Annotated in this window: 57 protein-coding genes and 1 tRNA gene (1 of these 58 cut by a window edge); 31 read left to right on the top strand and 27 right to left on the bottom strand. The window is 68.4% G+C overall.

Features of this window, described 5'->3' with window-relative positions; genetic code table 11:
* The 4 genes from AB0B61_RS36985 to AB0B61_RS36970 form a co-directional block, all read right to left on the bottom strand.
* On the bottom strand, nt 1-506 hold the start of the coding sequence (locus AB0B61_RS36985; RefSeq protein WP_358442220.1) for a beta-L-arabinofuranosidase domain-containing protein. Its footprint begins 1450 nt before the window's first position; only the first 506 of its 1956 coding nucleotides appear in the window; its start codon is at nt 504-506; its stop codon lies beyond the left edge, outside the window.
* Nucleotides 499-1266 (bottom strand): carbohydrate ABC transporter permease, encoded by a 768-nt coding sequence (locus AB0B61_RS36980; protein ID WP_358442218.1) that lies wholly within the window; start codon nt 1264-1266, stop codon nt 499-501. The genes AB0B61_RS36985 and AB0B61_RS36980 overlap by 8 nt, the downstream gene beginning before the upstream one ends.
* An 81-nt stretch (nt 1267-1347) precedes the next feature.
* A complete protein-coding gene (locus AB0B61_RS36975; RefSeq protein WP_358442215.1) occupies nt 1348-2262 on the bottom strand; it encodes a sugar ABC transporter permease in 915 nt (304 codons plus the stop codon).
* Complete coding sequence (locus AB0B61_RS36970; RefSeq protein ID WP_358442212.1) at nt 2259-3407, bottom strand: sugar ABC transporter substrate-binding protein; 1149 nt, start codon at nt 3405-3407, stop codon at nt 2259-2261. The genes AB0B61_RS36975 and AB0B61_RS36970 overlap by 4 nt, the downstream gene beginning before the upstream one ends.
* Nucleotides 3408-3658: 251 nt before the next feature.
* On the opposite strand from AB0B61_RS36970, the gene AB0B61_RS36965 reads away from it, so the two are divergent.
* From AB0B61_RS36965 to araA, 9 genes are all read left to right on the top strand, one after another.
* Nucleotides 3659-4666, top strand: a complete 1008-nt coding sequence (locus AB0B61_RS36965; RefSeq protein ID WP_358442209.1) for a LacI family DNA-binding transcriptional regulator — start codon at nt 3659-3661, stop codon at nt 4664-4666.
* A gap of 237 nt (nt 4667-4903) precedes the next feature.
* Nucleotides 4904-5887: a LacI family DNA-binding transcriptional regulator gene (locus AB0B61_RS36960; protein WP_358442376.1), complete on the top strand. Its 984-nt coding sequence runs from the start codon at nt 4904-4906 to the stop codon at nt 5885-5887.
* Between the two features lie 71 nt (nt 5888-5958).
* Nucleotides 5959-6924: an ABC transporter substrate-binding protein gene (locus AB0B61_RS36955; protein ID WP_358442208.1), complete on the top strand. Its 966-nt coding sequence runs from the start codon at nt 5959-5961 to the stop codon at nt 6922-6924.
* Between the two features lie 66 nt (nt 6925-6990).
* The gene (locus tag AB0B61_RS36950) at nt 6991-8514 is read left to right on the top strand and encodes a sugar ABC transporter ATP-binding protein (protein WP_358442206.1); all 1524 of its coding nucleotides are present in this window, start codon (nt 6991-6993) and stop codon (nt 8512-8514) included.
* Nucleotides 8511-9524, top strand: coding sequence for an ABC transporter permease (locus tag AB0B61_RS36945; protein ID WP_358442204.1), 1014 nt, complete (start codon nt 8511-8513; stop codon nt 9522-9524). The genes AB0B61_RS36950 and AB0B61_RS36945 overlap by 4 nt, the downstream gene beginning before the upstream one ends.
* Nucleotides 9521-10504 carry a galactofuranose ABC transporter, permease protein YjfF gene (gene yjfF / locus AB0B61_RS36940; protein WP_358442201.1) on the top strand — a complete coding sequence of 328 codons (984 nt, stop codon included), beginning with the start codon at nt 9521-9523 and terminating at the stop codon, nt 10502-10504. The genes AB0B61_RS36945 and yjfF overlap by 4 nt, the downstream gene beginning before the upstream one ends.
* Before the next feature lie 42 nt (nt 10505-10546).
* A complete protein-coding gene (gene araB, locus AB0B61_RS36935) occupies nt 10547-12196 on the top strand; it encodes a ribulokinase (RefSeq protein WP_358442199.1) in 1650 nt (549 codons plus the stop codon).
* Nucleotides 12193-12855, top strand: a complete 663-nt coding sequence (locus AB0B61_RS36930) for an L-ribulose-5-phosphate 4-epimerase (protein ID WP_358442196.1) — start codon at nt 12193-12195, stop codon at nt 12853-12855. The genes araB and AB0B61_RS36930 overlap by 4 nt, the downstream gene beginning before the upstream one ends.
* Entirely contained in the window at nt 12852-14306 is a 1455-nt protein-coding gene (araA, locus tag AB0B61_RS36925; RefSeq protein ID WP_358442193.1) for an L-arabinose isomerase, read from the top strand. The genes AB0B61_RS36930 and araA overlap by 4 nt, the downstream gene beginning before the upstream one ends.
* On the opposite strand, the gene AB0B61_RS36920 is transcribed toward araA, so the two are convergent.
* Nucleotides 14303-14656: a PLDc N-terminal domain-containing protein gene (locus AB0B61_RS36920; protein ID WP_358442191.1), complete on the bottom strand. Its 354-nt coding sequence runs from the start codon at nt 14654-14656 to the stop codon at nt 14303-14305. The two genes, araA and AB0B61_RS36920, sit on opposite strands and share 4 nt — an antisense overlap.
* Before the next feature lie 151 nt (nt 14657-14807).
* Here AB0B61_RS36920 and AB0B61_RS36915 point away from each other — a divergent pair, with 151 nt between their 5' ends.
* Nucleotides 14808-15971 carry an FAD-binding protein gene (locus tag AB0B61_RS36915; protein WP_358442188.1) on the top strand — a complete coding sequence of 388 codons (1164 nt, stop codon included), beginning with the start codon at nt 14808-14810 and terminating at the stop codon, nt 15969-15971.
* Nucleotides 15972-16007: 36 nt separating this feature from the next.
* The gene (locus AB0B61_RS36910) at nt 16008-16400 is read left to right on the top strand and encodes a DUF3224 domain-containing protein (RefSeq protein ID WP_358442185.1); all 393 of its coding nucleotides are present in this window, start codon (nt 16008-16010) and stop codon (nt 16398-16400) included.
* Here the strand turns inward: AB0B61_RS36910 and AB0B61_RS36905 are convergent.
* Nucleotides 16388-17368, bottom strand: a complete 981-nt coding sequence (locus tag AB0B61_RS36905; RefSeq protein ID WP_358442182.1) for a hypothetical protein — start codon at nt 17366-17368, stop codon at nt 16388-16390. The two genes, AB0B61_RS36910 and AB0B61_RS36905, sit on opposite strands and share 13 nt — an antisense overlap.
* Before the next feature lie 122 nt (nt 17369-17490).
* On the opposite strand from AB0B61_RS36905, the gene AB0B61_RS36900 reads away from it, so the two are divergent.
* Nucleotides 17491-19029, top strand: coding sequence for a carboxyl transferase domain-containing protein (locus AB0B61_RS36900; RefSeq protein ID WP_358442179.1), 1539 nt, complete (start codon nt 17491-17493; stop codon nt 19027-19029).
* A 113-nt stretch (nt 19030-19142) separates the two neighbouring features.
* Here the strand turns inward: AB0B61_RS36900 and AB0B61_RS36895 are convergent, their stop codons facing one another.
* Nucleotides 19143-19421 carry a hypothetical protein gene (locus tag AB0B61_RS36895; RefSeq protein WP_358442177.1) on the bottom strand — a complete coding sequence of 93 codons (279 nt, stop codon included), beginning with the start codon at nt 19419-19421 and terminating at the stop codon, nt 19143-19145.
* On the opposite strand from AB0B61_RS36895, the gene AB0B61_RS36890 reads away from it, so the two are divergent.
* Nucleotides 19354-19977 carry a helix-turn-helix domain-containing protein gene (locus AB0B61_RS36890; RefSeq protein ID WP_358442174.1) on the top strand — a complete coding sequence of 208 codons (624 nt, stop codon included), beginning with the start codon at nt 19354-19356 and terminating at the stop codon, nt 19975-19977. The two genes, AB0B61_RS36895 and AB0B61_RS36890, sit on opposite strands and share 68 nt — an antisense overlap.
* Before the next feature lie 48 nt (nt 19978-20025).
* Here AB0B61_RS36890 and AB0B61_RS36885 read toward each other — a convergent pair whose 3' ends face one another.
* Complete coding sequence (locus AB0B61_RS36885) at nt 20026-20424, bottom strand: hemerythrin domain-containing protein (protein WP_358442171.1); 399 nt, start codon at nt 20422-20424, stop codon at nt 20026-20028.
* A 50-nt stretch (nt 20425-20474) separates the two neighbouring features.
* Between AB0B61_RS36885 and AB0B61_RS36880 the strand changes: the two genes are divergently transcribed.
* The 6 genes from AB0B61_RS36880 (at nt 20475) to AB0B61_RS36855 (ending at nt 25802) form a co-directional block, all read left to right on the top strand.
* The gene (locus AB0B61_RS36880; protein WP_358442169.1) at nt 20475-21173 is read left to right on the top strand and encodes a helix-turn-helix domain-containing protein; all 699 of its coding nucleotides are present in this window, start codon (nt 20475-20477) and stop codon (nt 21171-21173) included.
* A 22-nt stretch (nt 21174-21195) separates the two neighbouring features.
* A complete protein-coding gene (locus AB0B61_RS36875) occupies nt 21196-22242 on the top strand; it encodes a class I SAM-dependent methyltransferase (RefSeq protein ID WP_358442166.1) in 1047 nt (348 codons plus the stop codon).
* A 147-nt stretch (nt 22243-22389) separates the two neighbouring features.
* Entirely contained in the window at nt 22390-23409 is a 1020-nt protein-coding gene (locus tag AB0B61_RS36870; protein WP_358442163.1) for a 3-oxoacyl-[acyl-carrier-protein] synthase III C-terminal domain-containing protein, read from the top strand.
* Nucleotides 23406-24011 (top strand): isoprenylcysteine carboxyl methyltransferase family protein, encoded by a 606-nt coding sequence (locus AB0B61_RS36865; RefSeq protein WP_358442160.1) that lies wholly within the window; start codon nt 23406-23408, stop codon nt 24009-24011. Before AB0B61_RS36870 ends, AB0B61_RS36865 begins: the two co-directional genes overlap by 4 nt.
* A 94-nt stretch (nt 24012-24105) precedes the next feature.
* The gene (locus AB0B61_RS36860) at nt 24106-25623 is read left to right on the top strand and encodes a von Willebrand factor type A domain-containing protein (RefSeq protein ID WP_358442157.1); all 1518 of its coding nucleotides are present in this window, start codon (nt 24106-24108) and stop codon (nt 25621-25623) included.
* A gap of 106 nt (nt 25624-25729) precedes the next feature.
* A tRNA-Ala gene (locus AB0B61_RS36855) sits at nt 25730-25802 on the top strand.
* A 239-nt stretch (nt 25803-26041) separates the two neighbouring features.
* On the opposite strand, the gene AB0B61_RS36850 is transcribed toward AB0B61_RS36855, so the two are convergent.
* A complete protein-coding gene (locus tag AB0B61_RS36850; RefSeq protein WP_358442155.1) occupies nt 26042-26260 on the bottom strand; it encodes a type II toxin-antitoxin system VapB family antitoxin in 219 nt (72 codons plus the stop codon).
* A 408-nt stretch (nt 26261-26668) separates the two neighbouring features.
* Here AB0B61_RS36850 and AB0B61_RS36845 point away from each other — a divergent pair, with 408 nt between their 5' ends.
* Together AB0B61_RS36845 and AB0B61_RS36840 are read left to right on the top strand one after the other, a co-directional pair.
* Nucleotides 26669-26872, top strand: coding sequence for a hypothetical protein (locus AB0B61_RS36845; protein ID WP_358442152.1), 204 nt, complete (start codon nt 26669-26671; stop codon nt 26870-26872).
* Between the two features lie 15 nt (nt 26873-26887).
* Nucleotides 26888-27544: a 2'-5' RNA ligase family protein gene (locus AB0B61_RS36840; protein WP_358442149.1), complete on the top strand. Its 657-nt coding sequence runs from the start codon at nt 26888-26890 to the stop codon at nt 27542-27544.
* Nucleotides 27545-28177: 633 nt separating this feature from the next.
* Here AB0B61_RS36840 and AB0B61_RS36835 read toward each other — a convergent pair.
* From AB0B61_RS36835 to AB0B61_RS36780, 12 genes are all read right to left on the bottom strand, one after another.
* Entirely contained in the window at nt 28178-28651 is a 474-nt protein-coding gene (locus AB0B61_RS36835; RefSeq protein ID WP_358442146.1) for a hypothetical protein, read from the bottom strand.
* A 508-nt stretch (nt 28652-29159) separates the two neighbouring features.
* Nucleotides 29160-30251: a DUF6461 domain-containing protein gene (locus tag AB0B61_RS36830; protein WP_358442143.1), complete on the bottom strand. Its 1092-nt coding sequence runs from the start codon at nt 30249-30251 to the stop codon at nt 29160-29162.
* Between the two features lie 31 nt (nt 30252-30282).
* On the bottom strand, nt 30283-31230 hold the full coding sequence (locus AB0B61_RS36825) for an ankyrin repeat domain-containing protein (RefSeq protein ID WP_358442140.1): 948 nt from the start codon (nt 31228-31230) through the stop codon (nt 30283-30285).
* A 525-nt stretch (nt 31231-31755) separates the two neighbouring features.
* Nucleotides 31756-31974 carry a hypothetical protein gene (locus tag AB0B61_RS36820; RefSeq protein WP_358442137.1) on the bottom strand — a complete coding sequence of 73 codons (219 nt, stop codon included), beginning with the start codon at nt 31972-31974 and terminating at the stop codon, nt 31756-31758.
* Nucleotides 31975-32222: 248 nt separating this feature from the next.
* Nucleotides 32223-32813, bottom strand: coding sequence for a nucleotidyltransferase domain-containing protein (locus tag AB0B61_RS36815; protein WP_358442134.1), 591 nt, complete (start codon nt 32811-32813; stop codon nt 32223-32225).
* Nucleotides 32814-33078: 265 nt separating this feature from the next.
* Complete coding sequence (locus AB0B61_RS36810) at nt 33079-33345, bottom strand: alpha/beta fold hydrolase (protein WP_358442131.1); 267 nt, start codon at nt 33343-33345, stop codon at nt 33079-33081.
* Between the two features lie 178 nt (nt 33346-33523).
* Nucleotides 33524-33856: a helix-turn-helix domain-containing protein gene (locus AB0B61_RS36805; RefSeq protein ID WP_358442129.1), complete on the bottom strand. Its 333-nt coding sequence runs from the start codon at nt 33854-33856 to the stop codon at nt 33524-33526.
* Entirely contained in the window at nt 33853-34239 is a 387-nt protein-coding gene (locus tag AB0B61_RS36800) for a type II toxin-antitoxin system RelE/ParE family toxin (protein ID WP_358442126.1), read from the bottom strand. Before AB0B61_RS36800 ends, AB0B61_RS36805 begins: the two co-directional genes overlap by 4 nt.
* Before the next feature lie 666 nt (nt 34240-34905).
* Nucleotides 34906-36339, bottom strand: a complete 1434-nt coding sequence (locus AB0B61_RS36795; protein WP_358442123.1) for an MFS transporter — start codon at nt 36337-36339, stop codon at nt 34906-34908.
* A gap of 37 nt (nt 36340-36376) precedes the next feature.
* Nucleotides 36377-37573 carry a cytochrome P450 gene (locus AB0B61_RS36790; RefSeq protein WP_358442120.1) on the bottom strand — a complete coding sequence of 399 codons (1197 nt, stop codon included), beginning with the start codon at nt 37571-37573 and terminating at the stop codon, nt 36377-36379.
* A gap of 14 nt (nt 37574-37587) precedes the next feature.
* Entirely contained in the window at nt 37588-38772 is a 1185-nt protein-coding gene (locus AB0B61_RS36785; protein WP_358442118.1) for an FAD-dependent oxidoreductase, read from the bottom strand.
* On the bottom strand, nt 38769-38966 hold the full coding sequence (locus AB0B61_RS36780; RefSeq protein ID WP_358442115.1) for a ferredoxin: 198 nt from the start codon (nt 38964-38966) through the stop codon (nt 38769-38771). Before AB0B61_RS36780 ends, AB0B61_RS36785 begins: the two co-directional genes overlap by 4 nt.
* A gap of 101 nt (nt 38967-39067) precedes the next feature.
* On the opposite strand from AB0B61_RS36780, the gene AB0B61_RS36775 reads away from it, so the two are divergent.
* Entirely contained in the window at nt 39068-39697 is a 630-nt protein-coding gene (locus tag AB0B61_RS36775; RefSeq protein ID WP_358442112.1) for a helix-turn-helix domain-containing protein, read from the top strand.
* Nucleotides 39698-39857: 160 nt separating this feature from the next.
* On the top strand, nt 39858-40544 hold the full coding sequence (locus AB0B61_RS36770; protein ID WP_358442109.1) for a DedA family protein: 687 nt from the start codon (nt 39858-39860) through the stop codon (nt 40542-40544).
* A 100-nt stretch (nt 40545-40644) separates the two neighbouring features.
* Here AB0B61_RS36770 and AB0B61_RS36765 read toward each other — a convergent pair whose 3' ends face one another.
* Entirely contained in the window at nt 40645-40875 is a 231-nt protein-coding gene (locus AB0B61_RS36765; protein WP_358442106.1) for a hypothetical protein, read from the bottom strand.
* A 364-nt stretch (nt 40876-41239) separates the two neighbouring features.
* Between AB0B61_RS36765 and AB0B61_RS36760 the strand changes: the two genes are divergently transcribed.
* Nucleotides 41240-42640, top strand: a complete 1401-nt coding sequence (locus tag AB0B61_RS36760) for a helix-turn-helix transcriptional regulator (protein WP_358442103.1) — start codon at nt 41240-41242, stop codon at nt 42638-42640.
* Here the strand turns inward: AB0B61_RS36760 and AB0B61_RS36755 are convergent.
* Nucleotides 42637-43296 (bottom strand): alpha/beta fold hydrolase, encoded by a 660-nt coding sequence (locus AB0B61_RS36755; protein WP_358442101.1) that lies wholly within the window; start codon nt 43294-43296, stop codon nt 42637-42639. The two genes, AB0B61_RS36760 and AB0B61_RS36755, sit on opposite strands and share 4 nt — an antisense overlap.
* A 156-nt stretch (nt 43297-43452) precedes the next feature.
* The gene (locus AB0B61_RS36750) at nt 43453-45417 is read right to left on the bottom strand and encodes a hypothetical protein (protein ID WP_358442098.1); all 1965 of its coding nucleotides are present in this window, start codon (nt 45415-45417) and stop codon (nt 43453-43455) included.
* A gap of 593 nt (nt 45418-46010) precedes the next feature.
* On the opposite strand from AB0B61_RS36750, the gene AB0B61_RS36745 reads away from it, so the two are divergent.
* Both AB0B61_RS36745 and AB0B61_RS36740 read left to right on the top strand, forming a co-directional pair.
* The gene (locus AB0B61_RS36745) at nt 46011-46406 is read left to right on the top strand and encodes a transposase (protein ID WP_358442095.1); all 396 of its coding nucleotides are present in this window, start codon (nt 46011-46013) and stop codon (nt 46404-46406) included.
* A gap of 225 nt (nt 46407-46631) precedes the next feature.
* On the top strand, nt 46632-47078 hold the full coding sequence (locus tag AB0B61_RS36740; RefSeq protein WP_358442092.1) for a group II truncated hemoglobin: 447 nt from the start codon (nt 46632-46634) through the stop codon (nt 47076-47078).
* A 67-nt stretch (nt 47079-47145) separates the two neighbouring features.
* Here AB0B61_RS36740 and AB0B61_RS36735 read toward each other — a convergent pair whose 3' ends face one another.
* On the bottom strand, nt 47146-47778 hold the full coding sequence (locus AB0B61_RS36735) for a hypothetical protein (protein WP_358442089.1): 633 nt from the start codon (nt 47776-47778) through the stop codon (nt 47146-47148).
* 591 nt (nt 47779-48369) lie between these two features.
* Here AB0B61_RS36735 and AB0B61_RS36730 point away from each other — a divergent pair.
* Genes AB0B61_RS36730 through AB0B61_RS36720 form a run of 3 tightly spaced genes read left to right on the top strand, consistent with a single transcriptional unit; the run spans nt 48370 to nt 51290 of the window.
* Nucleotides 48370-49017 carry a TetR family transcriptional regulator gene (locus AB0B61_RS36730; protein WP_358442086.1) on the top strand — a complete coding sequence of 216 codons (648 nt, stop codon included), beginning with the start codon at nt 48370-48372 and terminating at the stop codon, nt 49015-49017.
* Nucleotides 49014-50498 carry an FAD-dependent monooxygenase gene (locus tag AB0B61_RS36725; RefSeq protein WP_358442083.1) on the top strand — a complete coding sequence of 495 codons (1485 nt, stop codon included), beginning with the start codon at nt 49014-49016 and terminating at the stop codon, nt 50496-50498. Before AB0B61_RS36730 ends, AB0B61_RS36725 begins: the two co-directional genes overlap by 4 nt.
* A 27-nt stretch (nt 50499-50525) precedes the next feature.
* Nucleotides 50526-51290, top strand: a complete 765-nt coding sequence (locus tag AB0B61_RS36720) for a class II aldolase/adducin family protein (protein ID WP_358442080.1) — start codon at nt 50526-50528, stop codon at nt 51288-51290.
* Between the two features lie 344 nt (nt 51291-51634).
* Here the strand turns inward: AB0B61_RS36720 and AB0B61_RS36715 are convergent, their stop codons facing one another.
* Nucleotides 51635-52582 (bottom strand): DJ-1/PfpI family protein, encoded by a 948-nt coding sequence (locus AB0B61_RS36715; RefSeq protein ID WP_358442078.1) that lies wholly within the window; start codon nt 52580-52582, stop codon nt 51635-51637.
* A 71-nt stretch (nt 52583-52653) separates the two neighbouring features.
* On the opposite strand from AB0B61_RS36715, the gene AB0B61_RS36710 reads away from it, so the two are divergent.
* Nucleotides 52654-53916, top strand: a complete 1263-nt coding sequence (locus AB0B61_RS36710; protein ID WP_358442075.1) for an MFS transporter — start codon at nt 52654-52656, stop codon at nt 53914-53916.
* Entirely contained in the window at nt 53913-54572 is a 660-nt protein-coding gene (locus AB0B61_RS36705; RefSeq protein WP_358442072.1) for a peptidyl-tRNA hydrolase, read from the top strand. Before AB0B61_RS36710 ends, AB0B61_RS36705 begins: the two co-directional genes overlap by 4 nt.
* A 56-nt stretch (nt 54573-54628) precedes the next feature.
* Here the strand turns inward: AB0B61_RS36705 and AB0B61_RS36700 are convergent, their stop codons facing one another.
* Entirely contained in the window at nt 54629-55606 is a 978-nt protein-coding gene (locus AB0B61_RS36700; RefSeq protein ID WP_358442069.1) for a DUF3616 domain-containing protein, read from the bottom strand.
* Nucleotides 55607-55725: the final 119 nt, after the last annotated feature.

Here is a 55725-nt window from a genome sequence, read left to right as displayed (position 1 = left end):
ACCGGGTGGCCGCAGGTCTCCGAGGTGTCCATGAAGCGGCGGCAGATGTGGTCCGCCGCCCGCTTGACCACCTCGGTCAGCCGGTCCTCGCCGTGCATGCGCAGCCGGGCGACCCCGGCCTGGATGAGGTGGCCGTAGCAGTAGAGCTCATGGCCCCACTCGAAGTCGGTGTAGCGGTGGCCGCTCCATCGGGTGTTGAGGTAGCCGTCGCCCTCCTGGGCCCTGGCCACGGTCTCGGCCAGTTCGGGCAGCGCGGGGTGGTCGGCCCACGCCATCCCCTCCAGCAGCTTGTAGATCTCCGAGTCGCTGAACTCCCTGCCCTTGCGGGGCAGACGGCCACGGAAGTTGCCGATCCAGCCTTCGCGCTCCATCCATTCCTGGCAGTGGGCGATGGTGACGTCCCGGTTGAGGGTGACGCGGTCGCCCCAGAAGCCGGGCGCCGGACGTACGGCGTCCAGGCCGAGGGGGGACAGCACGCCCGATGAGGGCAGGACAGGATTAGCCACGCAGAGCTCCCGACATGAATCCGCGCACGTAGTGGCGCTGCAGAATGACGAACAGAATGAGACAGGGGAGTGCCATGACCATGACGCCGGCCTGGAGCATGCCGTAGTCGATGGCGCCGAACGTGCCCTGCGTCATGCTGACCACGGCCACCGGCAGGGTGAACGACGCGCCGTCGTTGAGCAGGATGAGCGGTGCGAAGAAGTCGTTCCACGAGGCGAGGAAGGCGAACAGGCCGACCGTGACGAGCGCCGGCCGTACGGCGTGCAGCAGGATCCGGGAGAAGGCCCGGAAGGTGCCGCAGCCGTCGACCAGCGCCGCCTCCTCCAGCTCGCGCGGGATCGCCTCGAACGCGTTACGCATCATGAACAGCGCGAACGGCAGCTGGAACATCACGAACACCAGTGACAGCCCCAGCAGCGAGTTCTGCAGGCCGAGGTAGCCGAGCAGCACGTAGAGCGGGATGAGGATCGTCGCGTACGGCACCATGAGGATCGCCAGCGTGGCCAGGAACAGCAGGTTCTTGCCGGGGAAGTCGAACCGGGCGAAGGCGTAGCCGCCCAGCGCGGAGACGATCAGCGTGCCGGCGACGGTCATCGACGACACCAGCACGCTGTTGGTGGCGTAGGTGCCGACGCCCTCGCCGAACTGGGCCATCTTCAGGTAGTTGGACGGCTCCTCCAGCGAGGCCCAGCCGCTCCACAGCAGCGGGAACAGGAACAGGATGGCCAGCGCCGTGACAGTGGGGTAATACCGCATCATTGGTCGTTCACCGCTCCTCACTCCCTCCGCGGGCCGCTCGTTCCTCGCGGACCGCTCCGTTCGCTGCGTCGGGTTCACTCCTCACTTGAGCCTCCGCATCAGCAGAGTGTTGAACCCGACCAGGGCGACCAGCAGCACGACGGACAGCGCCGCCGCCCCGCCGAGGTCGAAGCGGAAGAACGCGTCGCGGTAGACGACCATGACCATCGAGACCGTGCTGTTGTCCGGGCCGCCGTTGGTGAAGATGAAGAACTGGTCGAAGGCCAGCAGCGAGCCCGTGATGCTGAGGATCAGCATCAGCGCCAGCGTCGGGCGCAGCAGCGGCATCGTGATCTTGGTGAAGATCTGCCAGCGGTTGGCGCCGTCGCTCCTGGCCGCCTCGTACACCTCGACGGGGATCGACTGCAGACCGGTCAGCAGGATGAGCATGTTGAACCCGGCGAAGCGCCACAGCACGAGCGCGATCGTGGAGAACAACGCCATGTTGGGGGTGCCGATCCACTTCACCGGCTCGTGCGTGATCCCCAGCGTCTGGAGGAGCGGGTCGATCGGGCCGAAGTCGTTGTTCAGCATGCCGTAGAACAGCAGCGCGGCGGCGGCGAAGCCGACGGCTCCCGGCAGGAAGAACGCGGTACGGAAGAAGGCGACGCCGGGCCGGCGCTCCTGCACCAGCAGGGCGAGGCCGAGCGCGACGGCCGACAGCAGGACGGTGGTGATGGCGGTGTACTTCAGCGTGAAGAGCACCGCGTCGAAGAACAGCGGGTTTTTCGGGATCTTGGTGTAGTTGTCGGGGGCGTTGAAGACCGCCTGGCCCAGCAGCGGCCAGCGATTCAGCGACATCCAGACGACCAGCACCAGCGGCGCGAGGAACAGGACGCCCACGATGACGGCGGTCGGCGCGGCGTACAGCCAGCCTTGGACCTGTCTCCTCCGCCATCGGGCGGACGGCACCGTGTGCGCCGCCCGCCGCTTGGGCTTGCTGAGAGTTGCGATCATTGCTGCAGGGACTTCGTTATCTCGGCATTCAGTTGGGGGACCTTCGCGGCGTCGCCGAACACCGCCTCGCGAGCCAGTCGCAGCCAGGGTCCCTGCGGGTCGTTGAACGTCTGGCCGAAGCGCAACGCGTACGGCGTCTGACCCTTGGCGACCAGCGAGTTGATCAGCACCACGCGCGGGTCCTCAGCCGAGTACTTGTTGTTGGCCAGGTCCGTACGCGCGAGCACGTCCTTGTTCTTGGCCATGACCTCGACCTGCGCGTCATCGGAGACGGTCCAGGACAGGAAGTCCCAGGCCGCGTCGGCGTTCTTGGACGTCGAGGAGATGCCGATCGAGTCGCCGCCCACGAACGTCGACTCGCCGCCGTCGGGACCGGCGATGGGGGTGACGCCGATCTTCATGCCGGCGGGCATCGTGCCGAGCGTGGTCGACGGCATGGGCATGACGCCGATCTCGCCCTTGGGGAAGAAGCCGGTCCAGGTCGGGCCCTGCTCCTCCTTGGCCGTCGGGCCGGTGACCTTCTTCTCGTACAGGTCGTGGTAGGTCTTGAACACCTCGGTCATCGCGGCCTGGTCGTTGAGCGAGGTGGTGCCTTCGGCGTTCATGACCTGGGCGCCGGCCGCCCAGACCGAGGGCCAGAAGGTGAAGACGTAACAGCCACCGCAGTTGCCGCCGAAGAACGTACCGTGCACCTTGCCGTCCTTGCCCAGCTTCTGCTGGATCGTGGTGGCCTGCTCGGCGAACTCCTTCAGCGTCTTGGGCCCCTTCTCCGGGTCGAGCCCGGCCTTGGCGTAGAGGTCCTTGTTCCAGAACCAGACCGACAGGTCCAGCGTGTGGGGCAGGGTGTAGAGCTTGCCGTCCAGCGTGCCCAGCTTCATGTGGGAGGGCGCGAGGCCGGCCTTGTACGGCAGGGCGTTGACCCGGTCGGTGATGTCCATGAACAGGCCCTGCGAGGTGTAGTTCGGGACGAAGATCACGTCGGCCGCGAACACGTCCGGCAGCTGCTTCGCCCCGGCCGCCGCCGCGATGCGCGGCTGGTAGTTGTCCGTCGGGATGACGGTCAGTTTCACCTGGTTCTTGTGACCGCTGTTGTAGGCCTTCACCAGCCGTTCGCTCTGGGCCTGCGTCGCCGCGCGGGTCCACATGGTGATCGTGACCGGGCCTGCCGCTTGGGGCTGCTTATCGCTCCCAGCGCTCCCACCGCTGCCGCAAGCGGCGGATGTGAGCGCTAACAAACCGAGGAAGGCGATCCCAGCCAGCCGTCGTCTCATGGTTGTCTCCTTCGGGACCCCCGTGAACTGAAAGGTTTTCGGAAACGTAGAAGAAACATTGGGGCCTGTCAATGGGTATTATGGTTTGTCCTAGATACCGGGTTACTGAAAAGGGTTTCGAAAATATGGCGGGTAGGCGCGCGACCATCAACGACGTGGCCTCCCTGGCAGGGGTGTCGATCGCCACGGCCTCCAAGGCGCTCAACGGGCGGCAGGACGTGCGGGCCTCGACCCGTCAGCGCGTGCTCGCCGCCGCGGAGGAGCTCTCCTTCCAGCCGAACGCCCTGGCCAGGGGGCTTTTGTCCGGGCAGACGCGGACGGTCGGGCTGCTCACCTCCGACAGCGCGGGCCGGTTCGGCATCCCGGTGCTGCTCGGGGCGGAGGACGCGTTCGGCGCGGGGGAGATGGCGGTACTGCTCTGCGACGCCCGCGGCGACGCCATCAGGGAGCAGCACCACCTGCGCGCGCTGCTGTCGCGCCGCGTCGACGGGCTGATCGTGGTGGGTGAGAGCACCAACCTGCGGCCGTCCGTCAGCCGCGACCTCGGAGTGCCGGTGGTCTACGCCTACGGGCCGTCGGACGATCCGGAGGACGTGTCGTTCGTCCCGGACGACGTGGGCGGCGCGGTGATGGCCGTGAATCATCTGATCGCGCTGGGCCGGCGCCGGATCGCGCACGTCACCGGGCCCGAGCACTACAAGGCGGCCCGTGATCGCGTGGCGGGCGTGGAGCTGGCGCTGTCCGAGGCGGGGCTGGAGCAGGCGGGCGAGACGCTCTGGGGCGCGTGGTCGCAGCGGTGGGGGCGGCACGCGGCGGAGATGCTGCTGATGGCCCAGCCGGAGATCGACGCGGTCTTCTGCGGCAGCGACCAGGTCGCGGCCGGGTTCGTGGAGGCGGTCCGCGAGCGGGGGCGGCGGGTGCCCGACGACATCGCGGTGATCGGCTACGACAACTGGGAGGTGCTGTCGACCGAGACGCGCCCGGCCCTGACGACCGTGGACATGAACCTCGAACTCCTCGGCCGGACGGCCGCCCAGCACCTGTTCGCGGCCATCGACGGACGGGCCACGCCGGGCGTCCATCGCATGCCCTGCCAGCTGGTGATCCGCGACTCCACGGCGTCGTCGGCGTAACCGCGCACGGAGAGCCGGTTCAGGCCGGTGACTCAGCGGATATGTTAGCGTTAACATTCGGAGTGGGCCCTTGAGCGCCAAAGATGAGGGTCGCTCACTGCGAAGTCAAGAGAGCTCGTGTGACGCGACCGTAATCGGACGACCTCTTGACGAGACCTGTTGTTAACGTTCACAGTCATGCCAAGCCAGGAAGGGAGCACGGCAGTGGGAGCGACCCAGGGGCGTCGACCGCCGGTCATGGCCGATGTGGCCAAAGAGGCCGGGGTGTCGCACCAGACGGTCTCACGCGTGCTCAACGAGCATCCCAACGTGCGCAGCGAGACCCGCGCGCGGGTGATGGAGGCGATCGACAAGCTCGGCTACCGCCGCAACCTCGTCGCCCGCGCTCTGGTCACCAAGCACTCCAGGACGCTCGGCGTGGTCAGCTTCGACACCACGCTGTACGGCCCGGCCAGCACGGTCTACGGCATCGAGCAGGCGGCCCGGGGGGCCGGCTACTTCGTCAGCATCGTGAGTCTCAAGTCCATCGACAAGATCGGCGTCAGCGACGCCCTCGACTACCTGGCCGACCAGGGCGTCGACGGCATCGTGGTGGTCGCGCCGCAACGGTCGGCCGCCCAGGCGCTGGGCGAGCTCCCGTTCGGGGTGCCCACGGTCGCCGTCGAGGGCGGCGAGGCCGGTGACGTCTCGGTCGTCTGCGTCGACCAGGTCCGCGGCGGCAGGATGGCCACCGAGCACCTGCTCTCCCTGGGACACGAGACGGTCTGGCACATCCGCGGCCCCTCCGACTGGCTGGAGGCCGAGGGGCGCGTGGCCGGGTGGCGGGCCGCGCTGGAGCAGGCGGGCCGTCCGGCCCCGGAGCCGCTCGCCGGAGACTGGAGCCCGCGCTCGGGATACGAGGCGGGGCGCAGTCTGGCGAGCATGAAGGACGTCACAGCGGTGTTCGTCGCCAACGATCAGATGGCGCTGGGCGTGCTGCGGGCGTTCACCGAGCAGGGGGTGAAGGTGCCCGACCAGGTGAGCGTCGTCGGTTTCGACGACATCCCCGAATCGGAGTTCTTCTCGCCGCCGCTCACCACCATCAGGCAGGACTTCGGCGCGGTGGGCAGGCACAGCATCGAGGTGCTCCTTCGGCAGATCGAGGGCCAAGGCTCCCACGAGCGCGAACGCCTCGTGGTTCCGCCCTCGCTCGTCTCCCGGGCCAGTACGGCCCGGCGGTAGGCCGTACACGGAAGGAAGCGCGCACGCACCCGTGCTCTTGGTGTTAGCGCTCACATCAGAAGGGACCCCACGTGTTGAAGAGGATCTCGGTGTTGATGCTCGCCGGGTTCACCGCCATGGCGGTGGCCGGATGCGGCAGTGGCGGCGGCGGTGGCGGTGGTGCGATCACCATGGGCTTCTCGCAGGTCGGCGCGGAGAGCGGCTGGCGCACCGCGAACACCAAGTCGGTGCAGGACTCGGCCAAGTCTGCCGGGATCACCCTGAAGTTCTCGGACGCCCAGCAGAAGCAGGAGAACCAGATCAAGGCGATCCGCTCCTACATCCAGCAGAAGGTGGACGTCATCGCCTTCTCGCCGGTGGTGGAGTCGGGCTGGGACACCGTGCTCAAGGAGGCCAAGGACGCGAAGATCCCGGTGATCCTCACCGACCGGGCCGTGGACTCCAAGGACACCTCGCTCTACAAGACCTTCCTCGGCTCGGACTTCATCGAGGAGGGCCGCAAGGCCGGCAAGTGGCTGGTGGACGAGTACAAGAGCAGCACCGACCCGGTCAAGATCGTCGAACTGCAGGGCACCACGGGCTCGGCTCCGGCCAACGACCGCAAGGCGGGCTTCCAGGAGATCATCAAGGCCGAGCCCAAGTTCCAGATCGTCGCCTCGCAGACCGGCGACTTCACCCGGGCCAAGGGCAAGGAGGTCATGGAGGCCTTCCTGAAGTCCACTCCGGACATCGACGTGCTTTACGCGCACAATGACGACATGGGGCTGGGTGCGATCGAGGCCATCGAGGGCGCGGGCAAGGTGCCCGGCAAGGACATCAAGATCATCACGGTCGACGCGGTCAAGGACGGCATGCAGGCACTCGCCGACGGAAAGATCAACTACATCGTCGAGTGCTCCCCGCTGCTCGGCCCGCAGCTGATGGACCTGGCCAAGAAGGTCGTCAAGAACGAGACCGTGCCGACCCGCGTGATCACGCAGGAGACGGCGTTCAACCAGGAGCAGGCCAAGGCCGCTCTCCCTAACCGCCAGTACTGACCGCCGACCGGGCCGGCCCTCGCGGCCGGCCCACTCACATTCAAGAGCTAGAGGAGAGGGGCGCCGATGGCCGTACCCGCGCCGATCCTGCTGATGAGCGGAATCGGCAAACAGTTCCCCGGCGTGAAGGCTCTCGACGGCGTGGACCTGCGACTGCTGCCGGGCGAGGTGCACGCGCTCATGGGCGAGAACGGCGCGGGCAAGTCCACCCTGATCAAGGTGCTGACCGGCGTCCACCCCATCGACGCCGGCTCCATCGAGTTGCTCGGCGAGCCTGTCGCGTTCGGCAGCCCGCTGGAGGCTCAAGGGGCCGGCATCAGCACGGTCTACCAGGAGGTCAACCTCTGCGCGAACCTCTCGGTCGCCGAGAACATCTTCGTCGGCCGCGAGCCCCGGCGCTGGGGCCGGATCGACTGGCCGCGGATGCGGGCCAGGGCCGCGGAGCTGCTGGCCCGCCTCGAGCTCGACCTCGACGTCTCGGCGCCCCTGTCGACCTACTCGCCGGCCATCCAGCAGATGGTGGCCATCGCGCGGGCCATCGACATCGAGGCCCGGGTGCTGATCCTCGACGAGCCGACCTCCAGCCTGGACGCGAGCGAGGTCGAGCAGCTGTTCCGCGTGATGCGCACCCTCAAGGAGGAGGGCATCGCGATCTTGTTCGTCTCGCACTTCCTCGACCAGGTCTACGAGATCTCCGACCGGATGACGATCCTGCGCAACGGGCGGCTGGTGGGCGAGTACCTCACCGCGGAGCTCAGCCAGGTCGAGTTGGTCGCCAAGATGATCGGCCAGGAGCTCGCCGCCCTGGAGAAGCTGCACGGCGAGGCCAAGGTGTTCGACCGGCCGCTCCTGGAGGCGCGCGGGCTGGGCCGGGCCGGGGCCATCGAGCCGTTCACGCTGACCGTCCACGAGGGCGAGGTCGTGGGGCTGGCCGGGCTGCTGGGCTCGGGTCGTACGGAGGTCGCGCGGCTGCTGTTCGGCGCCGACCACGCCAGCGCCGGCGAGGTGAGCATCGAGGGCACGCCCGTCTCGTTGCGCGCGCCGCGCGTCGCGATGAACCACCGGATCGCGTTCTGCTCGGAGAACCGCAAGTCGGACGGGCTGATCCCCGACCTCACGGTCAGGGAGAACATCATCCTGGCCCTGCAGGCCACCAGGGGCTGGACCAGGCCGGTCCCGCGCGAGCAGCAGGACGAGCTGGTCGGCAAGTACATCGCCGCGCTGAAGATCAGCCCGGCCAACCCGGAGCACCTCGTACGCGACCTCAGCGGCGGCAACCAGCAGAAGGTGCTGCTGGCCAGGTGGCTGATCCTGGAGCCCAGGCTGCTCATCCTCGACGAGCCCACCCGCGGCATCGACATCGGCGCGAAGACCGAGATCCAGCGCCTGGTCGCCCAGCTGTCCGACGGCGGCATGGCGGTGCTGTTCATCTCCGCCGAGCTGGAGGAGGTGCTGCGGCTCAGCCACAAGGTCGGCGTCCTGCGCGACCGCAGGCTGGTCGCCGAGCTGCCCAACGACGACGACCTCACCACGGACGTGCTCATGGAGACCATCGCAAGTGGCGGCGCGGGCGGGGGGCGAGCGGAATGAGACGCCTGCTCTGGCCGGTCGTCATCCTGGCCCTGCTGCTCCTCGTCAACCTGTTCTTCACCGCGAACTTCTTCTCGATCCAGATGCGCGACGGCCACCTCTACGGCAGCCTGATCGACATCCTGCGGTTCGGCGCCCCGCTCATCCTGGTCTCGCTCGGGATGACGCTGGTCATCGCGACCGGCGGCATCGACCTGTCGGTCGGCTCGGTGGTGGCGATCGCGGGGGCGCTGGCCTGCCTGCAGATCAGCGACGACGCCGGCGTGTTCACCGCCGTGGCGCTGGCGCTCGGCCTGTCGGTGCTGCTCGGGGCGTGGAACGGCCTGCTCGTCGCGGTCGTCGGCATTCAGCCGATCATCGCCACGCTGATCCTCATGGTGGCCGGCCGCGGCCTGGCCCAGCTGATCACCGGCGGGCAGATCATCACCGTCAACAGCCCCTCGTACAAGATCATCGGCGGCGGCTACTGGCTGACCGTGCCCTTCGGCATCCTGCTGGTCGTGGTGGTCCTGGCGATCACCGTGTTCCTCACCCGCAGGCTGGCCCTGGGCATGCTGATCGAGTCGGTCGGCGGCAACGCCGAAGCCAGCAGGCTCGCCGGGATCCGATCGCGCGGCATCATCATCATGGTCTACGCCTTCGCCGCGCTCTGCGCCGGCGTCGCCGGGCTGATGATCAGCTCGAACGTGTCCAGCGCCGACGGCAACAACGCCGGCCTCTGGGTCGAGCTCGACGCCATCCTGGCCGTGGTCATCGGCGGCACCTCACTGTCGGGCGGGCGCTTCTCGCTCGGCGGCACCGTGCTCGGCGCGCTGATCATCCAGACGCTGACCACGACCATCTACTCCATCGGGGTGCCGCCGGAGACCACGCTGCTGTTCAAGGCGCTCGTGGTGACCGCGGTCTGCCTCATCCAGTCGAAGTCGTTCCGCGAGAAGGTGTTCGGCCGTCGCCGCCGAGCCGTGCCGCCCAGCCCGGCGGCCGAGGAGAAGGTCCGGGTGACGGCATGACGACCGTGACGCTCAACGGCCTCAGGACGATCCCGGCCAAGTACGTGCCCGTCCTGGTGACCGCCTGCCTGTTCGTGGCGATGTTCGTGGCGGGCGGCATCCGCTACGAGGGGTTCGCCAGCGGGCAGGTGATACTCAACGTCTTCATCGACAACGCCTTCCTGCTGGTCGTGGCCGTCGGCATGACGTTCGTGATCCTCACCGGGGGGATCGACCTGTCGGTCGGCTCGGTGGTCGCGCTGTCCACGATGATCTCGGCGAGCCTGATGAAGGGGCCCGGGTGGCCACCGTACCTGGTGATCCCGCTGGTGCTGCTCATCGGCGCCGCGCTGGGGCTGGTGATGGGGTACATCATCCACACCTTCGAGATTCAGCCGTTCATCGTCACGCTGGCCGGGATGTTCCTGGCCAGGGGGCTGTGCTACACGATCGGCACCGACTCGATCCCCATCGAGGATCCGACGTTCACGGCGTTCGCGCAGACCAGGATCGACCTGTTCGCTGATCTGTGGATCTCGCCGAGCGTGATCATCGCCGCGGTGGTGGTGCTCGTGGCGGCGTACGTGCTGCACTACACGCGCCTGGGCCGCTCCGTCTACGCCACCGGGGGCAGCGAGCAGTCCGCGCTGCTCATGGGCCTGCCCGTGGCCCGGACGAAGATCACGGTCTACACGGTCAGCGGGTTCTGCTCGGCGCTCGGCGGGGTGCTGCTGTCGTTCTACATGCTCTCGGGGTACGGGCTGCACGCCGTCGGCATGGAGCTCGACGCGATCGCGGCCGTCGTCATCGGCGGCACGCTGCTGACCGGCGGCTCGGGGTTCCTGCTCGGCACCGTGCTGGGCGTGCTCGTGCTGGGCCTGATCCAGACGGTCATCAGCTTCGAGGGCACGCTCAGCTCGTGGTGGACCAAGATATTCATCGGACTTCTGCTCTTCGTCTTCATCCTGCTCCAGCGCCTGTTCTCAGCCCGCCGGACCTGACCTCCGGTACGGCCTCCGCCGTACCGGATATAGGGAGATTGTGTGAACGCTAACAACAACACATACGTGATCGGTGTCGACTTCGGCACGCTGTCCGGCCGTGCCGTGGTGGTGCGGGTGGAGGACGGCGCCGAGGTCGGCACCGCCGTGCACGAGTACGCCCACCGCGTCATCGAGGACCGGCTGCCCGGCTCCGAGGTCCGGCTGGGACCCGACTGGGCGCTGCAGTCCCCGCAGGACTGGCTGGACGTGCTGCGTACCGCCGTGCCCGAGGCCGTGGCCGCGGCCGGGATCGACCCGGCGCAGGTCGTCGGCCTCGGCACCGACTTCACCGCGTGCACGGTGCTGCCGACCACCGGCGACGGCACGCCGCTCTGCTTCCAGACGCCCGAGCGGCCGCACGCCTGGCCCAAGCTGTGGAAGCACCACGCGGCGCAGGCGCACGCCGACCGGATCAACGAGCTGGCCGCGCGGCGCGGGGAGAGCTGGCTGCCGCGCTATGGCGGCAAGATCTCCTCGGAGTGGGAGTTCGCCAAGGGGCTGCAGGTGCTCGAGGAGGACCCGGAGACCTACGGGCGGGCCGAGCGGTGGATCGAGGCGGCCGACTGGATCATCTGGCAGCTCACCGGGGTGGAGACCCGCAACGTCTGCACCGCTGGATACAAGGGGATTTTTCAGGATGGGGGCTATCCGTCCGAGGAGTTCCTCGCCGCCCTCAACCCCGACTTCTCCGGGTTCGCCGGCAAGTTGGGACATGAGCTGTCCCCGCTGGGCGGGCTCGCCGGTCGGCTGACCGCGCAGGCCGCCGAATGGACCAAGCTGCCCGAGGGCATCGCGATCGCCGTCGGCAACGTCGACGCGCACGTCACCTCCGCCGCGGCCGACGCGGTCCGGCCCGGCCAGATGGTCGCCATCATGGGCACCTCCACCTGCCACGTGATGCCGTCCGACCAGCTGGCCGAGGTGCCCGGCATGTGCGGGGTGGTCCAGGACGGGATCGTTCCGGGACTGTGGGGATACGAGGCGGGACAGTCCGGCGTGGGCGACATCTTCGCCTGGTTCGTCGACAACGCCGTGCCCGCCTCGTACGCGCGGCTCGCGGCGGAGCAGGGACAGTCGGTGCACGACTACCTGACCGAGCTGGCCGCCGGGCAGCGGGTCGGGCAGCACGGCCTGGTCGCGCTCGACTGGCACAACGGCAACCGCTCGGTGCTGGTCGACCACGACCTGTCCGGCGTGGTCGTCGGCCAGACCCTGGCCACCAAGCCCGAGGACGTCTACCGCGCGCTCATCGAGGCCACCGCGTTCGGCGCCCGGGTGATCGTCGAGACGTTCGAGGCGTCGGGCGTGCCGGTGGCGGAGTTCGTGGTGGCCGGCGGCCTGCTGAAGAACCGCTTCCTCATGCAGGTCTACGCCGACGTGCTGCGCCGCCCGCTCTCGATCATCGACTCCGAGCAGGGCCCCGCGCTCGGCTCGGCGATCCACGCGGCCGTCGCGGCGGGCGCGTACGACGACATCCAGCAGGCCGCGGCCGTGATGGGCGCGCGGCAGGAGAACGCGTACGTGCCCGACGCGGACCGGGCCGACGCCTATGACCGGCTCTACGCCGAATACCGCACACTGCACGACTACTTCGGGGATGGACGAATGCTGCACACGCTACGCGCGATCAGGAACGAGGCCCGCTCATGACCGAGGCCATGCGGAAGACGGTCTGCGACCTGCACGCCGAGCTGGTGCGCAACAACCTCGTCGTCTGGACCGCCGGGAACGTCTCCGGCCGGGTCCCCGGCGAGGACCTGTTCGTCATCAAGCCGTCCGGCGTCACCTACGACGAGCTGACGCCGCAGAACATGGTCGTCTGCGACCTCGACGGCAACCTGGTGGCCGGCGAACACGCGCCGTCCAGCGACACCGCCGCGCACGCCTACGTCTATCGCAACATGCCCGAGGTGAACGGGGTGGTGCACACCCACTCCACCTACGCCTCCGCCTGGGCCGCGCGCGGTGAGGCCATCCCGTGCGTGCTGACCGCCATGGCCGACGAGTTCGGCGGCGAGATCCCGGTCGGGCCGTTCGCGCTGATCGGCGACGACTCCATCGGCCAGGGCATCGTGAAGACGCTCAAAGGGCACCGCTCGCGGGCCGTGCTGATGCAGAACCACGGCGTCTTCAGCATCGGCCCGAGCCCCAAGGCCGCGGTCAAGGCCGCGGTGATGTGCGAGGACGTCGCCCGTACCGTGCACGTGGCCCGGCAGCTCGGCGAGCCGCTGGCCATCGCCCAGGACGACATCGACCGCTTGTACGACCGCTATCAGAACGTCTACGGACAACAGAGGAGCCCGCGTTGAACATCTGGTTTCTGACCGGCAGCCAGGGACTGTACGGCGAGGACACGCTGCGCCAGGTCGCCGAGCAGTCGCAGCGGATCGCCGCGGCGCTTCCGGTGCCCGTCGAGTGGAAGCCCGTGCTCACCGACGCGGCCGCGATCAGGCGGGTGATGCTGGAGGCCAACGCCGACGACTCGTGCGCCGGCGTGATCGCCTGGATGCACACCTTCTCGCCGGCCAAGATGTGGATCGCCGGGCTGGACACGCTGCGCAAGCCGCTGCTGCACCTGCACACGCAGGCCAACGTGGAGCTGCCGTGGAGCTCCATCGACATGGACTTCATGAACCTCAACCAGGCCGCGCACGGCGACCGCGAGTTCGGCCACATCCAGACCCGGCTGGGCGTGCCGCGCAAGACCGTGGCCGGGCACGTCAGCGACCCGTTCGTGGCCGACCGGGTGCTCGCTTGGTCGCGCGCGGCGGCGGGCCTGGCGGAGGTGCGTACGCTCAAGCTCGCCAGGTTCGGCGACAACATGCGCGACGTCGCCGTCACCGAGGGCGACAAGGTCGAGGCGCAGCTGCGCTTCGGCGTCTCGGTCAACACCTACGGCGTCAACGAGCTGGTCGAGGCCGTGGACGCCGCCTCCGACGCGGACGTGACGGCGCTGGTCAAGGAGTACGCCGAGCTCTACCGGGTGGCACCGGAGCTGCTGGGCGAGCGGAACGAGTCGCTGCGCTACGCCGCCAGGATCGAGCTGGGCCTGCGCGGCTTCCTGGAGGCGGGCGGGTTCCGCGCGTTCACCACGAACTTCGAGGACCTCGGCGGGCTGCGCCAGCTCCCCGGCCTGGCCGTGCAGCGGCTGATGGCCGACGGGTACGGCTTCGGCGGCGAGGGCGACTGGAAGACCTCGGTGCTGCTGCGCACGCTCAAGGCCATGGCGCCGGGCGGCACCTCGTTCATGGAGGACTACACCTACAACATGACGCCGGGCGAGGAGCTCATCCTCGGCGCGCACATGCTGGAGGTCTGCCCGTCGATCGCCACGGGCACCCCGTCGTGCGAGATCCACCCGCTGGGCATCGGCGGCCGGGAGGACCCGGTGCGGCTGGTGTTCGACGCCGAGCCGGGTCCCGGCGTGGTCATCGGGCTCGCCGACATGGGGGACCGGTTCCGGCTGGTGGCCAACGAGATCGACATCGTCGCGCCGCCGCACCCACTGCCCAACCTGCCGGTGGCGCGCGCGGTCTGGCGGCCCCGGCCGAACCTGCGTACCTCCGCCGAGGCGTGGCTGACCGCGGGCGCGCCGCACCACACCGTGCTCTCGACGGCCGTGGGCACCGAGGAGCTGACCGACCTGGCCGACATGCTCGGGGTCGAGCTGCTGGTCATCGACGCGGACACGACGGCTCGGGGATTCGCCAAGGAGCTGCGCTGGAACCAGGCGTACTACCGGCTGGCGCAGGGCTTCTAGTCGCCCTTGGGGGTGTCGTCAGGTGGCTTCGGGGCGTTCCTGCGCTGTTCCTCGGCTCGCTCGCGGAGGCGGCGCAGGAACTCCTCGTCGTCGTCGGGGTTGCTCGCGGTCGCGCGCCCCGGCCGGTCGTACTCGGGGTATCCGGTCGGCCGCGCCGGCGGGAGCGCCTGCGGGCGCCCGGCCACCAGCCAGATGATGGAGCCGACCAGCGGGAACAGCAGCACGACGAGCACCCAGAGGATCTTCGGCAGATTGCGGCACGCCTCTTCCGGCGTGGTGATCGCGTCGAAGAGGCAGTACAGCCAGAGCACGAGCGTGGCCAGACCGAGGGCCTCGGACAGGTAGAGCACGGAATTCTCCTCGGCGGCGCCCAGAGCGCCTTTGTCGTCGGCGCTTTCGTCGGCGGCACCCGAAACTAGCGCCCCCTCGCGGCGCTGACAAGAGCTATGGAACTGTAGGGCAGTGACGTTGAAGAATTGGGCGGGAAACATCGCCTTTCAGATGAAAAACGTGCATCATCCCTCCTCCCTCGACGAGCTCCAGAGCCTTGTCGCCGGCACCACCTCCATCCGGGCGTTAGGCAGTGGCCACTCCTTCAACGACGTCGCCGACTCGACGGGTGACCTGGTCACCCTGGACCGCCTGCCGTACGAGATCGAGATCGACAGCGCCGCGGCGCGGGTGCGGGTCGGCGGGCGGGTGACGTACGCGGAGCTCGCGCCCGTGCTGCACGCGAGCGGGTTCGCGCTCGGCAACCTGGCCTCGCTGCCGCACATCTCGGTGGCCGGTTCGGTCGCGACCGGCACGCACGGCTCCGGCGGCGGCAACCAGAGCCTGTCGGCGGCCGTGGCGGCGCTGGACCTCGTCACCGCCGACGGCACCCTGATCACCCTCGCGCGGGGTGAGGCCGACTTCCCCGGCGCGGTCGTGGCGCTCGGCGCGCTCGGCGTCGTCACCTCGGTCACGCTCGACCTCGTGCCCGCCTTCGAGCTGCGCCAGTACGTCCGGGAGGGCCTGCCCGACGACTTCGACTTCGAGGCCGTCATGTCGGCCGGCTACAGCGTTAGCCTGTTCACCAACTGGCTGGCGACCACCGTGTGGCTCAAGCGCCGCTCCGAGCTGGCCCCCGGCGACTGGCACGGCACCCGCGCGGCCGACGGGCCCCGCCACCCGGTGCCGGGCATGCCGGCCGGCAGCTGCACCGAGCAGCTCGGCGTGCCGGGGCCGTGGCACGAGCGGCTGCCGCACTTCCGGGCCGACTCGCCGCCGAGCAGCGCGGGCGAGGAGCTGCAGTCGGAGTTCCTGCTGCCCAGGGGGCGCGCGGCCGAGGCGCTGCGCGAGCTGCGGGCCATCGGCGACCGCCTCCGGCCGGTGCTGCAGATCTCCGAGGTGCGTACGATCGCCGCCGACGACCTGTGGCTCAGCCCGTATCTCGGCCGCGACACGGTGGGCGTGCACTTCACCTGGGTCAAGGACACCGAGGCGGTGCTCCCGGTGGTCGAGCTGGTGGAGGAGCGGCTGGCGCCGTTCGATCCCCGGCCGCACTGGGGCAAGCTGTTCACCAGGTGGCCGTCGTGCCCGGAGCGTTTCCGGGACATGGTGGGGCGCTACGACCCGGCGGGCAAGTTCCGCAACGACTTCGTTGGGACGCTGCTGGATACCTGACCGGATCTGACAGGTATGACCCGCACCATGGGACGCATGACAGCCAAGGGAACCTTCGACACCGCCGACTGGACACCCCAGCCTCCGTACGAGGAGGGCGACGGCGTGTCGCTCGCCCACGTCACACTGGGCAAGACCTTCCACGGCGACCTGACCGGCACCAGCACGGTCAGCATGATCATGGCGTTGACGCCGGTGGCGGACTCCCGTGCGTACGTGGCGATGGAGCGGGTCGTGGGCACGTTGGCAGGCCGGTCGGGCAGCTTCGTCCTGCAGCACTTCGCGGTGGGCGACCGGGGCGAGCAGTCACTGCGCGTCTCGGTCGTCCCGGACTCCGGCACCGGCGGGCTGAGCGGCCTCATGGGAGAGATGGACATCCTCATCGCCCCCGACGGCTCGCACTCGTACGTCTTCGACTACCGGCTCTGAGGAACGCCGGCGTCCGCGGCGACGCGGCGGGCGGCGAACGCGAGCAGGACCAGCGCGCCTAGGCCGAACACGATGTGGCTGACCAGGTTGATCAGCGGAGTCGCCGGCACGAGCGGGCCCGAGAAGAAGGCATGCCACACGTAGGTCAGCAGGGCGCCGCTCGCCAGCGCCATCCGGTGCCTGCCGTCCCATCCGCACCGGGCCGACCAGAACAGGGCCAGCGCTGTCATCCCCACCTCGACCCCGGCCAGCAGGGTGATCCCCAGGCCGACCTGGTCGCCGAGCAGGAGGTGCGGCGCCTCGAACAGCACGCCCGCCACCAGCGTCACCACGAGGACCAGCCAGGGTGCGGGCGCCTCGCCCGCTGCCTGGTTGGCGCTGGTCCGGCGCGGTAGGCGGAAGGCCAGCACGACGAGAACCACCACGATCACCACGATCGACACCAGCTGCGGCACGGACGCCAGGAAGTGCTGCCCGATCATGTAGCTGAACACCGTCATCGCCGCCGCGCCCAGCACGGCCAGTACGGCGGTGACGGTCAGCCCGATCTTGCCGAGCCACGGCGTGGTGCGCCGCGCACCCGTCAGCTCCTCGGTCAGCGCGATGGGCACGCTCATGCTCCACACGGTGTGCAGCGCCAGCACGAACAGCGTCCACGGCACCCCGATCCCCAAGGCCGGGACGAACCCGGGATCGAGCAGCCGCAGACCGGCGTAGTCGGGGTTGAACAGCGACATCGTCATGATCCCCTCCTCGAACACGCCGTAGGCGAGGGACAGGAGCACGATGCCCGGCCAGCCGATCCCCGCCCTGCGCGCCACCTCGCGGATCAGCAGCGCGGCGCCGCCGTACGTGGGGGCGAGCAGGACCAGGAAGTGCAGCGAGGTGAGCGGGAAGTCGCCGAGCAGGAACTCGGCCACGAGCGGAGACAGGAGCGCGAGCCCGAAGGCCGGCAGGATTCGTCGCATGTCACCGATGCTCCCGAGAACCGGGCACGACCGGAGGTGCCATCCATCCTGACCTCGCTATGACAATCGTCCTATTGGTTACATGGGATTGTTGCCGATCAGCCGGTGAAGGGACGAACGCCGTGTGGGACCCCGAACTCGCCGAACTGGAGCGCCGCAAGCGGCTGGCCGAGCGCATGGGAGGCGAGGAGCGGGTCGCCCGCCAGCACGCGACCGGCCGGCTGACGATCCGCGAGCGCCTCGCCGCACTCACCGACAGCTGGCGCGAGGTCGGCGCGCTCACCGGCCAGGCCGTGTACGGGGAGGACGGGCTGGAGAGCGTCACCCCCTCGAACGTGATCATCGGCAGGGCCGTGGTCGCCGGGCGGCGGGTGGTCGTGGCGGGCGACGACTTCACCGTGCGCGGCGGGGCCGCCGACGCCGCCATCCATGAGAAGCAGGTGCTGGCCGAGCGCATGGCGGGGGAGATGCGGGTCCCGCTGCTCAGGCTGATCGACGGGACCGGCGGTGGGGGCAGCGTCAAGCAGCTGGAGGACCTCGGGCGCACGTACGTACCGCACAACCCCGGCTGGGATCAGGTGGTGGCGAACCTGGGCCGGGTGCCGGTGGTCGCGCTGGCCCTGGGTCCCGTCGCCGGACTGGGGGCGGCCCGTCTGGTGACCTCGCACGTATCGATCATGGTCAAGGAGCTCTCCCAGGTGTTCGTCGCCGGGCCGGCCGTGGTGGAGGCCGGGATGGGGGAGCGGGTCGGCAAGGAGGAGCTGGGCGGGTGGCGGACCATTTCGGCGGCGGGGACCGTGGACCTGGTCGCCGAGCCGGAGGAGGAGGCGTTCGAGCTGGCCAGGCGGGTGCTGGGGTACCTGCCGCAGAGCGCGTGGCGGCTGCCGCCCATATCGAAATCTGATGATATTTCCGGCAGGGAGTCGCCGGAGTTGCGGGACATCGTGCCCAGGGACCGGCGCCGGCCGTACGACATGCGGCGGATCATGGACCTCGTCTTCGACACCGGGAGCGTGCTCGAACTCGGCAGGAGGTTCGCGCCCTCCACGATCACCGCGCTCGCCCGTCTCGCCGGGCACCCGGTGGCGGTGCTGGCCGCCGACCCGAACGTCTACGGCGGCGGCATGACGGCGCAGGGCGCGGACAAGACGGCCAGGTTCGTGGACCTGGCCGAGACGTTCCACCTGCCGGTCGTCCACCTCGTGGACCAGCCCGGCTTCGTGATCGGCAGCGCCGCCGAACGGGCCGGCACCATCAGGCACGGCGCCCGCGCGCTGGCCGCCGTCTACCAGTCGACGGTCCCGTGGGCGTCCGTGCTGGTCCGCCGTGTCTTCGGCGTCGCGGGCGCCGCGCACCGGCCACACGACCGGTATGGCCTGCGGGTCGCCTGGCCGTCGGGTGACTGGGGCTCGCTGCCGATCGAGGGCGGGCTGGAGGTGGCCTTCAAACGCCTGCTCGCCGAGGCGGGATCGGAGGCGGAGACGCTGAAGGCGGAGATCGCCGGGCGGCTGGAGGCGGTCAGGTCGCCGTTCAGGACGGCGGAGGCGTTCCTCGTCGAGGACATCATCGATCCGGCGCGGACGCGGCCGGTGCTCACGGAGTGGGTCCACGACGCCTACACCGTCCTCGACCCGGGCCCCCGCCACAAGACCCGCCCGTAACCGGGCCTCCTGTCCACCGCCTGCCCGTAGCTGGGCCGTGCGGTTCGGTCAGGGGGCCGGGGCGGTGGTCAGTTGGTTGATCGCGGCCTGGACCGTGGCCAGGTCGCCCAGGATCACCTCGTTGCGGTCGCGGTCGGTGTGCAGACGCCAGTGGGTTTCGGCCACCGCCTCCGGGGAGGCCGGAGAGCCGGGGGCGATGGGGAGGTGAGGGCGGTGGCGGTGCCGCCGCCGTTGTAGACGAGGACGTCGACCGGACCCATGCCGTCGAGGGCCGTCGTCAGCGACGCGGGATCGGTCAGGTCGCCGGGATGCGCGGACGCCGTAATGCCTTCGTGGGCGAGCGTGCCGGTCAGCGCGGTGAGGCGCCCGGCGTCCCGGGCGGTCAGCGCCACATCGAACCCCTCCCGGCCGAACCTGCGGGCCACGGCCGCCCAGCGCAACCGTGAGGCCTTGGTCGCGGCCGCCCGTGAGGTGCTGGCCGAGCGAGGGGTGGACGCGCCCTTGGAGGCCGTGGCCAGGCGGGCGGGCGTCGCGATCGGCACCCTCTACCGGCACTTTCCCGAGCGCGGCGATCTGGTCGACGCGATCCTCGACGAGAAGATGACGGCCTGGAGCGACCTGGCCCGCGAGTCGCTCGCTGCCGAGGACCCGTGGCGGGGGCTGACGGGTTTCCTGGAGCGTACGTGCGAGCTGCAGTCCGCTGATCGGGCCTTCACCGAGCTGGCCTGCGTGTCCCACCAGGACGACCAGGCCGAGATCAATCGGCTGATCCGCCGGCTGGTGGAGCGGGCGCAGGCGGCGGGGGTGCTGCGGCTCGATGTCGGCCCGCTTGATCTGGCGTTCTTCATCATGGCCAACTCGCGCGTGGCGCAGGCCGACGCGAGCCGGTGGCGGCGCCACTTCACGCTCATGCTCGACGCCTTGAGACCCGCGCCGCCGGTCGGTTAGGGCTCCTCGGGGAAGTCGGTCTTCGCGTTGAGCGGCGGCACCGACTGCTTAGAGGCCCTCAGGGAAGTCGGTCATCGCGTTGAGCAGTGGCACCAACTGCTCCTCCTCGTAGTCGAGGTGCGCCTCCAGTTCGCGCGACAGCTGATCGAGCTCGCCCTCGCTGGGGAGCTCGCGGATCCGCGCGAGCAGCCGCGCCACCACCTGGTGCTCGGCGCGCAGCCGGGCCAGCACCTCTGCCAGCTCGGGATGCGCGCCCGCCAGGTGCGGGAACAGTACGCCGTCCTCGCCGGTGTGATGGGCGTGCAGCGCGTCGCAGAACGTCAGGCAGTGCTCCCGCAGGTCAGTCCGCGCCCCGGGGGCCCGCCGCAGCTCCGCGAGCTCCCGCCGGAAGCCGTCGTGCAGCTTCACCAGCTCGTCACCCATGGCGATGAGTCGTTCGTCGCTCATGTCATGCCTCTCCTAGATTTTTGTACGCGTATAGAAAGTAGCATGACAGGATGCCCGCACGTACTGGACGGCCGCCCAAGATCTCCAGAGCGGACATCGTGTCCGCCGCCCACCGGCTCATCGAGGCCGAAGGGACGGAGAGCCTGACGATGCGCAGGCTGGCCCGTGAGGTCGGCACCACGCCCATGGCCCTCTACCACCACGTGCACGACAAGGAGGAGCTCCTCCTGCTGCTGCTCGACGACTACGCGGCGGCGATGTCCCGGCCCGTGCTCCCGGACGAGCCGGGCGAGCGGATGGCCGCGGCGGCCATCGCCATGCACGAGGCGCTGGCAGGCGTCCCGTGGATCGTGGACGTCCTCAGGGCGGACGACCTGCTCTCGGTCAACGCGCTGTGGTACCCGGAGACGATCATCGACGCGGCCGTACGCGCTGGGCTGCCGTTGGAGCGGGCCGTGGACGCGTACCGGATCATCTGGCACTACACGGCCGGGGAGATCACCGCGCGGGCGGCGGCGCTACGCAGGCGGGAAGAGGGTAGGCCGACCTATCGGCGGCAGGTGTTCGCCGCGCTCGACGCCGAGGCGTTGCCGCGCCTCGCGGAGGTGGGCGGGCGGTGGGAGGAGCTCACCGCGCGCGACACCTACGGCGAGGGGCTGCGCGCTCTCGTGGCCGGGCTGCTGCTAAAAGGGTTGGCCACGGGAGGGCCGTCCGTGAAACGGTCGGGGCCTGATGATCAGATGGACTGAGGCGGGCGAAGAGTGTTCGGCAGTGTGGCGGTCCGCACTGGAGGCGCCGCCACCGGCTCGGGTGGTGATCGCCGACGACCGGATGAAGGCCGACACCGCCTACCGCCTGGCTCGCGAGGGCACCGCGCTGCTGTGGCGCGGCGACTTCCAGAACGCCCGGCAGCTGCTCCAGGCGATGGGCCGCCGGTGCGAGCCGGCCGAGCCCGGCGCCACGTTCGAGCGCTACCGCCAGGCCCAGGGCCGGCGCGCGCGGACGCTCGGCCTGCTGCTGATCCCGTACGAGGAAGGCCACGTCATCCCGCTCGGCCGCGCGCCCGACGTACGGCAGGCGTGCGAGGAGGTCTTCGGGCCGGCGGAGAGCCCGTACGTGGGGTCGTTGCGTGAGCTGCTCGGGCTGATCGGCGCGCACGAATGGCGCAAGAAGGGCATCGAGGTCCCGGCGCTGGGTGCCCGGATTCATCCGCACTATGGAGTGTTCTCCCCGATTCGCGGCGAATACATTGATCTGGTGGCCCAGGCGCCCCTGCCCGGCAAGCGGCTGGCCTTCGACCTCGGCACGGGCACCGGAGTTCTGGCCGCGGTGCTGGCCAAGCGGGGCGTCGAACGGGTCGTGGCGACCGATCTCGACCGGCGCGCGGTGGTCTGCGCCCGCGACAACATGGCCCGGCTGGGCCTGGCCGATCGGGTCGAGGTGGTGGCGGCCGACCTGTTCCCGCCGGGGCGCGCGTCGCTCGTCGTGTGCAACCCGCCCTGGCTGCCCGCCGAGCCGTCGTCGCCGCTCGACCGGGCGGTGTACGACCCCGGGGGGTGCATGCTCCAGGGGTTCCTCGATGGTCTGGCCGAGCATCTGGAGCCGGGCGGTGAAGGGTGGCTGGTGCTGTCGGACCTGGCCGAGCACCTTGGCCTGCGGTCGCGTGCCGGCCTGATGGCGGCGTTCGACGGCGCGGGGGTGCGGGTCGTGGGCCGGCTCGACACCCGGCCGCGTCACCGGCGCGCGTCCGACGGCACCGACCCGCTGAGGGCCGCGCGGGCCGCTGAGGTGACGTCTCTGTGGCGGCTCGCCTCCTGAAGTCTGTGGCTTTTAGGTGGCTTGCTGAGACCTATGGCTCTTGGCCGGTGTGCCCCGGCTCGAACGGCGACGCTCAGCAGGCCCGGCGCGTACGGGCATGCGCGCGGTCGCAGGTTAGCCGGCCCCTCTCCGCGGCAGAAGAGATATATGCACATTTCGGGGGTACAGACCGTTTTGCCCGATTACCGCTACGCGCAGGCGGAGATCACCGAGGCATTCTCGCGGCTGACCGAGGCCGACCTCGACCAGCTCGAACGCTTCCACGCAGCCACCGGCGTCCAGAGCCGGAACCTGGCACTCCCGCTGGACGACTACGCCAAGCTCGACTCGTTCGGCCGTGCCAACGACATCTACCTTGAGATCGCGCTCGACCTGGCCGAACGGGCACTCCGTGGTGCACTGGACAAGGCGGGCGTATCACCGCGGCGGGTGGATCACCTGGTGTTCTGCTCGACCACCGGTCTCGCCACGCCGTCCTTGGACGCGCGGCTGATCCAGCGCGTGGGGCTGCGGCCGGACGTCAAACGGGTGCCGGTGTTCGGGCTGGGCTGCGCGGCGGGGGCCTCCGGCCTGTCGCGGCTGAACGACTACCTGCGCGGCTGGCCCGAACAGGTGGCGGCGCTGGTCTGCGTGGAGATGTGCTCGCTGACCACCCAGCGCGACGACACCTCGATCGCCAACCTGGTCGCCAGCGGCCTGTTCGGCGACGGCGCGGCGGCCGTGGTCGCGGTGGGACGCGGCCACGGGCCGGAGGTGGTGGCCACGCGCAGCAGGCTGTACTCGGGCACCGAGCACCTCATGGGCTGGCAGGTGAGCGAACGGGGCTTTCGCCTCGTGCTGGATGCCGAACTCACCTCATTCGTGGAGAAGGTACTCGCGGGCGACATCAGGGGCTTCCTCGCCGACAACGGACTCACCCCCGAACAGGTCGGCACCTGGATCTGCCACCCGGGCGGCCCGAAGGTGATCGACAAGATCGTGGAGCGGCTGAGCCTGGATCCGGCGGCTCTGGAGGTCACGTGGCGGTCACTGCGTGAGCACGGGAACATGTCGTCGGTCTCAGTACTGCACGTCCTGCAGGAGACGCGCGGCCGTCCGGGCCAGCCGGCCGTGCTCCTCGCCCTCGGGCCCGGCTTCTCGGCCGAGTTGCTCCTGCTGCACTGGTGAATCTTTTGAGTTCGTACGTGCTGCTGCTCGGGCTGGTGAGTGCGTACACGAGCCTGATCGGGCAGGTGACTCCGTACGCGAGCCTGATCGGGCTGGTGATGAGTCCGTACACGCTGCTGATCGGGCTGGTCGTCGTCGAGCGGCTGGCCGAGTTGGCCGTGGCCCGCCGCAACCTGGCCTGGGCCAGGTCGAAGGGCGGCATCGAGTACGGCCGGCGGCACTATCCCTGGATCGTCCTCGCCCATACCGGACTCCTGCTGGCCTGCCCGGCCGAGGTGTGGCTGCTCGACCGGCCCTTCATCCCGGCGCTCGGCTGGCCGATGCTCGCGATCGTCCTGCTGGCTCAGGGGTTGCGCTGGTCGTGCATCGGCACCCTGGGCAGGCAGTGGAACACGCGCGTCGTCGTGGTGCCCGGGATGCCGCTGGTCGGCGCCGGGCCGTACAGGTGGCTGCGTCATCCGAACTACGTGGCCGTGGTCGCGGAGGGGGTGGCGCTGCCGCTCGTCCACACCGCCTGGCTCACCGCGCTGGCATTCACGCTGGTGAACGCCGTGTTGCTGACGATTCGCATCCGGGTGGAGGAGGCGGCGCTGGTCGGCTGACGGGATCACGTGTTGATCGCGGTTTGCGCTCGCTTGCGTCACCGGCCCGGCCAGGCCATTTCCGGGAGCCGTCATACGGCCGGAGGTGGTTGCGATGAAATTTCGTCCTTTGGCGATCAGCGTCGGAATTGCTGGACTCCTGGCACTGGCCGCTTGCGGCGGCGGTCCCGGGGGGAACAAGGAAGACTCCGGCCTTCGGGCGCCCGCTTCGTCCAGAGCCGCACCGTCGGCTTCGTCCAAGCCCGAACTCCCCGCAGATGCCAAGCCCGAGGCTCGAGCGAGCGCATCTGCCGCTCCCGAGGAACAGAAGGACACGTCGGCTGCGCAGATCTCGACGTTCGCCCTGGACGTGGACACCGCTTCGTACACCTATGCCCGCCGTACCCTCCAGGAGGGCCGCTGGCCCGAACCGGGGCAGATCCGGCCGGAGGAGTTCGTCAACGCGTTCCGGCAGGACTACGCGCAGCCGCGGGACGACGGGTTCACCGTGCACGTCGACGGCGCCATGATGCCGTCACACAACCAGGCCGTCCTGCGCGTCGGCCTGCAGACGCGCGCCTCCGACGCGGCGGCGCGGCGCCCCGCCAACCTCACCTTCGTGATCGACGTGTCGGGGTCGATGGCCGAGCCCGGCCGCCTCGACCTGGTGAAGCAGTCCCTGCACACGCTGATCGACCAGCTCGCGCCGGGCGACCAGGTGTCGATCGTCTCCTTCAGCGACGAGGCCACGCTGCTGGCCTCGATGACGCCGCTGGCCGCCCGTACAGAGCTGCACGCGGCGGTCGACCAGCTGACCGTGGCCGGCAGCACCAACCTGGAGGCCGGCCTGGTCACCGGCTATGAGCAGGCGGCCAAGGCGTTCCGCCCCGCGGCCACCAACCGGGTCATCCTGCTCTCCGACGGCCTGGCCAACCAGGGCAGTACCGAATGGCGTTCCATCCTGGACCGGGTCAAGGAGTACGCGGGCCGGCAGGTCACCCTGCTGACCGTCGGCGTCGGCCGGGACTACGGCGACCAGCTGATGGAACAGCTGGCGGACAACGGTGACGGCGCCGCCGTCTATGTCAGCACGCAGGAGGACGCGGACAAGGTCTTCGCCTCGCAGCTCCCGGCCACGATCGAGCTGCGGGCGCGCGACGCCAAGGCACAGGTGGTCTTCAACCCCTCGGTGGTGGAGGGCTACCAGCTCATCGGGTACGAGAACCGCGCGCTGTCCACCGAGGAGTTCCGCGACGACACCCGAGACGGCGGCGAGATCGGCCCTGGCCACTCGGTCACGGCTCTCTACGCGGTACGCCTCAAGTCAGGCGCGACCGGGCAACTGGCCCAGGCGACCGTACGCTGGCAGGACCCCGACACCAGGAACCCGTCCGAGACGAGCAAGTCGGTGGACGTGGGGGCGCTGACCGAGTCGGTGTGGGAGAAGGCGCCGGTGCGGCTGCAGGTGGACGTGGTGGCGGCGGCTTTCGCGGTGTACATGCGAGACCGGGAGGCGTTCGGGCTGACCCTGCCGACGCTGGGGGAGCAGGCCAGGCGGCTGGCGGAGGCGGCGGAGGACCCGATGGTGACTGAGCTGGCAGGACTCATCGACAAGGCCCGCTCGGTGGGCTAGCCGTTAACCAGGCATTTTCCGGCTGGGCCGCTTCTTTGGGAGGCGGCCCAGCCGCTTGCGGCGGCTGTCTGAGGCTGGGAGTCGGATACACTTGGGGACGGTTCAAGGGGCTATGGCGCAGTTGGTAGCGCGCCTCCATGGCATGGAGGAGGTCTGGGGTTCGAATCCCCATAGCTCCACTCTCCCCAAAGGGCTTCATCGGGGCGCTTCGCGCTCAAGGACCTCAGGCGTCGCTTCCAGTCGCGCCAGGCCGCGACCCCTGTAGGGCCTCCGCTTCGCTCCGGACGCTTGATTTGGGCGTGGGCTTCGCCCACGCGTTTCCAGTTGACCGATCGGGCCATCTGAAGATCTTGTCGGCCGGACATCGATCATTCCGGCATCCGCCGAATAGCCGTTGAGGGTGAGTGCAGTTGGTGTGTCATCTGCGGTAAGCCGCCTTGTTGCCGACGAACTCATCGAAGTCTCCGCGGTCGGCCATCTCGCCAAGCGCGGCCAGGGCTCGCAGTCGCACCAACCGCTGCCCCACCTCGCGGAGGGCTGCGTTGACCGTGTCCTTCCTCGTCTTGGTGCCGAGAGCTTCGGCGGCTATCGCCAGGGCCTCCTGGTCGATCTCGATCGCGGTCTTCACCATGGTCATGGGATCACCGTCCTTCACGCTTGCAGGGGCGCCATGGACATCGTGATGGATGTCCAGGACGTCTCGCTCTTAGATCAGAGGTCCACTCGCTCAATTACTCCACGATTCCGCTGATCAACCAGGAAATGCAGCACCCGGTTCAGGTCTTCCACTTGCGGCACCCGCCGAAGGGATAACGGTGGTTAGCTGTTGAGGGTGAGTGCGGTTCGTCCAACCGAGTCAGGCCAGCTGGGCCGCCGGAGACGATCACGGGGAGTCTGTTGTGCCTCATCCGGCAAGCTGCAACCAGCCAACCGCGCCATCAATCCGCTCGGATAGGGCGGCAGGCAGATCATGGAGCAGACGTACCTCTCCAGGCGGTCTGCAAGTGATCGCGCGGAAAAGGGAACACCACCCCGCCCGAGACCAGTGGATCGCCCGCAGCGCCACCTCGAGAAGGCCGCCACGCTCGGCCTGCCGCAGGGCAGCCAGGTCATCCACACTGCCGGTGCCGAAGACGAGACCGTCCCGGAGGTGTCGGGATCCATCTGGCCGGCCGACCGCGTCACGATCATCGACGAGTACAACATCGAGCATGACGAGCAAGCTCCCGACGTTCTCTCACAGATCTGAGGCGGTTCAATGAGCATGAAGGACGTCGACAAGGTGCGCTCGCACTGGTGGCCTCGGGAAGGATGGCGCCCGGGGCGCCTGGTCTACACCTGGCACCTGACCTTCGAGCACGCGCCACCACTACATCAGCTCGCCGAGCGCTACCAGGCGGCCCTCGCAAGGATCGAGGAACACAACCCGATACCCGCGCGATGGCTACACCTCACCGTGCAAGCGGTCGGGTTCGTCGACGAGGTGTCCGAGGAGCAGCTTAACCAGATCACCGAGGCCGTACGGGTCCGTCTGGGCGAGCTGGCCCCCGTTGAGCTGACCTTCCACCGGCCGACCTTGCTCGGTGAGGGAGTTGTGCTGACTCCGACTCCCGCGGAGCCGTTGCATCAGATGTGGGGCGAGGTCAGGAGGGGCATCGCCGAGGTGATAGGGAACGCACCCACGGCAGCAGAGCAAGCCAATGGCTTTCACCCGCACGTCAGCCTGACCTACATCAACACACCAGGACCGGCCAGGCCGTACATCGACGCCCTGAGCGCGGTCGAAGCCGGGCCGGTCAGTGTGGACGTCGAGCAGGTTGTACTGATCGTGCAGAACCGGGTTCTTGATCCCGAGTGGCTCTATTGCTGGACCACCCGCACGACGGCGCCTCTTGGGGCTCGAACGCTCGGTGGCTTCTGATCTTGAGTGGATACAACCTTCTATACGGGTTCAAGCCGCCGCCCGGCGGACAGCCGGTCGGTCCGGGCGGGCGTGCGGCCTCTCCGGGCTGGTCCCGCCCGGCCACCCCGCCGCCACAACGGACGCACTGCAGCCCCGAGGCTCGACAGGGCCAGAGCCAGCCTCGCACGACGTGTTATCGTCCGCTTGCCCCCTCAATGGTGCACAAGGGTGCCCGAGGCGTAGCCGAACCAGTGGGAGGAAGAGGCGACCCGGGGGTAACCGCACGCCCGTGGCCCACGCTCGGGGCCCTGAACAATCCCCACTGGACCTTGTAAAAGCGCCTCCGGCGGGAGCACTCCGGCACCGAGGTGATCTCCACACGGCCCTGGACGTTGATGGATGACTGGGGGCTGATCACCTCGCACACCATCGACTCAGGCAAGCTCCGCAGACAGGTTCCTCCGTATCAAGCCCGGCTCTGACCACAGGGCAACGCATGATCGAGGGACGTCGACCGGCGAATGTACAAACACTCCGTCCCCGGCCCCCTGCCGCTACGCGGTGAGTCGATGGCATACGAGGTGATCAGGGGCAAATGCTGGCGGCGGAGACTCAGCCAGCCTGATGACTTGAATAATCGTCAGCCTAGTTCTACTCCATCGGAGCTAGGTCAACAATCACAAGTTTGTCGGCTTCCATTGAAGCTGCCTGGACGGCATCCTCTATCTCGGCCTGCAAGTGAGCGCCATATGCATCTAGGCCATCCAAGGAATCAAACGACACGATTATGTGTTTCCATTTTCGCGATTCTACGAGGTCTGCGCCTAGCTCGGTCCATCCTTGCCGGATCAGGCGCGCGCGTGCTTCTGTCGCTGCCTCCTTGGAGTCTGATGCCCCGACGTCCATGACCAGGATCTCGTCGATCTGCGTACTGTTCTCCCAGGTGTATTCCGACTTGGTGTGCAGCACTATTGTGCCAATCTTGCGAGCATTGTTTACGGCTGCAGGATCAATTTCTGACGTCTCGTGAAGCAATGCTGTGCAGGCGGATAACGTGGTTGTGGCCAGTATGGCTGCAAGTAAATATCTGGCTATTGAGTTTGCTCGCCTGTGGTTGAACAACATTACATGGTCTCCGCTGCTTGATGCATCATGGATGATTCGCGCCAGATTACCGAGGCCGCCACAGTTGAGCTAGTGGATGGGGGGTGACAGCAGGCGTAGTTTCCTTGAGGGTCACCATGCTGAGGCGCAGCGGCGGTAGCGAGCGCGACAAGGCCGTCATCGTGCTGTATGGGTGAGAGTTGAGTCGAATCCCTGAGGGACACACTGAGTGACGATTGCGGCGCACCCCTTCGGACGTTCACGGACTTTTGGAGACTCCCGGTGCAGGTCACGGGCTCTATCACCGCAGTTACCGATCATTGCTATGTGGCTTCGCATCGAAGGGGTCAGGAGTCCTCTCATCTCCGCCAGGACGAAGGGCCCGGTTCCAAATCATGGAGCCGGGCCGTACAGCTTTCATGAAGTCGGAGTAGGCGAACACCTCCAGGACCCTTCACGGCTACCCAGGGCTTGTGGTCCGATCGTCCGCAATCGTGCGTCATTACCTCGCGCGGCGATGCTGCCTTGGTCAGGAGTGGCGTATGTCGTCCAAGAGGATGCGGCGGGCGACGTTACGCAGCACGAGCAGCCGCATGACCTCCGTCCTGGACAGCCGTGGCACGCGGAACGCCTCGTCCGCGACGGCGTCCGCCGCGTACACGGGAGACGGTGCCAACGCCTTGCTGAGGGCGTAGAGGGAGTGGCCCACCTGCTCCAACCGTTCGGCCGCCTCCGCCGCATCCGGCGTGGACTCGCGCTGCCGCAACCAGGACTTCCTGGCCTCCTCGCTGGCCAGGTTGAGCCGTGCCCACAGCGATTGCCGCTCACCGGGGAAGCCCTCGCCGCGATCCAGCATCCGTACGGTTTCCTGCACCAACGGGTGGTCCCGCAGGCCGATCGCGGCGGCGACGGTGGAGACGACCAGTCTGGTAACGACGGGAGCCATCGCGGGCGACGGATCAGCCAGGATCCGCGCGAACTCCGGCTCATCCAGGAACGTTTCCCGCGGATGCAGGTAGGCGCGAGGGACGAGCGCGTCCGGGACCGGCTCTTTGATCACGACGGCGAACCGGGGCGCCCACACCCACTCGGGCGTGAGAGGGTGCCCACTGATCGCCTCGGCCAGCGCCAGGATGCGCGCCTTGCGCTGCGACGCCGGCAGTCCGTCATTCAGGCCCACCTGCTCCAGCAGATCATCCAGCGCTGACGGGACGTCGCCCGATCGCTGTGAGAGGTCCATCAACCGGAAGGACGTGATGATGTCACCGTCGACGGCATAGGTGACGCGGTTGTCCCGCTCCCCCCGCCAGATGACGTTCAGGGCACGTCCGCCGGCCGACAGCGCCTCCAGTACTTCCGTCCTGTCCCCCTGGAAACCGGGTGATTCGAAGGCGAGCGTCCATTCGCCCGCCGGCGTCAGTTGGAGCAGGTCGTCGTCGCGGTACTCCTCTTCCAGCTCCTCGAGTTCATCAGGCCCGGCCCACAGGCCGGCCTCCGCGACCGCTCCGAACCGGCGGGCAACCTCTTCCATGTCACGGTTCTCGCACCAGGTGAGGCAGAACCCCTCTGCCGGGAATCCGGCCTCGACCAGGGCGGCGTAGCGCATATCGATGGGATCCACAGTCAATGCCGCCAATCCTGCTCGGGCAGCCTCAGCCACATGTCAGGTGGACCGGTGACCGCTCGCGCGTCGGTCGGCCGCAGACCCGTGCGGGCGCAGCAGTAGGCCACGGCATGGTGGCGGTAGAGGTAAGTGGCGAGGATCTCCTCGGTGGAGTCGTCCGGGTACACGCCGCCCCCGCCGGGGTGGGTATCCCCTTCCTCGATGACGCCGTCGCGGGTGAATCGTCCGTGATTGCCCCCTTGGGATTGTTGTACATCCCGTAGCAGACGGTGCCTGCTGACAGGAGCTCGGCAATTCCTGAGGTGGACGGGGTGTATCCCCACGGTTGGCTGACGACGCATCCACCGGGCACGTCCGTCACACCGACGACGGTCAGGCTGTCGTCATAGTCGGACCGGGGATCCTCCATGATTGCTTCGGCGTCCGCGTCGTCGGCTGGTACGGCCTCCAGGCGACGTGCAGCCTCCCCCGCGGTGATGCCGGCCACGCAGACCATGCCCAGCCCGAAGTAGTAGAGATCTCCCAATGCGGCTGTCGAACGTCTGGCTTCCGTTACGGCCGCGGCCTCGGCCGGGGATAGACCGGTTTCCCCAGGCGGAATGGTGAACAGATCAGGAGTGGGACTGGCCAGGCTGAGCCGTCCGGGGGACCAGCCGTTCATCATCGGCCGCCACGGGTCCGCTCCCGCGGCGGCCAGGACGCGCGCGTCGTCGGGACGATGGGCGAAGACAGCTGTCCAGAGAACGGTACAGCCGGGATACTCCTCATCATCGTCGTCAAGGGCGTCGATGTCGCCCACACGCTGGGCCAGTTCCGCGACCGCCTCGGGCGAGCCGTACTCGGCCGCATCGTGTAACAGGAAGCACTCCTCTGAGTCCGGGGTCGCGCCCGTCTCACGCCCAGCGTGGACCGGCCCACGCTCCGTCCGATCTTCCCGACCGATGCTGGTCCATCCGGAACCGTCATTGACGACCATGAGGCTCCTTGTGTGTGGCGTACTCGATGCGGACGCGCCAATCTTGGCGTACAAGACCGACAGATTCGGACCGGTCGCAGCGGGAGGCAGCCCGGGAGGGCGGAGCGGAAAGTCGGCTGGCTCGCTGACACGCCTGCGCAGCCGAGATCAACGGACATCATCGTCGCGACACCTAACGGCACCAATGGGCATCCGGCGATCAAGCTCGGTATCCCTCACCGGGGTTCGGATCGTCGACGTACAGCGCCTCGGAGACCTCGCCCGCCCGTATCTCGACGCTGACCCTGTGCAGCCCAACGTTGAGGGGGCCGAACACAGTCCAGAAGACGCTCCCCGCGCCTGGCTGCTGCTCCGCCTCGGTGGCCGGTCCCCGCACACGTTCGCGTGCGGTCCAGTGATCGTGTCGGCGGCCAGAGGCGATAGCCGCCGACCAGCCACAACGCGCCCTCGAGGGCGGCGGCGGGTCAGGCGCCGCTGGCGATGTCCGCGGTGGAGCCCTCGAATCAGATAGCTCAGTGAACGGGTTCACAGGGCGAACACGGTCAGGTGATGAAGCGCCTTGTCCGCCGCTTCTACGACCGCGGTCGCGGCTGGGAGGTCGTCGCGGACGCTGTCTTCATCGATCCAGGTCGTCGTGGTCGGATACTCGCTTTCGTGTCGGGTCGTACGGATGCGGTCAACCGGGCGGAGAATCGCTCCCATGGAGGCGCCGAATTGCGGGCAGGCGGCATGCTGTACCGCCAAGTGGCCGCCGGTTGTCGTCGCCCGTAGGCCCTGGATCTGGAGAAGTGCTGCCAAAGACTTGCGAACCGAGTCATGCAGGGCCGCGTATGCGAGATACGGATCTGTGCGGGCAAGTGCTTCGGCGCTGACCAGGTGCTACCGGGCGGTCGAGAGCATCCGCTCGGCGAGTTCGGCATCCGCGATGACCTGGGTGAGTTCGCGTCGTTGGAGCATGCCGATGATCTCGTCTCTCCCCCGTGCCCAACTCGTCATTCGCTGTCTCCCATGGGGATCAGTACGGGCACCTGCGGGCGGCTGTGCAGCTCGCGGATGAATCCGTCCTCGTTGGCTTCCCACCGGGTGCGAGTGATGACCACCGTGTTGACCTCGCGTGCGAGCCTGGACCGTGCACGGGCTGTGGCCTCGTGGAGATCATCGCGATCGGGTCGGCCGATGATGAGGAGGTCGATGTCGACCGGGGCAGGCCCGGGCTCTCCGCGCATGCGTGCCGCCCATGAGCCGAAGATGGCGGCTTCCTCGATCCCGTTGAGGTGGGACAGTTCTTCGGCGAGGACTTGGGCCGGGCCCAGGGTGATGGTGACGAGGTCGCGCAGTGGCCCGTAGAAAGGGGCCGTCTGGTTGGCCCGGACCAGTTTGGTGCGTCCTACGTGACGCGAACCAAGGACGCCGGCTTGTTCGAGCCGGGACACCTCGCGGGCCATGGTGCCGCTATCGGTCCCGGCGGCCTCGGCCAGCTCGCCGATGGAGTACTCCGCGTCGCCCACGTACGTGTGCGTCAGCACCGCGCAGGTGATCCGAGAGCGGAAGATCGGGAAGATCGAGGGCGGTGGTTGCTGCATGCCTGGATCCTTCGTCAAGGGCATGCGTGACTGGATGATCACGCTCAGTATATTACTGTCAAAAAGCCAGGATATTCTGGCTCTTTGACAGATTACTTGTTCGAAGGCCGCATGCCCCTCCGGCTTCCGCCCTCTCGTCATGGCCTCTATGCGCAATCTGGCCATCAGCGCATTACGCCTGGCCGGACGCACCCACATCACCGAAGCCGCCGACTGGGCCTGTCGGAACATGTGAAGGCCCTTCGCGATTCTCGGCCTTACACCATTAGTTCAAGGCCGGGTTGAACAGCACCAGCCGATCAACCGTCTTCGGGTAGCGCGATGCGTAGAAGGCCGTGATGCCGCCACCGAAGCTTGCGCCGATGAGATTGACGTGCTGCTGCCCGTCTATCTCGGCGCGTACATGTTCGACCGCTGGACGATAGGCAGCGGCCCAGGTCTTGCGGATGTGTCGTAGCGGGGCGATGGGGCCGATTGACTCGTCCTGTTCAGCATCAGGGCTAGCCCTTGGTTTTCGATCATCTTCCCTCAACAAGAAGAATGATCAACCAAGGGCTGTCCCGCTGATCAACCGGGGCCGTCCCTTACGTCGCCCAAGGGGCTTTCTGTGCGGTGGCAAGACAGATGAGGCGTCCGGCGACGCGGCCGCGGCATTCGCGATGTTCCGCGCTCGGCTTGGGCGCCGGGGGGCGTCCAAGAACCCCATCGGGTCACATTGCCGCGGTCGCGTCGCCCATGCGATAGGTGCCGTCGTCGAATGTGGCGGTCAGTTCCAGTCGTCCGCCGATGGCCTCGATGTAGCGGGCCAGCACCTCTACCGAGGTGACGTCGCCGTTCTCGATCTGGGACACGCGCATCTTGGTCACGCCCATTTTCTCGGCCACCTCGGACTGTGTGAGTCCACCGTTCCTGCGCCGTTCGGCAAGATGCCAGGCGTGCACGTACGCCTCGATCATGCGCCGGGTCTTGATCAGTTCCTCTTCTCCTCCGGCGCGCGCGACATGCTCCTCGCGGACATCGCTCCACTTCTTGAAGCTGGTCATTGGCTTTCCTCCTCGACGCGTTCGATCAGATAGGTCTGGTACAGCTCTTCAGCTTGCCGGATGGCCTTGCCGTACCAGCGGTCGGGGGCAGCGGGCTGCTCACGGATCTTGTCCCCGGCGACAAGCAAAATGGCGCTGCGCCATGGGTCGAACACGAACAAGACACGCAAGGCGCTGGTGCCAGTGGAGCGGGGGCGTAGCTCTTTCAGATTGGCGATAGCTGAACCGTTGATCTTGCCGACATGGGGACGTCCGAGACCAGGGCCGTGCTTCTCCAGCATGTTGATGTACTCAACCGCGAGCTGGTAGGCGGGCATGTCGGTGTCAGCCAGGTCATGAAGCCAGATGTCTACCTCGTCGGTCAGACGGATCTCGTACGGCACGCCACCAAGTATAGGCGCCCCTTTACCTAGCCCGCCTGGAACTGAAGTGCGATCTGCCTTTTCGGCGGTGTCCAGGCGCGGCACGCGTGCGAGAGCTTCGAGCACCTAGGGCGAGGGATCGCCTGCGCGGCCCTGTTCGAGGCGGGCGTAGTACTCGGCGCTGACCGCCGACACCTGGCGAAGGCCACCTGCTATGCGGAAGGCACATACCACCCGGTTCCTTGTGGGCCGGGTTTTCTCATGTCCGCAGGCGCAGCCGTACTCGATCGCCGCCTGTGACCGTACTTCGCAAGTCAAGCAGGCGCTCTCGAGACACCGCGTCGGGTTGCAGGCTCCCCGCACCAGGTGGGCACCACCGCGGTGTGCGCGCTGGACCGCCGCAAACCGCCGCCCAGCGGCGCCTCCGGCGCGCTGAACCGGCCGGGCGCCCTGGTTCCGGCTTCGCCACTCGGCGGCGCATCGCCCTGTTCGTCGGCGCGCTGACCAAAGGGCAGAACCGCGCCCCTGATCATTCGTTGGGCGGGCATGGAGTGGGTGCTGAGCCGATTGTTCTTCAGCCGTGTCAGCAGGTCAGACGAAGCCGAGTGGGAAAGTCGCCAATGTCGCCCTCGGCGTCGTCCTAGCCCTGTAGCGGCCGTCCGAAACGGCACCCAAAACTCTTCACGGTCAAGACCGGCCTCCGGAGCCCGACCCGGTGGCCTGACCGGCTCGGTGGCGTCGGCCGGTGGGAAGTAGGAGGGCGGCCAGGACAGCGACCACGAGCACACCGGCACAGATCCAAAAGCTGGCGATGAACCCGGCCTCAGCGGGCAACCGCTGGGCGGTGGTGGTCGCTGAGAGGATCGCGGCGAGTACGGCGGTGCCGATGCTGCCGCCGATCGTGCGGGCCAGGGTGTTGAGGCTGGTGGCCACGCTGGTCTGAGACGGTGGGACGGTGGCGAGGATGGCGTTGGTCATGGCGGCGGAGGCCAGGCCGAGGCCGATGCCCATCAGGGTGACCGCGGTCAGGATGTGCCAGGTCGCGTGGTGTGCGGCGGCGAGCAGGGCGAAGGGGGCCGCGGCCATGACGATGCCCAGGACCAACGGGAGTTTGGCGCCGAAGTGGCGGTCCAGGGCGCCGGACAATGGCGCGAAGACGACCATCGCCACGGTCGCGGGTAGCAGGTACAAGCCGGCTTCGCTGACGGACTTGCCGAGGCCGTAGCCGGTCGCGGTGGGGAGTTGGAGCAGAAGAGGCACGAGCAGGAACGAGCCGAACGTGGCGACTCCGAAGGCGATGCCGGTGATGAGGGTGGTCCACACACCCCGGTTGATGATCATGAGCATGTCGACCAGCGGCGCGCGGACGCGCAGCTCGACCGTCACCCAGGCCGTCAGTGTGATGGCCGCGCCGGCGAACAGGCCGAGAGTGGTGGTGCTGGTCCAGCCCCAGTTGCCGCCCTTGGTGAGTGCGAGGAGCAGGCAGACCAGGCCGGTGGACAGGAGTAACGCGCCGGGTACGTCCACCCGGCCGGGTGGACGTACCGGAGATTCCGGTACGCCGAACGCGATGCCTGCGGCGGCGAGGGCGATCATGATCAAGGGGATCCAGAACAGCCAGTGCCAGGACAGGGCGGCCACGATCGGTCCGGCCAGTACCGCGCCGAGGCCGCCGCCGGCTCCGAGCAGTGCGGACAGCAGGCCCACTGCCACCCCGACCCGCTCGCGCGGCAGCTCGTCACGGACGATGCCGAACGCCAGCGGCAGGATCGCGCCCCCGGCTCCTTGCAGGACACGGCCGATCACGACGGTGGCGAGGTTGCCGGCCAGAGCGGCGACCAGGGCGCCGGTGGCGAGCACACCGAGGACGATGAGCAGCACCCGGCGCCGGCCGAACATGTCGCCGAGCCGGCCCGCGATCGGGGTCGCGATGGCGGCGGCCAGCAGGTAGGCGGTCACGAGCCAGCTGATGTCCGCGGTCGAGGCCCTCAGGTCGGCGGCGATGGCCGGCAGGGCCGGGGCGACGAGCGACTGCAGCATCGCGAACACCACCCCGGCCAGCGCCAGGAAGCCGAAGACGAGCACGGGCCTCGCGTGCCGGGCAGCCCGGGGGAGCGACACGTCCGGCTCCTGAAATGTCGAGTCGCCACGCATCACGTCACCAGTTGACGGGCAACTCGTGGACGCCGTAGATGCTCATGTCGTTTCTGAACCGGATGTCCTCGATCGGCTTCGCGAGCCGCAGTTCCGGGAGCCGGCGCAGCAGGGTGGGCAGAGCGATCTGGAGTTCGGCGCGGGCGAGGGTCTGGCCGATGCACTGGTGTACGCCGTACCCGAACGCCAGGTGCCCGCGCGCGGGCCGGTCGAGGTCCAGCGTCTCGGGCTCGGGGGTGAAGGCGGGGTCCCAGTTGCCGGCGGGCAGGTTCATGATCAGCCCCTCGCCGGCCTTGACCAGCGTGCCGCCGATTTCGACGTCCTCCTTGGCGATGCGGGCGATCAGGTTGTGCACGATCGTGAGGTAGCGCAGGAGTTCTTCGACGGCGTTGGCGAGCACGGCCGGGTCGTCGGTGTCGCGGATCGTGGCGGCGGCTTCGGGGTTCTCCAGCAGGGCCACGGTGCTGAGGGCGATCATGTTGGCGGTGGTCTCGTGGCCGGCGTTGAGCAGGATGACCCCGTTCATCGCCGCCGTCTCCCGCCGCAGTTCGCCGGTCTGGACATGTTCGCGGATGACCCGGCTCATCAGGTCGTCGCCGGGTTCCTTCTCCTTGCGGGCGACCAGTTCCATCATGTACGCGAAGAACTCCCTGGAGGCGTTGGCCTTCACCTCCGGCGGGGTGTTCATGTTCATCACCTTGCCGGTGATCGTTTGGAAGAAGCCGTGGTCGGCGTACGGGACCCCGAGCAGCAGGGAGATCACCAGAGAGGGGATCGGCAGCGCGTAGTCCTGTACCAGGTCGCCCGGCTGCCCCTTCGCGACCATCTTGTCGATGAACTCGTTCGCCATCGCCTCGATGTCCGGGCGCATCGCGTTGACCCGCTTGACGGTGAAGTCCTTGGTCAGCATGCGACGCAGCCGGGCGTGCTCGGGGTCGTCCATGCGGGGGAAGGTCTCCGGCGCGTTCGGGCCGTCCTGTTTTCCGTGGCCCTGCAGCACGCCGAGGACTTCGGCGCTGATGGCCGGGTGGGACATGGCGGTCTTGATGTCCTCGTACCGGCTCACGGCCCACACCGTGTGGCCGTTCCAGTTCACCTGCCGCAGGCCCTCCTCCCGCCATCGCGTGTACTCGGCGGGTGGGTTGAACGGGCAGCGCGCGGCGCGTTCGCCGGGGAAGGCCGGCAGGTCGGTGGTGGTCATGGATATCCCTTCTGTCAGGCGGCGGTGGTGAGGGCGGTGGTCCACGGGGCGCGGGCCGCGATGAGGGCGCGCCACGCGCGCAGGGCCTTGGGGGACAGGCCGGCGGCGAGGACGCCGACGAGGCGATCGGCCTTGCGGTAGGCGACGAGGAGGTGGTCGCTGTCGAGTACGAGTGCCTCGTCGTGGTCGCGGAGGTGGCCGTAGGCCTGGAACTTGGTGCCGTACTGGTCGGACCAGAAGTACGGCACCGGGGCGAACGGCCGGGGTTCGCCCAGCAGGTCGCGGGCGACGGCCATGCCCTGCTCGGCGGTGTTGGTGCGGTGCTCGACGCGCATGTGCGTACCGAACAGCGGGTTGTGCCAGCGGGCCACGTCACCGACGCCGTACACGCCGTGCGCGGCGGAGCTGTACTGGTCACACACGAGCCCGTCGTGGACGGACAGACCGCTGCCGGCCAGCCACTCGGTGTTCGGCACGGAACCGATGGCCACCAGTACGTCATCAGCCGGCACCACCGTGCCGTCAGCCAACCGCACCCCCATCGGCCTGGCACCGAGGACGCTGGTGACCGAGACCTGGGTGCGGACCGTCACGCCGTGCTCGACGTGGAGGCGGGTCATGAGCTGGCCGGCCTCTTCGCCGACGGCCAACGCCAGCGGCACCGGACCCGACTCCAGCAACGTCACCCGTACCCCGAGACCGCGCGCGGTGGCGGCGACCTCGGCGCCCACGAACCCCGCGCCGACGATCACCAGATGCCGTCCGGGCCGCAGCCGCTCCTTCAGCGCCAACGCGTCCGGCAGGGTACGCAGCGTGTGCACCCCGGCGAGATCGTCGGTGCCGGGCAGGCGGCGGGCACGGACGCCGGTCGCCACAATCAGTGCGTCGTAGGGCAGATGGGTGTCATCGGCGAGCGTCACCACCCGCCGGCCAGTGTTCACCGCGCTCGCCGCGACACCCAGCCGTAGCTCCAAGCCCAGCGCGTCGATGTCGGTCGCCGGGCGCAGGGCGAGCCGGTCCGGCGCCCACTGCCCGGCCAGCAGCTGTTTGGACAACGGCGGCCGATCGTAGGGCAGCCGCGGCTCGTCGCCGACCAGCGTGATCACGCCCCCGAAACCCGCCCTGCGCAACCCCTCCGCCGCCGCCAGCCCACCGGCCGCCGCCCCGATGATCACGACCCGGTTCGGGGCGGCGTTCATGACTCCGCCAGGTGGATCGCCGCGGCCGGGCACACCATGGCCGACTGCCGGACGGCGTCGTGCAGCACCGGCCCTGGTGTCTCGTCCAGCAACACCACGATGCCGTCCTCCTCCCGCTGGTCGAACACCTCCGGCGCGAGCAGTACGCACTGACCGGCGGCAACGCACTTGTCGGCGTCAACGCTCACCTTCATCGGACCTCACTCATCGCTAACCGGCAGCTTCCTGCCATTTCATCTTCAGGGCGAAGCTAGCACACAAGTGGCAGCATGGTGCCGGTTGATAGGCTCTGGTGGTGGTCACCGAAACCGAGCGGCCCTTGAGGGCTGATGCCGTACGCAACCTCGAACGCATCGTCCGTGCCGCGCACGCGGCCTTTGCCGAGGACGGCCCGGACGTGTCGCTCGAGGAGATCGCCCGCCGCGCGGGGGTGGGCATCCGGACGCTCTACCGCCACTTCCCGCACAAGGGTGACCTGGTCAGGGCGGTGCTGAATCAGAGTGTGGCCGAGTACCTCACACCGGCCATCGAACGAGCGCTCGACGATGAGAACCCGCTGCACGGTCTGACCACGTTGATCGAAACCGCCGTCGACATGGTGGCTCGTGAGATGAGGACGCTGGCCGCCGCGAAGAACGCCGGCTCCCTCACACCCGACCTGTCCGTGACGTTCTTCGAGACGCTCACTCTGCTCGTACGACGGGCCCAGCAGGCCCGGCTCCTGCGGGCGGACCTCGTCCCCGAAGACCTGCCCAGGATCATGGCCATGCTCACCAGCGTGCTCTGGACCATGGACCCCAAGACCGAGGGCTGGCGCCGCTACCTCGGCTTCGTCCTGGACGGTCTGTCGCCGGCCACGGCGAGCGTCCAGCCCGCGGCCGCGCCCGTGGTCGGGACACCACGAACGGGCAACTGGGTCCTCTGACGCGCTGACCGCCCAACCAGCCGCCGCGCCCGACTACTTCCTGTCAAAGTGCCGACGACTGATAGTCGACATCAGGGTTGATCTCAGGGTGAACCCTGATGTGCTTCGCTGCAACTGACAGCATGCTGCCAGTTCAGCTACCGCGCTATTCGTCTGAGAGGTGCCGCTCGTGGCGTTGTCCAATGTGCTGGATTGGTGGCAGTCGTTGCCGGAGCCCGCCCTCATCGCCGGCGCGGGAGTGATCGCTCTCGGTGAGTCCATCATCGGCATCGGGTTCTTCCTCCCGGCTCAGGCGGCGCTGATGATCGCCTCGGCCACCGTCGACTCCCTACCTGAGTTCCTGATCCTGTGGGCAGTGGTCACGGTCGGCGCCGTCGCGGGCAACGTGATCGGGTTCGAGCTCGGCCGCCGCGTGGGTCCGGCACTGCGCGAGACCAAGCTCGTCAAGAAGCGCGGCGCGAAGGGCTGGGACAAGGCCACGGTTTTGCTCCGAAAGCACGGCCGTTGGGCGGTGTTCGTCGGCCGGCTCATACCGATCGGGCTCGTGCAAAGCGTGGTGCCCGCCGTCGCCGGCGCGGCGCACATGCGTTACCGCACGTTCCTGCCCCCGATGGCGGCAGGCGCGGCCTGCTCGACAGCGATTCCCCTGCTGATCGGCATCGGAGTCGCCGCAGGACTGAAGGACGCCAGCGGCATCGTTCTCATCATCGTCGGCGCGCTGCTCGCGCTCGTCGCGGTCTTCGTGATCCGAAAGCGCCGCAGAGCGAAGACGACCACAACGGACACATCCCCCCACGACTCGAACCACGGCCCGGATCCCGATCGCGAGCCGGCGCACAGGGCTTGACCATGAGGAGCCTTCGCTCCGGGCCGGGGCTCGGCCCGCCCGTTCCAGCCTCTCTTTCAGGTGGCACCAAGCGCGAGGCTGGCCCAGACGATTTTCCCGCCTAGCGCGCCTGCGACGGGATGATGTTGGTCACCCTGATCGCGTTCGTCACGATTTCGCTGACTATCAGCTCGGCGTCATCAACCACATGGGTCAGGTGCCATTTGTCCATCAAGGCCCGGGTGTGCATACGGGCTGTAGACACGGATGAAGCCATAGCAGGAAGTGGGATGCAGCTGACGAACTGGTCTTCGGCGGTCTTAGCCATATTGCCTCGCTGCTGCTCTAGCACGATTGGCGGCCGCTCCCCTTTATTGCTTCGCGCTGCCAGTCGTGCGGCTCGTGGGGTTAGCCCGGCGCGCGGGACGTGAGAGGGCCGTTCTGCGCGCTCGTGCGTCAGGGACGGGGTTATCCCCGCCAAGTGACCTTGCCGTGAACTCGCTCGAAGGGGCTATGCAACTTCCCGCATAAAGCGCTTATGCATTCCCTGCATGGTCGATTAAGAATCGCAATGCGGACGTTTATGCTCGGACGTAGAACCTGCCCGATGTCTCTTTCGTGACATATATTTCAGGTTCTTCTGGAATTAACATCGTAAAGATGGCTTGGGGGATATTGGGCAGGTTTCAGGCAAGGCGCAACGCGAGGGAACGAGTATGACGACACGCCAGGATCCCCGATCCTGTACGGCCTGCGGGACCCGTCTGGCCAGCGACAACGGGAGCATCCATTGCGGCCCCTGCCAGCGTCGACGAGATGAACCCCGAACGCAGCCGCCGACCGTCCCGCCGGGCTTCTGGTCAGACGGCACCTTGCAGCAGGCCTTCGCTACTCGGCACATCGGGCAGATAATCCGGGCGTACCGTCACCATCCCTGGCATGGAAAGCCGCTCTCCCAGGAACGCGTTGCTGAATGGCTGTGTCTCAGCCAGGCCCAGCTCAGCCGCGTCGAGTCCGGGGCGCCGGTCCAGGACCTTGCGCGCCTGATCGTTTGGGCACGGCTGCTAGGTATGCCGCCTGATCGTCTGTGGTTTCAGCTGCCGGAGAAGCCGGCCATGCCGTCAGCCTTGGCATTGACGGGATTCGCCGGCCTGAGCATCGCTTCCTGGGCGGCCGTGAGCGTGGAGGAGTTGCCGTCGGCCGAGACTCTCCTGGTCAACGCCCGCCGTGATGGGGCCGTCGTAGAGCTCTTGCGCCAGCAGCTCGAGGCGAGCAAAGCCAACGATGGCAGGCTTGGTCCCGCTGCTGTGCTGCCGCAGGTATTGGGCATCCTCGGTGCCGTGCAGCACGCCGTCCATGAGGTGCGGCACGATGTCCGACGGGCGCTGCTGGCGGTGGGCGCCGATGGCGCGGAATTCGTCGGTTGGCTGTACCGCGACCTCCTCGACCTGCGTACGGCGACGTACTGGTACGACCGGGCGATCGAGTGGGCGCAGGAGGCCGACGACAGCTCCATGCAGGCATATGTGCTGCCTCGGAAATCTCAGCTGGCTTATGACCGACGGGATGCGCTGCGGGTGCTCACTCTGGCCGAGGCGGCGCAACGGACAACCGCCCGGCTACCACTCAAGGTTCGCGCCGAGACCACGCTGCAGGAGGCGTTGGGCCTGGCCATGCTTGGCGAACCGCTGCGCATGGTCGAACAGAAGTCGGACGACGCCCGGCAGTTGCTCGCCCGCTCGACGGGCGACGAGGCCGACGCGCTCGGCGGTGTCTTCAGCCAAGAGACCCTGCTGCTGCGCAGCACCGCGTGTCACACCGGGGCGGGCAAGCCCGCTCTGGCGGCCGAGATACTCGCAGGCGTCATCGCCAGTGACGCTCTCTCCGCGCGCGATGGCGGCTACTTCAGGGCGCGACGCGCAGCCGCCCTGGCCATGATCGGGGAGCCGGATGAGGCGGCCATCGTCGGGGCTGAAGCCGCGCGGGTCGCCCAGGCCACTCGCTCCGGGCGTACGACTACCGTCCTGGTGGACGCGATGCGGATCTTGGAGCGCTGGAGTTCGCGGCCGCAGGTACGGATGTTGCGGGACGCCTTGATCGAGGGGCGCACCGCCTAATCGTCGGCCTGTAGCCAACTGGCGACGGTCTCGATGACCGACGCCTGCCAGATTCGGCTCTGAGGGTGAAGGTACTGGGGATCGTCGTGGACGGCGAAGCCGTGCTGCGACCCCTCGATTTCCGCCAAGGTGCAGGTGGTGGTGAACTGTCCCACAGCAACGCGTGAGGACTCGATCGGCACCAGGGTGTCCTTCGTCCCGTGCACGATGAGCGTCGCCGCCTTGATCGCGCCGAGGACCGTATGCGGTTGCAGCCAGAAGACCTCGTTGAGGAGCGGGCGGCCGTGCTTCAGGCTTGGGGTGAAGGCGATGTATCCCTGTTCAGTGAGTTGCCGGGCGACGGTCTCGTCCAAGTAGTCGTCTTGCCAATAGGGCCTGCTGCCGATGGTGCGCTTCTTGTAGTCGAACTGGGGGTTGAGCAGCACCAGCCGACCTACCTCGTCGGGCCTGTGGGCGGCGTAGTAGCCGCAGATCCCGCCGCCGAAGCTGGCACCGAGCAGGCTGAGCCGGGTGGCTCCGGTCGCCTCGCGTACGTGAGCAAGCGCCACCCGGATGTCATTGAGAATCGCCGCGAGAGTCAACTCCTCCTGGCGGCCCTCACTTTCCCCATGTCCGCCGAGGGTGCGAAGGGCGACGGACGTGCTGTGGACCGGCATGGCGCTCCTGGCGGCAGCGGGAGAAGGCCATGGTCCCATCCAGGGGGAAGGATGGTGCGGGCCCCATATCGCCCGCGTCCTCGATCGCCTTCGATCTTCTGCCTTCTGTGTTGGTGGCTGGTCATGGAAGTGCCAGCTCAATGCAGGGCGCGGCGCTCAGGCGACCGAGTGGGTGACGGTGCCCGTGTAGGTGCCCGCGACGGCGGAGGCCGGGATGGCGATGACGAGCGTGGGCTGCCAGCCCGTGGTTTGGGTGAAGAGTGTTGTCTTGCGGCCGGTGAACGCGGTCACCGGCGCCGACAGGGCGACCTTCTGGGTCGAGAGGGGCTGCCCTGGGGTGCGGGTGCCGGCGCCGGATTGGGTGGTGGTGGGGCCGGACCAGTACGAGACGTTGGCGTTCGTGATGGTCTCGGCTGACGATTCGCCCCCGGTGGTGAAATTGGTGGCGGTCACAGTCGCCGTCCAGAGGGGAACCCCCGCCCGGGAGTCGGCCACGGTCACCGTACCCATGGAGACGCTGATCGTGTCTCCTGACGCAGCGCTGGCGAGATTGGCCGAGGTCGGTACGGTGATCGTCAGGATGCCCACGGGCACGACTGTGGCGCCGACGCTGGGGCCCGACGTGCCGACGGTCATCAAGGTGACAACGGTGATGGTGTACGTGGTGCCATTGGTCAGACCGGTGATCGTGCAGCTGAGGGCACCGGCGGTCGTGCAGAACGCGCCGCCCGGGCTGGCAGTGGCGGTGTAGCCGGTGCTGGAGTTCAGGAATTCCGGCGCGGTCCAGGAGATCGCGGCGGTGGCGTCGCCGGGTGTGGCGACGACTGCCGTGGGCGGCTGCGAGGTGACCAGCACGGCGACGAGGCGCTGAGTGGTGGTTTGATCACCGAGTTGGCCTGTGGCGTTCGCACCCCAGCAGTACACGGTGTTGGTGGAGTCCAAGGCGCACGTGTAGTCCTGCCCGCCGCTGATCTGGGTGATGGTCTTGCCGGAGAGCACGCCGGAGGTGGTGACGGTCGCTGGTACCAGGCTCTGGGTGGTGGAGTTGTTGCCGAGTTGTCCGGTGCTGTTGTACCCCCAGCAATAAGCGAGACCGGCGCTGTCCAGGGCGCATCCGTGGGCGCCGCCTGTGGTGAGTTGGTTGATGGTCTTGCCGGAGAGCACGCCGGTAGTGGTCACCGCCACGGCCGTCAAGCTTCCTAGGGTGGAGTTGTTGCCGATCCGTCCGTTGGCGCCGTTTCCCCAGCAATACGCGAGGCCGGCGCTGTCCAGGGTGCACGTGAACCAGTTTCCGGCTCTTATCTCGGTAAGGGTCTTGCCGCTGATCGCGGTACCGATGGTGGTGACGGTCGCTGGTACCAGGCTCTGGGTGGTGGAGTTGTTGCCGAGTTGCCCGAAGCTGTTGTATCCCCAGCAGTAGGCCTTGCCGGTGTTGTCCAGCACGCATGTGTGCTCGTAGCCGGTGCCGATCTGGGTGAGGGTTTTGCCGCTGAGTACGCCGGTAGCGACCACGGCGACCGGTGTGTTCTTGTTGGTGGTCGAGTTGTCCCCGAGTTCTCCCTCACCGTCATACCCCCAGCAATATGCCTTTCCGGTGTTGTCCAGAACGCACGCGAAAGAGTTGCCGGTGCCGATCTCGGTGAGGGTTTTGCCGGCGAGCACGCCGGCGACGCTCACGGCGACGGGCGCTGTCCGCTGGGTGAAAGAGGCGTCCCCGAGCTGCCCGTACGGATTCCAGCCCCAGCAGTAGGCCTTGCCGGTGCTGTCCAGCGCGCAGGTGAAGGACTGGCCCGCGACGATCTTGGTGAGTGTCTTGCCCGCCAGCACTCCGCTCGTGTCCACGGCGACCGGAGTGGTCACGGGGCTGACGGACGTGGTGTTGTTGCCGAGTTCGCCGTTGGTGTTGCTGCCCCAGCAGTACGCTTTGCCGCTGCGGATCGTGCAGGCGTGGCTGTACCCGGCCGCGAGCGTGGTGGCGTGCGACGATACCGCGAGAGCTGCCGGCACGGGCGTCAGGGCGGTGAGGGCGGCCCATCCGAGCACCATGAACGCCACCACCACCATGCCGAGGGAGGTCGCCCGTCGGATGCTCCGCCAGTAGCCGTCCATCGCGGCTCGCATTCGCCGACGCGGCCCTGACGGTGAAGATTTCCGCTGGCAGCCACTCAGCGATCTGTGCATCTGCGTTTCCCCATCAAGTGTGCGACTGCGGACCAGGGCACTCATGTATGGACGGAGCATGGGCAGCACGCTAACACTCTGTGTGATTAAATTCTTGCGCCAAGTAGTTGTGTCGCTGTCAACGGACGGTCACGGTCGTTTACCCGGGGGCGTAGATACTGGATCATCGAGGTCGCAGGTCACTCCCCGTTCCGCCGTGGACGTCCCGCAGGCCCGCGACTTGCAGATCGCCAGGATCGACCGCAGGTGGGGTGCGGTGAACCTGCCCAAACTCGGGCGGGTGAAGTTCCGGTGGACCAAAGACCTGCCCGACCTTACCAAGGGCGGGCCGCCGGGGAGGATCACCGGGGCTCGCCTGGTGAAACAAGCCCACGGGTGGACCATCGCCTTCCGCACCGAGCTGCTGGTCTCCGCCCCCGCGCCGCACGCCGGGCCGAAGGCGGGCATGGACCAGGGCGTCAAGGTGCCCCTGGCCCTATCCACCGGGGAGCATCTCCGGCACGGCCCGTGGCTGTCCAGCGGGCAGCGCGATCGTGGTCGAAGACCTGAACATCACCACCATGATGGCCTCGGCGTCTGGGACCGTGCGGGAGCCGGGGGTCAATGTCGCTCAGAAGCGGGGCCTGAACCGGTCGATCGCGGGTCAGGCGTGGGGCCGGACGGTGGAGTTGCCGACCTACAAGGCCGCCGATCGTGGCGGTCTGGTCGCCAAGGTCGGCCCGCGCGGCACCAGCCAGGAGTGCCGCCGCTGCCACACCACCACGGCGGGATCTCGCGAGAGGCAGTCGCGGTTCGCGTGCAAGAACCTGGCGTGCGGATGGATCGGCAACGCTGATACCAACGCCGCCCGAAACCAGCTTCATCGGTACACCTCTGCCGCCGGACGGGCGGTCACAGGACGTGGAGACTCCGCGATGGCGGGCCTGTGAGGCGTCAAGCATCCTGTCCCACGGTCTCGCCCGCACCCGCGTTGCGAGCTGCTGCATAAGCGGCACAGGAATCCTCCACATCTATTTATGTGGAGGAGCACGTCAATTCAACCGGAGCTTCCATCGCCGGCCTGGACTCCGGCTCGCCGATGGCTTGCCGGGGATCGCACCTCGGCCTCGGGGGCAACCTAGCGCTTGGCTGAGAGTTCGTGTAATGATGTAATCATGGAAACTCTCTTTGAGCACGCAGGTGGCCAAGAAGGGCTCCACAGGTTCCTCGACATCTTCTATGGAAGCCTCTTGTCCGACCCGCTGCTCCAGCCATTGTTCGGCGAAGGACTTCCGCAGCACGTGACACATCTGACGGCTTTCACGGTCGAGACCTTCGGCGGGCCCGACACGTTCTCCAGGGAAATGGGCGGGTTTTCCAGGCTGATCGACGCGCACCGGGGGCTGGGGATCAGCGAGGAGCAGCGTCAGCGGTTCGTCGAGCTGTACATGGCGGCCGCCGATCAGGCCGGACTGCCGGAGGACGCGCCTTTCCGGGAGGCGCTGCGGTCTCATGTGGAGTTCGGGTCGAAGGTGGCGATGCAGAACTCCCATGCCGAAACCGACGACCAACTCCACCCGCTCCGAGAGGTGCCGCAGTGGGGATGGTCCGAGCCGAGCTAGTTTCCACCCAACGTCCCCGCCACTTTCCGCCCAGATCGTGCGCCTGGGCGGAAAGTGTGTGGGAACCCTACTTGTGCTGCAACAGCAGGGTGAACAGCACGTTGGTGGTCGTACTGAGCGCGAACATGGTCACCGCGACGATCAGGTCATCCCGCTTCCGTGCCAGCAACCCGCCCTGCGAGCCCTCCGGAACGTTGACGATGACCGCCTGCGTGAGGCCGGCGCCGAGCCGTTTCCACAGGTACTTGAACCCCAGGCCGAGCACCAGCGGGACCATCGTGACCGGCAGCAGGCTCCACCACACCGGCCCCGAGAACGAGCCGAGGAAGCGGCTGGCGACCGCCGCGCCGACGATCGCCGCCAGGGTGCCGACGGCCAGGCCGGGGATGAGGGCGAACTGCGCCCAGGTCCGCTTCTTCTCGTTGCAGATCTCCCTGATCCGGGCCGCGTCGTTCGCCGTCTCGTCCACCCGGTAACGGAGCAGCAGAGCCGTCCCCGAGGAGAGCGTCAACTCCATGATCTTGTCTTTGTCGACGGGGTCGCGCCGGACCATCCGCACCATCTTCAGCGTCGGGGTCATCCTCGAGCCGAGGTCAACGATGTCCGCTGACGAGTCGGACTCGTACACGACGTAGTTGCTGTCGGTCCAGATGCTGGAATAGGCGCCGGTCTGCTCGAATATCTTGGCGAGCTGTGTCAACTGCTCGCGGTGGAGCTTTGTCGGCCCGAGGTTCTCTTTCCTTGGTGTCCCAAGGCATCGGGGGGTGATGGCCACTAGGCTGCCTCTCGATCTTCGTAGTGGTACTGACTGGCTGGTCGGGCCCTCAGGCGCCAACTCCGAAGCGGCCGAGTTGGTTAGCGCGCCTGTCTCTTTCTCCTGTTGATCGCCTGCACATGCGAACAAAATGGACATTAAGGCAATGTGTGCATAGTTCGCCCATGTGCTTATAAAGCGTAACTCAGGGTGGTTTAATGAACCGCCACTGATCCTAGCTGAAGATCGCAAATGTATTGCGTATTCTCTTCGCGTTTGCCGAAAGACGAGGTGGGTGGGTGGTTATGTCCTCGGGAACGCCGGAAGTGCCGGATGAGACTTGGACGGTGGCGGTGAGATTTATTCACGTTGGTGTTCGGGAAGGCCCTTTCCCGAATCCTTTGTGCGGAAGATAGCGCTTTTGGCTCGGGGGGGCTAGCAGCGGTGGAGCTCGCCCGCTGCGCCGAAGGGCGCCTTGCGGAAAGTTGCTGGATGAGAAAATTTGCCTAGTCAGCAAAAATCTATAGTCTGGGGAGTATGACCGGGCTACGCGCACGAAAGAAGCAGGCGACCCGCGACGCCCTGATGGCCGCCGCGCTCCAGCTCGCCATGGAGCGCGGTCTGGACAACGTGCGGGTCGAGGACATCGCCGAGGCGGCGGGGGTGTCGCCGCGGACGTTCAGCAACTACTTCTCCAGCAAGTGGGAGGCGCTCGCCGCCCGCCACGTCGACCGGACCAGGCACTCGGCGCAGGTGCTGCGCGACAGGCCGCCGGGCGAGCCGCTCTGGGAGGCGGTGACGCGGGCCATGCTGGCGCCATGGCAGAGCGCGGAGCGGACCACGCAGCCGCCCGCCCCTGAGGTGCGGGCCGCCCTGCGGCTGCTGACCAGCGCGCCCGCCATGGAGGGTGAGTCGCTGCGGGTGCTCTTCTCCGCCGATGCCGAGCTGGCCGCGGCCGTCGCCGAGCGCACCGGCACCGACCACGAACGCGACCTCTACCCGCAGTTGGTCGCCACCGCGGTGATCACGGCCACGCAGACCGCCGTCCGCCACTGGCTGCTCGTCGAGCCCGCGGTGCCGCTCCTCCCCCTGATCGAAGAGGCGATGCGCCAACTCGCCACCGGCCTGCCCGACCCGCTCGCCACCCGACTATCCGACCCAACGGCACAAGGAGAACCCCAATGACCGCGGACGTCGTCATCGCCGGTGGTGGCCCCAACGGGCTGATGCTGGCCGGTGAGCTGGCCCTGGCCGGAGTCCGGCCGATCGTGCTGGAGCGGCTGGCGGAGCGGAGCCAGGCGCCCAAGGCCAACGGCATCATCGGGCAGGTCGTCAGGCTCCTCGACCAGCGCGGCCTCTACCGGCGCTTCCTGGGCGTCGCCGAGCCGCCGCGGCCGATCCCGATGTTCCTGTTCGGCGCGCTGCCGCTCGACCTGGCCGAGATCGAGGGCAACACGATGTACGGCATGAGCGTCAAGCAGGCCCGACTGGAGGAGCTGTTCGAGGATCGGGCCCGCGAGCTGGGCGTGGAGATCTGGCGTGGGCGCGAGCTGGCCTCGTTCACCCAGGACGAGACGGGCGTGACGCTCGAACTGGACGGCGGCGAACAACTGCGCACCCGCTACCTGGTCGGCTGCGACGGCGCCCACAGCACGGTCAGGAAGCAGGCCGGCATCGGCTTCCCCGGCGTGAACGCGTTCTCCGTCCTCTCGCGGTCCGGCCACGTCGCCTTACCTGGGGCGACGATCCGGATGGACCGGGGCGAGCTGGAACTGCCCGGCGTGGGCACGATCGCCCTCTACGCCTGGCACCGCACCGAGCGCGGCGCGTACGCCTTGCTGCCCGTAAGCCCCGAGGTCCTGATGGTCAGCTGCATCGAGTGGGACAGCGACGATCCCGGCGAGGACGTCGAGATGACGCTCGGCGAGCTGGGCGAGAGCCTGTCCAGAGTGCTGGGCGCCGACATCTCGCCGGTCAGCCCGCCCGGCCCGGGGCCGCACCTGCTGCGTCGCCTCAGCGGGCGCAACACCCGGATGGCCGACCGCTTCCGAGCGGGCAGGGTGCTGCTGGCCGGGGACGCCGCCCACGTGCACTCCGCGGTCGGGGCGCCGGGGCTGAACCTGGGTCTCCAGGACGCGGCCAACCTCGGCTGGAAGCTGGCGGCCACCGTACGCGGCACGGCGCCGCCCGGCCTGCTCGACAGCTACGACCGGGAGCGCCGGCTGGCCGCCGAGCGGGTCACCATGCACAGCAAGGCCCAGCTCGCGCTCATGTCGCCGGGGCCGGAGGTGACGGCGCTGCGCGAGGTGTTCGGCGAGCTGCTCCAGGACAAGAGCGCACGTGGCCGGATATCTGCCCTCATGTCGGGTGCGGATGTCGCCTATCCCATGGACGCCCCGCCGCACCCGCTGACCGGCTACTTCGTACCCGACCTGGAGCTGGAGCCGGTGCCCCTCGCCACGCTCATGCGGGAGGGGCGGCCGCTGCTGCTCGACCTCGCGGGAAGCGTTCCGAAGGACGTGTGGGGCGGCCGGATCGACGTGGCCACGGCCACGTGCGCGGCGCCGCCCGCCGACGCGCTGCTGATCCGCCCGGACGGGTACGTGGCCTGGGCGGGCACCCCGGACGGCTCGCTGGACGAGGCTGTCAGAACCTGGTTCGGTTAGCCTGATCCCGGACTCTGAGGAGGGCTCATGCCGGAGAATCTGATCTTTCGCCTGCCGCCGACGTTCGAGACGGTCGAGGAGGAACGGCGGCATCGCAAGGAGCGGCTCGCCGCCGCGCTGCGGATCTTCGGCAAGCTGGGCTTCGAGGAGGGCGTCGCGGGACACATCACCGCCCGCGACCCCGAGCTGACCGACCACTTCTGGGTCAACCCGTTCGGCATGTCGTTCAAGCACGTACGCGTGAGCGACCTGATCCTCGTCAACCACGAGGGCAAGGTGGTCGAAGGCCGCTACCCCGTCAACGAGGCGGCCTTCGCGATCCACTCGCAGGTGCACCAGGCGCGGCCCGGCGTGGTGGCGGCCGCGCACAGCCACTCCGTGTACGGGCGCGCGCTGTCGGCGCTCGGGCGGGTCATCGAGCCGATCACGCAGGACGCCTGCGCGTTCTATGGGGACGTCTCGCTCTTCGACGACTACACGGGCGTGGTGACGGACCTGGAGGAGGGCAAGCGCATCGCCGCCGCGCTGGGCGGCAACAAGGCCGTCGTGCTGCGCAACCACGGGCTGCTGACCGTGGGTGACACCGTGGACGCGGCGGCGTGGTGGTTCATCACGATGGAACGCTCGGCGCAGGTGCAGCTCGTCGCGCAGGCGGCCGGGCAGGTGGTGCCCATCTCGCCGGACAACGCGGCCCTGACCCACCAGCAGATCGGCAACGACCTGGTCGGCTGGATCAACTACCAGCCCCTCCACGACCAGATCACCCGCGAGCAACCAGACCTATTCGAGTGATCCGCTTTGTTACGGTCCGGACAAACCCTTCCATCCGTTACGGCAAGCCGCACCCACCGCCACCCGCCGCACGTGGCTGAGGGCCTCCAGGAAAACGGCCGCTGAGCCCGCACAGGGCCGGGCGCCGATACGTGCGTCTTGTTGGCCGTGGCTTCCGTTGCGGGCAGCCGTCTCGGTCCCTGTGACGGTCCGTGGTGGCTGAGGTTCTTGAGGGGAGACCCCTCGGGGGGAGGGAGAGAACGCGGGCCGCAGCGGCTGGGGTGCTTGGGAGGGAGACCCCTCCGGGGGCCGGAAGAAGACGGTCCGTGGTAGCTGGGGCCCAAGGAAGGGACCCAGAACGCACCCTAGCGGCGGAACGTGTGGCGGTAGGTCAGTGGGGCCACGCCGACTGCTGCGTGGAGGTGTTGGCGGAGGGAGACCGTGGTGGTGAAGCCCGCTCGGCGGGCCACCTCCTCCACTCCCGCGTCCGTCGTCTCCAGGAGGTGTCTGGCGTGGTCGACCCGTTGCTTGGTCAGCCAGCGTGACGGGCTCAGGCCGGTTTCCTCGCGGAAGCGTCTGGTAAAGGTGCGGACGCTCATCTTCGCGTGCCCGGCCAGGGCGTCCAGGTCGAGAGGCCTGTCCAGGTGGGAGAGCATCCACGTGCGGGTCGGGGCGGTGCTGGTGCCCGTTGGGTCGGGGAAGGGGCGGTCGATGTACTGGGCCTGGCCGCCGTCCCGCCAAGGAGGCATGACGCAGCGGCGGGCCGCCCGGTTGGCCACCTCGGTGCCGTAGTCGCGCCTGATCACGTGGAGGCAGAGGTCCAGTCCGGCCGCCACGCCCGCCGAGGTGAGTACGTCGCCGTCGTCGATGAACAGCACCGAGGGATCCAGGTCGACCCTGGGGAACAGTTCGGCGAAGTGGGGGGCCTCGCGCCAGTGCGTGGTGGCGGGGCGGCCGTCCAGCAGGCCCGCGGCGGCCAGGACGAACGCCCCCGTACAGATCGACATGATCCGCTTGTGGCCCCGCAGGGCGTCGCGCAGATGCGGCTGGATCGTGCCGTCCTTCATCGTCCGGCCCGCGTGGATGCCGGGGACCAGGACCGTGTCGGCCGTGTCCAGGACGTCCAGGTCGTGGTCGGGCAGGACGCTGTATCCGGCCGAGCAGCGCACGGGCTGCCGGCCGGGGGAGCAGGTGACGACCTCGTAGAGCTTCTCGCCGGTCGCTGACTCCGCCGACCAGAAGACCTGGCCGGGAACGCCCAGGTCAAGAGGGGCGAAATGGTCGAGGACCAGGACCGCGACGCGATGGGTCATGGCCGGATTCTTTCATATATTGGCTATCCGGCCACTCGCGGCGTGAAGTGCGGATAAATCAGGATTAGCGGATGACCATAAGCACCACCACCCGGACCAGGCGGCTGCATCGGGCCTGGTTCGTCGCGGCCGTCGCCTTCGTGGCCATTCTCGGGGCGGCCGGGTTCCGTGCCACTCCGGGCGTGCTGATCACTCCGCTCCAGGAGGAGTTCGGCTGGACCAAGGGCACGATCTCGCTCGCGGTGTCGGTCAACCTGGTGCTCTACGGTCTGACCGCGCCGTTCGCGGCCGCGCTGATGGACCGGTTCGGGATGCGGCGGGTGGTGTCGCTCGCGCTGCTGCTGGTGGCCGTCGGCAGCGGGCTCACGGTGCTGATGACGGCGAGCTGGCAGCTGCTGCTGTTCTGGGGCGTGTTCGTCGGGCTGGGCACGGGGTCCATGGCGCTGGTGTTCGTGGCGACGGTGACCGACCGGTGGTTCGTCCGGCACCGCGGGCTGGTCACCGGCGTGCTCACCGCGGCCGGCGCCACCGGTCAGTTGATCTTCCTGCCGGTGCTCGCCCAGCTGGCCCAGGGGCCGGGGTGGCGGGTGGCCTCGCTGACCGTGGCGGGGGCCGCGCTGGCGGTGGTGCCGTTCGTGTGGTGGCTGCTGCGCGACCATCCTGAGGACGTGGGCACCACGGCGCTGGGGGCGGAGCCCGGCGCGGTCCGTACCCTGCCCGTCCAGCAGAACGCCGCCGTGCGGGCGCTCACGGTGCTCAGGTCGGCGGCGCGGACCCGGGCGTTCTGGTTCCTGGCGGGCGGCTTCGCCATCTGCGGGGCCAGTACGAACGGCCTGGTCGGCACCCACTTCATCCCCGCCGCGCACGATCACGGCATGGCCGAGCCGGTCGCCGCGGGGCTGCTCGCGGTCATCGGGATCTTCGACATCGCGGGCACGATCGCCTCTGGCTGGCTCAGCGACAAGGTGAATCCGAAGGTCCTGCTCGGCGTCTACTACGGGCTGCGCGGGCTGTCGCTGATGGTGTTGCCGGGGCTGTTCGCGGCCACGACCGAGCCCAGCATGCTGATCTTCATCGTCTTCTACGGGCTCGACTGGGTGGCGACCGTGCCGCCGACCGTGGCGCTGTGCCGCCGGATCTACGGGGCGGACGGCGCGGTGGTGTTCGGCTGGGTGTTCGGCTCGCACCAGATCGGCGCCGCGTTCGCCGCCGTGGGAGCCGGGCTCACCCGCGACCACCTGGGCGCTTACGACCTGGCCTGGTACGTATCGGGCGCTCTCTGCCTCCTGGCCGCCGGCATGTCCCTGGCCATCGGGCATGCTAAAGGGCGATGAGTGACGCAGAGTTGATGGTCCTGCCGCTGGTGGTCAGGATCGAGAGAGCGACGCCGCCCGAGCGTACCGACGCTTTGGAGGCGGCCGCGATGGCCGTGCTGAGCCTGCTCGACGACCCCGGCGAGTGGGGTGCGGAGCTGCACGCCTGGCAGTCCACCGGCAAGATCCGCAAGGTCGTGCGCCGGGCCAGGGGTGCCGAGTGGCGCCGGGCGCTGGCGCTGCCCGGCCGTACCGTCGAGCACCGTACGGCCGAGGTGCGCGTGCACCCGCCCGTGCCGCTCGACGACTGGCCCAGAGACCTCGCCCGGTTGCAGGTGTCGGGCACTGAGCTGACCGACACCGGCGACCTCGCGCCCGCGCAGCCGCCGATCCTGTGGGCCAATCCCGGGCTCGCCATGTCGGCGGGCAAGGCCATGGCCCAGGCCGGGCACGCCGCCCAGCTCGCCTGGTGGGCCAGCGACGAGGCCGAGCGCGCCGCGTGGCGGGCGGCCGGGCTGGCCGTGACGGTGCGCACTGCGGCGGCGGCCGACTTCCAGGCGAAGGTGGCCGCGGGGCTGCCTGTGGTGCGGGATGCCGGGTTCACCGAGATCGAGCCGGGTTCGTGTACGTTCGTCGCCGACGCGCCGTGGCTGTACGGGCGGGTCGCCCAGTCGTGACGGGCGCTCGATTTCGATCAGGTCGGTCGTGACGGACCCCAGATCTCAGTCGGTCGTTACGGGCGCTGGATTTCGATCACGTCCGCCAGGACGCCGCCCGCCGGGGTGATCCGGGCGGGTGACGGGCTGTCGTAGACGATCATCAGTCGGCCGTCCGCCAGCACGGCCATCCCCTCGGGATGGTCGCAGCCGATGCCGTACGGCAGCTCGGCGACCGTCTCCAGCTCGTCCGCCGTGACCACCTCGCCCGCTCGGTGGACCCGCCAGCGCAGCACGCGTACCGGCCCGTCGAGGCTCATGCTCGGCCCGGCCAGCAGCAGCACGTCACGGCCGTACGGGCACAGGTCCCGCACGCCCAGCCCGCCCAGGTCCAGGAAGTGCTTGCGGCACGGCTCACGCAGCCGCAGCCGGCCCGGGTGGGCCTCGACGGGCCTGATCTCCAGGACCACCGCCCAGCCGCGCAGCACCGGGCCGCGGAGTCCCAGGTAGACCCGCTCGTCCAGCACCGCGATGCCCTCGATGTCGAGGCCGTTGTCCTTGCCGGGCAGCGCGAGGAACGGCGCGAGATGCGGGTCGTCCTCCAGATGGGCGGCGATGTTGTCCCGGCCCGAGAGGATCGCGCCCGGCAGCGGGGCGTTGGTGGCGGGGTCGAGCGGCAGGCGTACCAGGATGAAGCGGTTCTCCTCGCGGACCACGGTCGCCAGCCGTTTGACGGCCTTGGCCGGGTCCTTGGCCGACTTGATCCGGCGGCGCTTGAGACTGTGCGAGCCGACGGCCCACAGGTGGCCGTCGGCCCTGGCCAGGCCCTCGATGTCGGCCTCGTCATCGGGGCCCGCGGGCAGCGGTACGTAGTCGGCCAGCCGGAAGGTGCGCTGACCCGCGTAGTTCACGCCGGTCCAGGCCAGATGCTCGATGGTGGCGGTCTCGTCCCCGGCCACCCACAGGCCGCTGCCGTCGTGCCGTAACGCGGAGAGGTTCGTGTGCGTTTGGGAGGCTTGCGAGGCCGGGTCGAATCGGAGCTCCACCTGTTCCACGAAGCCATGATGACACTTCGGCCGCTTCATAAGCGGAATGGCGGGATTTGTCGTACGCTCCCGATCGTGCTCGATGGGGATGATGGGACCGAAGGTTCCCGTGTGAGAACTGCTGCCAG

The sequence above is a fragment of the Nonomuraea sp. NPDC049158 genome (assembly GCF_040648335.1).
Lineage (GTDB): Bacteria > Actinomycetota > Actinomycetes > Streptosporangiales > Streptosporangiaceae > Nonomuraea.
This window is presented reverse-complemented; position numbering and strand designations above follow the sequence as displayed.

Excerpts from the sequence above, each read along its gene's own strand:
- AB0B61_RS36725 (WP_358442083.1), top strand. The coding sequence starts at position 49,014 with ATGACCGCGGACGTCGTCATCGCCGGTGGTGGCCCCAACGGGCTGATG.
- AB0B61_RS36715 (WP_358442078.1), bottom strand. The coding sequence starts at position 52,582 with ATGACCCATCGCGTCGCGGTCCTGGTCCTCGACCATTTCGCCCCTCTT.
- yjfF (WP_358442201.1), top strand. The coding sequence starts at position 9,521 with ATGACGACCGTGACGCTCAACGGCCTCAGGACGATCCCGGCCAAGTAC.
- AB0B61_RS36950 (WP_358442206.1), top strand. The coding sequence starts at position 6,991 with ATGGCCGTACCCGCGCCGATCCTGCTGATGAGCGGAATCGGCAAACAG.
- AB0B61_RS36805 (WP_358442129.1), bottom strand. The coding sequence starts at position 33,856 with ATGACCAGCTTCAAGAAGTGGAGCGATGTCCGCGAGGAGCATGTCGCG.
- AB0B61_RS36915 (WP_358442188.1), top strand. The coding sequence starts at position 14,808 with ATGAAAAACGTGCATCATCCCTCCTCCCTCGACGAGCTCCAGAGCCTT.
- AB0B61_RS36970 (WP_358442212.1), bottom strand. The coding sequence starts at position 3,407 with ATGTGGACCCGCGCGGCGACGCAGGCCCAGAGCGAACGGCTGGTGAAG.
- AB0B61_RS36945 (WP_358442204.1), top strand. The coding sequence starts at position 8,511 with ATGAGACGCCTGCTCTGGCCGGTCGTCATCCTGGCCCTGCTGCTCCTC.
- AB0B61_RS36730 (WP_358442086.1), top strand. The coding sequence starts at position 48,370 with ATGACCGGGCTACGCGCACGAAAGAAGCAGGCGACCCGCGACGCCCTG.
- AB0B61_RS36965 (WP_358442209.1), top strand. The coding sequence starts at position 3,659 with ATGGCGGGTAGGCGCGCGACCATCAACGACGTGGCCTCCCTGGCAGGG.
- AB0B61_RS36880 (WP_358442169.1), top strand. The coding sequence starts at position 20,475 with ATGCCCGCACGTACTGGACGGCCGCCCAAGATCTCCAGAGCGGACATC.
- AB0B61_RS36720 (WP_358442080.1), top strand. The coding sequence starts at position 50,526 with ATGCCGGAGAATCTGATCTTTCGCCTGCCGCCGACGTTCGAGACGGTC.
- AB0B61_RS36890 (WP_358442174.1), top strand. The coding sequence starts at position 19,354 with ATGCCTTCGTGGGCGAGCGTGCCGGTCAGCGCGGTGAGGCGCCCGGCG.
- AB0B61_RS36755 (WP_358442101.1), bottom strand. The coding sequence starts at position 43,296 with ATGCCGGTCCACAGCACGTCCGTCGCCCTTCGCACCCTCGGCGGACAT.
- AB0B61_RS36975 (WP_358442215.1), bottom strand. The coding sequence starts at position 2,262 with ATGATCGCAACTCTCAGCAAGCCCAAGCGGCGGGCGGCGCACACGGTG.
- AB0B61_RS36835 (WP_358442146.1), bottom strand. The coding sequence starts at position 28,651 with ATGTTGTTCAACCACAGGCGAGCAAACTCAATAGCCAGATATTTACTT.
- AB0B61_RS36840 (WP_358442149.1), top strand. The coding sequence starts at position 26,888 with ATGAAGGACGTCGACAAGGTGCGCTCGCACTGGTGGCCTCGGGAAGGA.
- AB0B61_RS36750 (WP_358442098.1), bottom strand. The coding sequence starts at position 45,417 with ATGCGAGCCGCGATGGACGGCTACTGGCGGAGCATCCGACGGGCGACC.
- AB0B61_RS36760 (WP_358442103.1), top strand. The coding sequence starts at position 41,240 with ATGACGACACGCCAGGATCCCCGATCCTGTACGGCCTGCGGGACCCGT.
- AB0B61_RS36740 (WP_358442092.1), top strand. The coding sequence starts at position 46,632 with ATGGAAACTCTCTTTGAGCACGCAGGTGGCCAAGAAGGGCTCCACAGG.
- AB0B61_RS36860 (WP_358442157.1), top strand. The coding sequence starts at position 24,106 with ATGAAATTTCGTCCTTTGGCGATCAGCGTCGGAATTGCTGGACTCCTG.
- AB0B61_RS36960 (WP_358442376.1), top strand. The coding sequence starts at position 4,904 with ATGGCCGATGTGGCCAAAGAGGCCGGGGTGTCGCACCAGACGGTCTCA.
- AB0B61_RS36785 (WP_358442118.1), bottom strand. The coding sequence starts at position 38,772 with ATGAACGCCGCCCCGAACCGGGTCGTGATCATCGGGGCGGCGGCCGGT.
- AB0B61_RS36790 (WP_358442120.1), bottom strand. The coding sequence starts at position 37,573 with ATGACCACCACCGACCTGCCGGCCTTCCCCGGCGAACGCGCCGCGCGC.
- AB0B61_RS36710 (WP_358442075.1), top strand. The coding sequence starts at position 52,654 with ATGACCATAAGCACCACCACCCGGACCAGGCGGCTGCATCGGGCCTGG.
- AB0B61_RS36905 (WP_358442182.1), bottom strand. The coding sequence starts at position 17,368 with ATGCGACGAATCCTGCCGGCCTTCGGGCTCGCGCTCCTGTCTCCGCTC.
- AB0B61_RS36910 (WP_358442185.1), top strand. The coding sequence starts at position 16,008 with ATGACAGCCAAGGGAACCTTCGACACCGCCGACTGGACACCCCAGCCT.
- AB0B61_RS36825 (WP_358442140.1), bottom strand. The coding sequence starts at position 31,230 with ATGGTCGTCAATGACGGTTCCGGATGGACCAGCATCGGTCGGGAAGAT.
- AB0B61_RS36850 (WP_358442155.1), bottom strand. The coding sequence starts at position 26,260 with ATGACCATGGTGAAGACCGCGATCGAGATCGACCAGGAGGCCCTGGCG.
- AB0B61_RS36930 (WP_358442196.1), top strand. The coding sequence starts at position 12,193 with ATGACCGAGGCCATGCGGAAGACGGTCTGCGACCTGCACGCCGAGCTG.
- AB0B61_RS36780 (WP_358442115.1), bottom strand. The coding sequence starts at position 38,966 with ATGAAGGTGAGCGTTGACGCCGACAAGTGCGTTGCCGCCGGTCAGTGC.
- AB0B61_RS36815 (WP_358442134.1), bottom strand. The coding sequence starts at position 32,813 with ATGCAGCAACCACCGCCCTCGATCTTCCCGATCTTCCGCTCTCGGATC.
- AB0B61_RS36705 (WP_358442072.1), top strand. The coding sequence starts at position 53,913 with ATGAGTGACGCAGAGTTGATGGTCCTGCCGCTGGTGGTCAGGATCGAG.
- AB0B61_RS36870 (WP_358442163.1), top strand. The coding sequence starts at position 22,390 with ATGCACATTTCGGGGGTACAGACCGTTTTGCCCGATTACCGCTACGCG.
- AB0B61_RS36885 (WP_358442171.1), bottom strand. The coding sequence starts at position 20,424 with ATGAGCGACGAACGACTCATCGCCATGGGTGACGAGCTGGTGAAGCTG.
- AB0B61_RS36980 (WP_358442218.1), bottom strand. The coding sequence starts at position 1,266 with ATGATGCGGTATTACCCCACTGTCACGGCGCTGGCCATCCTGTTCCTG.